Origin of the sequence: Asaia bogorensis NBRC 16594 (assembly GCF_001547995.1) — a bacterium.
GTDB lineage: Bacteria > Pseudomonadota > Alphaproteobacteria > Acetobacterales > Acetobacteraceae > Asaia > Asaia bogorensis.
This window is the reverse complement of record NZ_AP014690.1, coordinates 1966251-2023432: the sequence shown is the minus strand read 5'-3', so window position 1 is coordinate 2023432 and position 57182 is coordinate 1966251. Positions and strand designations below refer to the sequence as shown.

Sequence of the window (57182 nt, the reverse complement as noted above, 5' to 3'; positions counted from 1 at the left end):
GATGATGCGAGGTGACGGGCTTGTCACCCGTGTTGAGCAGCATGAAACAGCCTGTTCCATAGGTTGCCTTGGCCATACCGGGTTTGAAGCAGGCCTGACCCACTAGCGCCGCGTGCTGATCGCCCGCCATGCCTCCAATGGGAATGGACTGGCCGAACAGGGCCGGATCGGTCATGCCCAGCTCACCGCTATTGTCGCAAAGAGCGGGCAGCAGGGCCTGAGGGACGTTGAACAGGGCCAGAAGCTCGTGGTCCCATTGCTGTGTGTGGATGTTGAACAGGGCCGTGCGGCTGGCATTGGTGACATCGGTGGCATGCACCTTGCCACCGGTGAGGCGCCACAGGAGGAAGCAGTCGATCGTGCCCATGGCAAGTTCGCCTGCCTCGGCCCGTGCCCGCAAGCCGGGAATATTGTCGAGCAGCCAGGTGATCTTGCTGGCAGAGAAATAGGGATCGAGGAGCAGGCCGGTCTTGGCGCGCACCATTTCCTCCGCACCATCGCGTTTGAGCTCGGCGCAGAAGGCGGCTGTGCGTCGGTCCTGCCAGACGATGGCGCGATGCACCGGCTTGCCTGTACTGCGCTCCCAGAGCACGACGGTCTCGCGCTGGCTGGTAATGCCCAGACCGGCAATCCTGTCGACACCCCCGGATTGCTCGATGGCTTCGCGTGCCGTGTCGAGCGCATCGCGCCAGATATCCTCGACATCATGCTCGACCCAGCCGGGGTTGGGATAATGCTGGGTGAATTCACGCCGTGACAACGCGAGAGAGCGCGCCTTGCTGTCAAACACGATGCTGCGTGTGGAGGTCGTGCCCTGATCGATGGCGAGGATATGGGTCTTGCGGGTCATGGTGATGGTCCTTGAAATACGCGTGGCATGTCGGCGCCGGTGCAGGCTGTCTCATGAAATCGGGGAGGGGTGGCCGATCGGATTGTTCCGGTCGGCCGGTGCCTCGTAAGGCTGGATCTAATGGAGCGTCGTGGCCTCGTTGACCCGCGAGGCAAACACGGGTGCCGGGGCAATGACGGGGGTGGCGGTGACAGGATCGGGCAATGTCTGGGCTGCCCCTGTCGTGGCGCCGGGGTTGTAGTTCGGCATGAACGGGCGAAGCGTGAACTGATAGATACCAGCACCCACCACGCCGCCAACCAGCGGGCCTGCAATGGGAACCCACCAGTAATGCTGGGGTGCCGGGAACGCTGAAGCCCCCCAGCCGGCAAAGAACGCAAAGGTACGCGGGCCGAAATCACGCGCGGGGTTGATGGCCCAGGCATCGAGGAAGCCGGAAGAGGCACCGATGGCTGCAACGAGCAGACCGATGATCAGGGCACCCGAATTCGCCTGGGGGGCCTGGGTGTTATACTGGCAAGTGATAGCGAAAATGCCAAATACCAGCACGGCAGTCAGGACGATCTGCACCACAAAGGAATGCATGGCCGTCACGGCAAGGCCGGGATGGGTAAAGAACACCCCTGCGGCCCCGCCATCACCCGCACGGGTGAAGTGATGGGTCATGTTGTAGTGGTCGATGACCGGATGGAAATTGAGATAGACGACCGCAGCCCCGGCAATGCCGCCCAGCACCTGCGCGGTGCAGTAAGGCAGGACCTTTTTCCATGAAAAGCCACGATACAGGGCGAGAGCGAGGGTTACGGCGGGGTTGGCATGGGTGCCGCTTACAGCCCCGGTGGCATAGATGGCGATAGTGACGCCAAGCCCCCACACGATGGCCACGCCCCAATAGGCGTTCTGATACGGGTTGGGATCATAAAGCACGATCATCGCCGCGACGCTGTCGCCGAAGATGATGATGATCAGCACGGCGATGAATTCGGAAATCAGTTCGCCGAGATAGCGTTTTCTTTCTGACATGAGAAAATTTCCGTCAGCCAGAGTGGGAGGGAGAGGCGGGAGGGAGATCAGGCCATTTCGTGGGCGGGGCCGGTCTCGACAGGCGGGAAATTCCGGCGCGATCGCCGGGCGATGTAATCCTCGAGAGCGCGTGTCTCGCGAGGGGAAAAACGAAGGCCGAGCTTCGAGCGACGCCAGAGAATATCCTCTGCGTTGCACGCCCATTCATGGTCGATCAGATAATTGGCCTCGGCCTCATACAGATCGGCTCCAAGGCAGGCCCCCAGCGAGGGAAGGGCGTTGGCATCGGGTGTATGCCCGGCAGGAAGGGCATTTGCTTGTGTGCCCGTGCCGGGCTGGGTTGTATGCGCTTCTGCGCCTTCTGCCATCAGCGTTTCGACCAGGGTGCCGTAATTGCGCACAAGCCGCGTTGCGGTATCCTGCGTCATTCCCGGCACATGCTTCATGAGCAGACGGACGCGGTTGTTGAAATCTGCCCGCTTGAAATTGCCGCCGGGCAGGGCGGTATCGGCCGTCCATGACGTAACCGGCAGTCCGGGCAGATGGGGCGCAAGCTTTTCAAGCGCGTGCTCGGCGAGCTTGCGATAGGTGGTGATCTTGCCGCCGAAAACGGACAGCACGGGGGCTGCGCTGTGATCGACATCGAGCACATAGTCGCGCGTCACGGCTGAGGCGCTGCCCGAATGGTCGTCATAGAGCGGACGTACGCCAGCATAGCTCCACACAACGTCATCCGGCGTGATGGCGCGTTTGAAGTAGCGGTTCACGCTCTCGCAGAGATAGGTGATTTCCTCCTGTGATATAGCCACGGCACCGGCGTCCTGTTCCCAGGGAATGTCGGTCGTGCCGATAAGGGTGAAATCCTTCTCATACGGGATGGCAAAGACGATGCGCCGGTCCGGATTTTGCAGGATATAGGCCTGCTCGGTCTCGAACATGCGGGGCACGACAATGTGGCTGCCCTTGATGAGCCGCACATCATTCCTGCTCGGTACTGACAATCTCTCCTTGAGCAGTTCAGCTACCCAGGGGCCTGCGGCATTGACAAGGGCACGGGCGCTGACCTGCCTTGTCTGACCGCTCGCCTCGTCACGCAGAGTGGCGATCCAGCGATCCGGGTGACGCTCGGCCCCGATCAGCTTCGTGCGGGTGCAGATTGTTGCGCCGCGTCGGGCGGCATCCATGGCATTGAGCACGACGAGCCGGCTGTCCTGCACCCAGCCATCGGAATATTCGAACCCCTTGCGGAATTCGTTGCGCAACACACGCCCTGCCGGGTCCTGCTGCAGCTTGAGCACGCGGGTTTTGGGCAGGGTCATGACGCGGCAGAGATTGTCGTAAAGGAACAGCCCCGTGCGCAGCAGCCATGCCGGACGCAGCATGGCTGAATGAGGCAGAATAAACCGCATGGGCCAGATAATGTGCGGTGCAATGCGAAGCAGGTTTTCACGTTCGTTGAGCGCCTCGCGCACCAGCCGAAATTCGTAATATTCGAGATAGCGCAGCCCACCGTGAATCAGCTTCGTGCTGGCTGAGGACGTATGGCTTGCCAGATCATCCTTCTCGACCAGCAGCACGTTCAGGCCGCGCCCTGCGGCATCGCGCGCAATCCCTGCGCCATTGATGCCACCGCCCACGATCAGCAGGTCGTGCTCAATCGTGTCGGAACCCTCGTTCGGGTGGATGGGGGTGGAACCGCTCATGGGGTGAGACCTTTCGAGGGGAACAAACTCGAAAGTCTTGCTAGATCAAAAACGAAAGAAAGCGAACATGAAACGTTAACTATAACGCGTTCGTGTTATTTGTGAGCAAGATGTGGGTCAGGCTATGTGAAGTCTAACATTCGCCGCTTCGAGCGCGGCAACGAATGGGGAGGAGGGCATACGATCCGTCACGAAGTCATTAATGCTGGAGAGATCGCCCACCCGCCCCACCGGGCTGCGTGTGAACTTGGTGTGGTCGGCCAGCAGAATCACACGTCTTGCATGGCGCATGATGGCGCGGGCGCATTGTATCTCATCGAGATCGAAATCAAGCAGCGTGCCATCTTCCTCAATGCCGCTGATACCGATAACACCGAAATCCGCCCGGAAGCCCGACAGGGATTCCGTCGCGCCCGCGCCGACGATGCCGCCATCCTGGGGGCGCACCAGTCCACCTGCCAGCACGGTGCGGAAATCGCGCCGGGGAGACAGGGCAACTGCAACATGCAAATTATTGGTGATGACGTGCAGGTCCTTATGGCTGGTCAGGGCCCGGGCAAACGCCTCTGTCGTGGTGCCGATATTGATGAAGAGCGAACTGCCATCGGGGATGAGCCGTGACGCACATTGCCCGATCGCCTCTTTGGCGCGGGAGTGAAGGCTCTGGCGCTCGCCATAGGCGATGTTCTCGGTGGAGGAGGCAGGGCTTGCCCCGCCATGATAGCGCGCCACATGCCCGGCCTCGGACAGGGCATTGAGATCGCGCCGGATGGTCTGGACCGTGACCCCAAGACGCTGCGCCAGATCCTCATTGGACATGAAGCCATGGGCCTGGACCAGCGTCACGATCCGCCTGTGACGGGGAGAATTGAGGATATCCTGCATCATGAACCCCTGTCTGCCATGACGCGTTCTGTCATGCGATACCGATGCCGACAATCTCGCTTTTGAACCCGCGATCTGGCGCGCTCTTGTGACAGCCCTTTTGAAAGCCCATTTTCCTGCCATGGCGACAGCAACACGATCCACGATGGAAGCGATCCCCGAGCACCGGCTTATGGGGTTCAGGCCTGAACGACAGCCGGCAAAGGAGAAGCTGCGGCGTCTTGTCGTCAAATCCGAATACGAGCCCGCGGGCGACCAGCCCACCGCCATTGCGGAACTGACGCAGGGCGTGAATGACGGGGAGGTGGATCAGGTTCTTCTGGGTGTCACGGGCTCGGGCAAGACCTTCACCATGGCCAAGGTCATCGAGGCGACACAGAAGCCGACCCTGATCCTGGCACCGAACAAGACACTGGCGGCGCAGCTCTACGGCGAAATGAAGCAGTTCTTTCCCGATAACGCGGTTGAATATTTCGTATCCTATTACGATTATTATCAGCCGGAAGCCTATGTGCCGCGCTCTGACACCTATATTGAAAAAGACAGTCAGATCAACGAGCAGATCGACCGTATGCGCCATGCTGCCACGCAGGCCTTGCTGGAACGCAACGACGTTATCATCGTGGCCTCGGTATCGTGCATCTATGGTATCGGCTCGGTCGAGACCTATTCGCGCATGGTGGTCAAGCTCGAGGCGGGCGGCAGCATTGATCGTGATCGACTGATCAAGGCGCTGGTTGAGTTGCAATATCGCCGCAACGACGCGGCTTTCGAGCGCGGTACCTTCCGCGTGCGCGGCGAGCAGATCGATATCTTTCCGGTGCAGAACGAGGATCGTGCCTGGCGTGTCTCGCTTTTCGGCGATGAAATCGAGGCCATCACGGAGTTCGACCCGCTGACAGGCAACAAGACCGCCGATCTCACAGAGATAAGCGTCTATGCCAATTCGCATTATGTGACACCACGCCCGACGCTCAATCAGGCCATGATCGGTATCAAGGCGGAGCTGCGCCAGCGTCTCGATGAGCTCAATGCTGCGGGCAAGCTGCTGGAGGCTGAGCGCCTGCAACAGCGCACGATTTTTGATCTCGAGATGATCGAGACCACAGGGGCCTGCAAAGGCATTGAGAACTATTCCCGTTACCTCTCTGGCCGAGGCCCCGGCGATCCGCCACCCACCCTGTTCGAGTATCTGCCAGAGGATGCGCTGCTGATTGTCGATGAGAGCCATGTGACCGTGCCACAGATCGGGGGCATGGCGCGGGGTGACCATGCGCGTAAATCCGTGCTTTCCGAATATGGTTTTCGTCTGCCTTCCTGTCTCGACAACCGGCCCCTCAAATTCGAGGAGTGGCAGGCCTTGCGTCCGCAAAGCGTGTTCGTTTCCGCAACACCCGGCCCCTGGGAAATGGAACGGACTGCCGGCGTGTTTGCTGAGCAGATCATCCGTCCGACCGGGCTGATCGACCCTGTCACGATCGTCCGCCCAGTCGAAGGGCAGGTGGATGATCTGCTGGCTGAAGCCCGCGACACCATCACGGCGGGAGGGCGTGTTCTGGTGACCACGCTCACCAAACGTATGGCCGAGGATTTGACAGAATATCTCGGCGAGGCCGGGATCAAGGTGCGCTATCTCCATTCCGATGTGGACACGCTTGAGCGTATCGAGATCATCCGTGATCTGCGTCTTGGCGCTTTTGACGTGCTGGTTGGCATCAACCTGTTGCGTGAGGGGCTCGATATTCCTGAATGTGCCCTCGTTGCGATCCTTGATGCAGACAAGGAGGGCTTTCTGCGTAGCCGCACATCGCTGATCCAGACGATTGGCCGTGCGGCGCGTAACGTGGATGGCCGCGTGCTGCTCTATGCCGACAAGATGACGGGCTCGCTCGAATTCGCGATTGAGGAAACGGCGCGTCGTCGTGCCCGTCAGGTGGCATGGAACGAGGAACACGGGATCACACCGCAAACCGTGCGTTCGCGTATTGGCGATGCGCTATCGTCCGTGTTCGAGCAGGATTACGTGACGGTTGGTCCTGATGAGGCCGGGGACACGCAGGAATTCGTGGGCAAGTCGCTTGCGGCTTCTATCCAGGATCTGGAAAAGCGTATGCGTGCTGCGGCGGCGGACCTCGATTTTGAGCAGGCCGCGCGCTTGCGAGATGAAATCAAGCGGCTTGAAGCGATCGATCTCGGGCTTGAGCCCCCCCCCTTGCCGAGTTCAACCGCAGGGCGTAGCGGGTTCAGAAGCAAGGACAAGACGCCACGACCGCTCGGCCCGGGCGGCGGCGGTTATGACCCCAACAAGAAACGGGGCGGTGGCAGGAGAAAAGCAGGATGATCGAGCTGAAACTGGGCGAGGCCCATCTCGGATTACTCCCCGCTCTTGGTGGTAGTCTTGCCTTCTGGCGGCTACGCGGGCGCGATCTGCTGGTGCCTACCGCCGATCCGAACCTTGTCGCACAGAAAAACACGCCGGTTGCTGGCTATCCCTTGCTGCCCTTCTCCAATCGCATCGCGAATGGTGCATTCAGTTTCGAGGGCATCCCGTACCAGCTGGCGCATAATTTTGTCAGCGAGCCCCATGCCATCCACGGCAATGGCTGGGAACGCAGCTGGGAAGTCGCACAGCACGATGCCGAGCGGGCCATTCTCTATCTCGACCATGATCCCGCCAAGGGTAACGATGCGGCGCAATGGCCCTTTGCCTACCGCGCCGTTCTCTCTTTCGTACTGCATCGTGAAGGGCTGGATGTCGAAATCCTCCTCGCCAATCGCGATACGCGTGCACAGCCTCTTGGCATGGGGTTCCACCCGTTCTTCGCCAGAAGCGACGACATGACGCTGCAATTCGGGGCGCGGGGTATGTGGCAGAATGGGCCGGACATGCTTCCCACCACTTTGCAGCCCTATGAGGGGAAGGAGTTTTTCGACAAGGCGAAGCTCGTCGGGGCGACACGTCTCGATAACTGCTTTGCCGGGTGGGATGGCAAGGCAACGATCGGCTATCCCTCGGCTGGCTATGATCTGACGATTGAGGCTGATACGGCGTTCTCGCATCTGGTGGTCTTCACCGCGCCGGAAAAACCTTTCGTGGCGGTCGAGGCCGTGACGAACATGAACAATGCGATCAATCATCCCGAGATACTGGAAAACGGGCTGCATGTTCTCGCGCCCGGTGAGAGGATATCGGGTGTCATACGCTATCGCATTACCGAGCAGCGCGGCTGAATTTCCGTGTCCGACGCTTCCCGTATTGCCCTCAACCAGTATCTTACCCCTCAGGGGGCCGCGCGTATGCGTGAGGAATTACGGGAACTCATGCAGGTTGAGCGTCCACGCATTGTGGAGATTGTCTCCTGGGCAGCGGGTAACGGTGATCGCTCTGAAAATGGCGATTATCTGTACGGTAAACGTCGGCTGCGTGAGATCGACCGCCGCGCCCGGTTTCTGAGCAAGCGACTCGAGCATGCCCTGATTGTCGATCCTGCCAGTCAGACAACGCGCGACCGCGTGTTTTTCGGGGCGCGCGTTGCCTATGCCGATGAGGACGATGTCAGGCATGATGTGACCATTGTCGGCTGCGATGAGGCAGATCTGACCCGGCGGGAAATCTCGCTGGTGTCGCCCGTCGCGCGTGCCCTGATGCGCGGCCGTGTGGGTGATGAAGTGAGCCTGCTGACCCCTAACGGGACGGTCACGCTGGAGATTCTGGAAATTGCCTATCCGCATTGAGGGGGAGCCGTAAGGCCCCTCCAGACTTTCTTTTTGCGCATGCTTGGCAGGGCGCTCGCTCATGATATGGGTGTGGCGTGATGCAAACCGCCCCGCAGGGCAAGAGCCAGGGATCGCGCCTGGTGTGTGACGATGACATTCTGGTTTGCAGATACCGAAAGGACGAAGACGATGGCCCTACGCATAGCCGTACAGATGGACCCGCTTGAGCACGTCAATATCAACGGGGACTCGACCTTCGCCCTGATGCTCGAAGCCCAGAGACGTGGGCACGAACTCTTTGTATATCCTGTGGACTCGCTATGTCTTGGCGAAGGCGGGGCAGAGAAAACGCTGCATCATGGTCGGGTTTCTGCGCGGGCGCGTCCGGTTTCGGTGCAACGCGTGCAGGGGGGGCATGCGACCTTCGGCGCAGAGCAGCGTCTGGATCTGGGTGAGACCGATGTGGTGCTGATGCGTCAGGATCCACCCTTCGATATGGGATATATTACCGCCACCCACATGCTCGAGCATGTCCACGGTGTTGGACCTGGCAAGACACTGGTCGTGAATGACCCGCAAGCCGTACGAAACGCTCCCGAGAAGCTGCTTGTCACGCATTATCCTGATCTCATGCCCCCAACACTGGTCACGTGGGACACTGAGGCGCTGGCCGAATTCCGGGCCCGCTATGGCGATGTGATTCTCAAACCGCTCTACGGTAATGGCGGGGCGGGGATCTTCCGTATTCGTGAAGGCGATGAGAATTTTGCGTCATTGCTGGAGCTGCATTTCAGCCGTTCGCGTGAACCGCTCATGATCCAGCGTTATGAGCCGATGGTGCGCAAGGGCGACAAACGCATCATACTGGTCGATGGCGAGCCGATCGGTGCGATCAACCGCGTTCCTGCTACAGGCGAGGCCCGCTCGAACATGCATGTGGGTGGTCGGGCGGAAGCCGTCGCCCTGACGGCGCGCGATCAGGAAATCTGTGCGCGTATCGGATCATATCTGCGTGAAAACGGGCTCATCTTCGTCGGGATCGACGTGATCGGCGATTGGCTGACCGAGATCAACGTGACCTCCCCGACGGGCCTGCAGGAACTGGACCGTTTCAACGACATGAACAGTGCCGGCCTAATCTGGGATGCCATCGAAAAGCGCCTCGGCTGAGGCGCCTGATGACGGGGACCGCCCGACGTCAGGCTTTGTGTCGGGCTGCCTCGTCCGTAGCACTTTCTGGCGCTGCGGCCCCGATAGGGCTGCCTGCCTCCGCCTCTTGTGCTTCTTCCTGTTCCTTTGCCCGGAGGTATTCGTCTTCGTCCTTATCCGTCATTGGCAGGTCATAGCGAAAAGGAAGCTGGACTTCAGGCATCTTGCCGTCGCGCGGAGCTGGCGGCGGCGATTTGTCAAATCTGATGTGATACCATCTTTGGATGTCTTCCTTGAATTTGATGACATAGATCGATGACCATAGGCCTATTGCGAGCAGGATCAGACATATATCGAGGCGTGACATTGTGACGTTCTCATCTCCGGGCTTGAGTGCGTGGCCCGGGCTCGGGCGCTCTCCCGTTATTATTGCCTATCTTCTAGGCGTTGCCTGTGACGAAATGCAAACCGCCCCTCGCCAGTTCTGACGAGATACGCTAAGAGCATCTGATCTGTTCGATGCCTGCCACGCTGGCTGCGGTCGGGCGACAATTTTGAATGGCCGAGGTCTCGCAAGGGGATTTCGGGACAGGTATCAGGACAAAACCAATGATTTTGTGCGACCAGACGAACGAAGCCTGATGACACGACCGGACCCCCTGATCGACCCGACCGTCTCCCTTGACGATACGCATCCTCGCCCCCGCTCTGCACTGGACGCTGATGCTGTCCGCGCAGCTTATCGCCGCTGGGCCAAGGTGTATGACTCCGTGTTTGGCGGCATCTCCGCATTCGGTCGTCGCCGTGCTGTCGCCGCTGTCAATGCGTTGCCGGGCCAACGCGTGCTGGAGGTTGGGGTCGGTACAGGGCTTGCGCTGCCGCATTACAATCGCGACAAGCATATCACCGGTATCGACCTCTCCGAGGCCATGCTCGAGCGCGCCCGTCAGCGTGTAATCAACCAGCAGCTCGGCAATGTCGATGATCTGCAGGAAATGGATGCTGAAGCGACCACTTTCGAGGCGGGAAGCTTTGATATTGCTGTGGCGATGTTCGTCGCATCCGTCGTGCCAAGCCCACGTCGTCTTCTGGGCGAGCTCAAGCGCGTGGTGAAGCCGGGCGGCCATATCCTGTTCGTCAATCATTTCCTTGCGACGGGCGGCGTCCGGCTGGCTGTAGAACGCGGTATGGCCCGGGCTTCCCGATCGCTCGGCTGGCACCCGGATTTTGCTATGGAATCCCTGCTGCCGCCTGAAGATCTGAGCCGCGCAACCATCACGCCGGTCCCGCCTGCGGGACTGTTTACGCTCGTGACATTGCCGATCGAGAAGGATAGTAAGGAAGAGACGGCCCTGGTTGCCTGACACGTTTGTGCCCGACAAATCATACCAGACTGGCCTTGATCTCAGGGTCCCTTTCCGATGCTGATGGCATGAGGACCCCCAGGACGGAATAAGGAACGGGTCTTGTTACAGTTGCCGATTTCGAGACGCCGCGAGGGTCTGACATTGCGGGCCGATGGTGCTGCTTTTCTCGCCCTGGCGCTCTTTTGCGGTCTCGCAGGTGGTTTCCTCGGGTTTGTTTCCCAGAATACCGGCCCAACCCATGCGCTGGGCCATGGATTGCTGCTCGATCTTTTTGTCCTGATCCCGGCTTTTCTAGGCGGCATGGGACGATTGATCCTGCCGGGTGAGCTGACATCCCTCCCGTCCTTGATGGTCCGTTTTGACCGTGTGGCTCTTGTCGCAATGTTCCTCGGGGCGCTCTGCGCGCTTGGCGGTGTTTCACGACCTGACCTGTTTGCCGTCTCGATGGGGCTTTGGTCGGTTGGTGTTGTGTTGCTGGCGCTGTCGACCATCGTCAAATGTCTCGAGTGTCGCGTTGTGCGCTTTCGTGACCTGTCGCCCTTTACCTGGTCACAACTTCTCGCGTCACTTGGCTTGATCGTCATCGTCCCTGTTGTGCTGGCTGGCCTGTGCCATGACCTCGTGGCGGGCGGGGATGCGCAAATTGTGGCTGGCGTATGGCTTGGTCGTATCCAGGTTCCCGTACTGGCCCTTGTCATGCAACTCGCCCTCGGGGCGATTGCAAACCTCGTTTCCTTCCATTCAACCCGTGCCAAGATCGTTCTGCCACTGCTTATGGCGGTACCGACGCTTGGTGTATCGGTGGTCTGGGCGCATGGAGTTATCGTGCCGGGGCTTTCCGAGGCGTGGCTTCTGGGGGCAGGCGTTGCACTCCCTTGTTTCGGGATCATGGGGCTGATCTGCGCTTCCCTATGGCGTCGCAGCTTCACCATGACCTATGCGCTCTCCTGGAGCTTTCCGGCGTTGCTCCTGCTCTCTGCGGGGTGGGTGCTCTATCTCTTTCCCGCCCGTCCGGAGGCCTTTCATTCCGCCATGCTGTTTGGCGCGGTGTTTGCGTTGTTTGGCTGCTATTATCGCTGGCAGGCCCGGCTGGGCGATATGGCCGCACCTCTCTGGCTCGGTCGTCTTCATCTTGTTTCGATGGGTATAGCGGTGCTGGCCATGATCCCGTTTCTGCCCATGCTACGGCATATCGGCGAGGCCGGCATGATGGTCTCACTCTGCTGTGTTGCCTGTCTGGGCGTCAGACTGATCATGCCATTGCGTGAGCCTGCGAAGGTCGACCTTTCATGAGTGCCTCACAATCATTGCCGCATGTCGAGCCGGGATTCGATCGCCTTCAAGGGGCGACGCTCAGGGACTGGCTTGCGCTGCTGAAGCCGCGTGTCATCTCGCTGGTTGTGTTCACAGGTGTGGCGGGCATGGCCGTGGCACCGACATGGCCTTCGGTTCCGCTCGGTCTGATCGATATGCTCTGCATATGCGTCGGAGCAGGGGCGGCCGGTGCCATCAATATGTGGTATGACCGCGATATTGACGCGATCATGAAGCGGACTTCGGTGAGGCCCATTCCGGACTCCCGTATGGATGCCGATGGCGCCCTTATCTATGGCGTTGTGCTGTCGCTGGCTTCTGTGGCTCTGCTCTGGCTGGCGAGCAATGCTCTCGCTGCGGGTATTCTGGCGTTTTCGATTTTCTTCTATGCCGTCATCTACACCATGTGGCTAAAGCGGAGCACACCGCAGAATATCGTGATTGGCGGAGCAGCCGGAGCCTTTCCGCCCATGATCGGCTGGGCTGCGGCTACAGGCTCCATGAGCGTATTGCCGGTGGTAATGTTTGCCATCGTGTTCCTGTGGACGCCGCCCCATTTCTGGTCGCTCTCGCTCTACGCCTGCAAGGATTACACGAAGGCTGGCATCCCGATGCTGCCCGTGGTGAAGGGGGCTCGTCATACGCGCTGGAATGTCTTCATCTACACGCTGATCCTGCTGGCTGTGTCTCTGGTGCCGTCCTTTCTGCATCTTTGCGGATTGATCTACACGGTGAGCGCCACGGTTCTCGGGCTGGGTTTTGTGGGATTTGCCTTGCGTGTTCTGCTCGACAAGCAAGACGAGACCGGGGTGAGCCTGACGGCTGACAAGCCTGCCCGCTATGCCTTCCGGTATTCGCTGGCGTATCTGTTCTTTCTGTTTTCAGCCCTGCTGATCGATCGGGTGTTGTTTCCATGATGAAAAACGAACTCGCCGTGCGCCGTCAGGGGCGGATCATGGGCCTGCTGGGTGGTCTGTCACTGGTCATGATCTCTCTTTTCGCCCTGACCTATTTGCGTCTCTGAGACCCGCGGGCGCTCTTGCAACTGCGGCCCGATCCCGCGCCAGAGGGGTACGAGAGATCCGCTACTTAGGCTTCACGCCTGTGGTGCTGCCTTAAGGTAACGATGAGGATAGGGCCGCAGCAACGCCACTGATTCCCGTGGGTCTTCCGGCTGCCGGATATGTTTGTAGGGCCGGGGCCAGCATCGTTCTGGTTGGCCGCTACTATCCCTCTGATCGGGACGATGCTCGACTCTTCAAAAGGGTCTGAGACAACGCTGGCGGTGCTGCGAGGCAGAAGCCGCCGCGAGTCATTGCATAGGCAGACAAAGAGGTTGAGGGGCGGTATAGCCGTGATGGTGAGGGCAGCGTTACGTCGTGATAACGATCAGCCAATACGACCAACGACGATTTGGCATCTGAAAAGAACGGCTGCGCGTTGGGAGGATGTGTCCGAGTGCCGTCGGGTCCGAATACCAGACACAGACAAGTGGGGCTGGCATATCCGGTACGGATTATCGTCGATGCCCCGACAATCCGCTCAATGCGCCCCCTTCGCGTCAAAGGGGGCAAACCCGCACCTCGTCAATGTCGGGACAACGCAGTCGATCGTCCAAAGCGTGCCCCGTCCGAAGGGGAGCTTCGGTGACTTCCCCATACACAAAAGCCGAAGCCCTCAGGGGCTCCGGCTTCAGTTCTAGGAGCGGTGAGACGCGGTAGGAGTTACCCATCCTCCCGCGTCAGCGATTACCCGACCTGGCCCGGCACAAACGCGGCCTTGGCCGTCGTTTCAGCCAACCTGCTGGATGGCGGAAAGTACCCAGTTCCCGCGTCCATCGGCACGTACGAAGGTCCAGAGCTCTGTCACCACCTGACGCTCGGTTTTGCTGCCATCAATGACGTTGCCGAGCTGATCGGTCGTGACGTCATACAGCGAATACTGCATGGCAACGGTGGCATAGGTCAGGTTGCCCTCACGCCATGCTTCCGAGAGATCGCCGCGCATGAATTGCACGTCCGATACGATATTGCGTGCACCACGGCTGGCATAATCGGCCAGCTGCTCGTTGAAATACGACACCATCTCCGGCGTGGCCATGCTGGAAAGCGCCCGCATGTTCTGGGCACTCCAGGCAGCCTGGATGTCGAGCAGAAGGCGCTGGAAGTTCTGGTAATCGCTGTTGTTCAGTGTCACGGCCGGCGCCCCGGCACCACCGGAAAAGCCGGGGCTCTGAGGGGCACTGGCACCACCCTGGCGACGATTGCCAAGCCAGCGCAGCACCATCACGATAATGAAACCGAACAGCGCAATCTGGAATAGCAGGCCGAGGAAGGAGAGCCCCCCGCCGATACCACCAAGAAAACCGTGCCCTGACAGCATGCCGAACAGGCCGGCACCCAGCAGGCCACCCACAAAGCCGGTCATGAAGGGGCGGCGCTGTGCAAAGCCGTAAGGCTGGCCCATCGGGCGCTGCATCGGGTTGCTATACCCTGGTGACGGGGATGAGGGGGTATAGCTTCGCTCCATGGGCCGGGCCTGATAAGGCGCGGTCTGAGTCATGGGCGGGGGAGAATAGGTGCGGCTTCCCCGGCTTCCCATGGAGCGACCGCCACCGGGGCGCGCATCGGCCGGGGCGGCCAGAAGCGGGGCAAGGGCAACAAGCAGAAGAGAGGCGCGGAACAGGCGGCGTGACATGAGAACTCCTTACTGGCTTCCGGCAACGCTCATGGCGTCGATCCTTAGTGTCGGGGCATCGACACCGTGGCGGAAGACGAGATCGTCGGCGGCACGCAGGGCCGCGAACATCTCGATGAGATTACCTGCAATGGTCAACTCGGCGACAGGTTCCGCAAGCTGACCTTGACGAATCATGAAACCCGACGCGCCACGGCTGTAATCGCCTGTCAGGCCGTTGATGGAAGACCCCATCATCTCGGTCACATAGATGCCCTCGACAATGTCCTCCATCAGCGCAGCGCGTGATCCCGTTCCGCCCGTCAGGTAGAAGTTGCCGACTGCCGGAGAGGGGGGACCACCCACCCCGCGCGAGGCGCGACCGTTATTGATCAGACCAAGCTGGCGGGACGAGCGACCATCCAGAATCCAGTCCGTAAGCACACCATTTTCAACAAAGGCGAGAGGGCTGGGCAGCAGGCCCTCGGCATCGAAAGGCTTTGAGCGCAGGCCGCGGGCGCGCGTCGGGTCATCGATGACGCTTAGGGCTTCCGGCAGGATGCGCTTGCCCTTGTGGCCGGACAGAAACGACGTGCCGCGTGCGATGGCAGAGCCATTGATGGCACCCGCCAGATGGCCGAGCAGGCTGGATGAGACACGTGGGTCGAACACCACCGGGAATGATCCGGTGCGCGGCTTGACCGGGTTCATGCGTGCGAGAGCTCGTTCGGCCGCCTCGCGTCCGAGCAGCGCAGGGCTATCCAGATCGGTCAGATGGCGCGTGCTATGTCCGGCATAGTCACGCTGCATGCTCGGCCCGTCACCGGCGAGCACGCTGATGCCGTTGCTATGGCTGGTCTGGGCATAAGCGCCGCTGAAACCGCTGCTTTCAGCCAGGGTGATCTCGACGCGGCTATAGCCCGCTGAGGCGCCATTGCTATTGGTGATCCCCTTGATGCCGAGGGCGATTTCCTCGGCCTCGCGCGCCCGGGCCAGCAAGGCATCGAGGCTCGGGGCTTCGGTCGGATCGACCATATCGAGCGCCGCGATGTCGTACACGCCCTGCCGGTCGGGATCGACTGCACCGGCCCAAGCATCCTCAGGCACGACATGCGCCATGGCAACGGCCTGCTGGGCAAGCGCCTCGAAGCGGCTCGGGTCGAGTGCCGTGGCCGAAACACTGGCCGCGCGTTTACCAACGAACACGCGCAGGCCGAGCGCGAGGGTTTCGGAGTGCTCCAGCCCTTCCGGTACGCCCTGACGGCACATGGCCGAAACCGAACGCGAGGCCACCATGAGCGCATCGGCCCGATCGGCTCCGGCGCGCTTTGCGGCTTCGATCAGGTCTGAAAGACGCTCCTGGTCCTTGCTCATGCAACAAGCCTTTGGCTGATGGCCTCAAATGACGGAATGGCCCCCACCGGGCCAATGGTTGCGAGCGTGGGGCGGGCACGAAACAGTGTCTCGGCGGCGCGGATCATGGCCCCTTCATCCACAGAATCGATTTTTGCCACGGTCTCGCTCGTGTCGATAATCCGCCCGAAAAGCTGCATCTGGCGGGCGATCTGCTCACAGCGGCTGCCCGTGCTTTCCAGCGACATCAGAAGCGAGGATTTGACCTGTGCACGGGCACGGGCAATTTCCTCCGGACTGATGCCATCGCCGATACGGCGCAACTCGTCCAGCAGGACCGGCACAAGCTCTGCCGCCTCCTGCTCGCCCGTTCCGGCATAGATGCCGAAAAGCCCGCTATCGAGGAAGGGCAGGGCGAAGGAATAAACCGAGTAGACAAGGCCGCGCTTTTCGCGGATTTCCTGGAACAGACGCGAGGACATGCCCCCGCCAAGGACGGTCGAGAGCAGCATGGTCGCATGATAGGCCGGGTCATTATAGCTGACCGAGGGAAAGCCCAGCACGATATGCGCCTGATCGAGCTCGCGCTTCTCGCGATGCTCGCCACCGAGATAGGTGCATCCCTCACGTGAGGGTGGCTGATGGTCGGGAAGATCGCGAAAATGCTCCTGCACCATTTCCAGCACGGCATCATGCTGCAAATTGCCGACTGCGGCGATGACCATGTTACGCGTGGTATAATGCGTTTGCATGTAGCGCATCATGGTCTCGCGCTTCATCGAGGCAATGAGCCCCTCGGTGCCCAGGGTCGGACGCCCCATAGGCTGATCGCGGAAAGCCGTTTCCTGAAAATGGTCGAAAATGATGTCGTCAGGTGTATCGTTCGCCTGACCGATTTCCTGCAGGATCACACCGCGCTCGCGCTCGACTTCCTGATCGAGAAACGTGCTGTGGGTAAGGATATCACCAATGATGTCGATACCGAGCGGAAGGTCTTCCTTCAGAAGCTTGACGTAATAGGCCGTCTGCTCGCGGGCCGTGTAGGCGTTGATATGCCCCCCCACATTCTCGATCTCTTCGGCAATACGTGCGGCGCTACGGCGCTGCGTGCCCTTGAAGGCCATATGCTCCAGAAAATGCGAAACACCGTTTTCCTCTGCGCTTTCGTTGCGCGTGCCGGTGGCAACATAGGCCCCGAAGGACACGGTTTCGACGCGCTCCATCCTCTCGGTTACGACAGTGAGGCCATTGGGAAGGGTGGTGACGGTAATCGGATCGGTCATCGAGTGGTGATGGTCCTGAAATCGAAGGAAAACGGGGGCTGTAAAATGAGATGGCGTCGCGGAGGGCAAAATCCTAGCCCCCCGCGCTGGATGATCGTGCCAGGGCGTGTCTGATGCCTGCCCGGATGTCAGGCCGCGTGAACGTGACCGGCCAGATGACGCCTTACGGCATCCTCAACGAGGTTGAGCTCATTGGGCTGCGTTTCGTAACGCTCTTCACGGGCGAACAGATCCGCCAGATGCGGCGGTAGCGCCGGGTCGATACCCGTGGCCTTGCGCACAGCATCGGGGAACTTGGCTGGATGGGCCGTGGCGGCCACGATCATCGGAATTCCCGGCTCCTGCTCCTGACGGCCAGCAGCCAGTCCGATCGCGCTGTGCGGGTCGGCCAGATAGAGCGAATTGTCCCACAGCGCCTTCATCTCGCCCAGCGTTGCCTCATCATCGAGCATGAGAGCGCCAAAACGCTCACGCGCACGGTTCCATACGGCAGGATCGACGCTCATGCGGCCTGTCTGGCGGAAACTCTGCATGGTTTCCCGGCAGGCAACCGGATCGCGATCGAGCAGTTCAAACAGCAGGCGCTCGAAATTGGATGAAATCTGGATATCCATCGAGGGCGACAGGCTTGGCTCAACGGCGCGCATGCTCATGTCGTTGCTGGTCAGGAAGCGGGTAAGAATGTCGTTGCGGTTCGAGCCAATGCACAGACGGCGGATTGGCAGCCCCATCTGGCTGGCCGCCCAGGCCGCGAGCACATTGCCGAAATTGCCCGTCGGAACGGCAAATGAGACTTCGCGATCAGGCGCACCCATCATGAGGGCAGCGCGCACGTAATACGGGATCTGTGCGGCAATGCGTGCCCAGTTGATCGAATTGACCGCGGAAAGGCCGATCTCATCGCGAAAGCCGGTATCGGCAAACATGGCCTTCACCAGATCCTGACAATCATCGAATGTCCCCTCGACGGCGATGTTCAGGATGTTGTCATCGTGAACAGTCGTCATCTGGCGGCGCTGCACATCCGATGTGCGGCCCATCGGATGCAGGATCGCAACCGAGAGATGTGGGCTGCCACGGAAAGCCTCGATGGCCGCAGAGCCGGTATCGCCCGACGTGGCGCCCACGATCGTCACGCGCTGGTTGCGCTCCGTCAGGACATGCTCGAAAAGCTGGCCAAGCAGCTGCATGGCCATGTCCTTGAAGGCGAGGGTGGGGCCGTGAAACAGCTCCATCGAGAACAGCCCGTTCTCGACCTCTACCAGCGGCGCGATGGCGGCATGCGAAAAACCGGCATAGGCCTTCGCGCAGAGCTTCTGCAATGTCGGCAGGTCTATGCTGCCCGCGGCAAAGACCGAGAGGATTTTTGCGGCCAGATCAGGATAGGAGAGGCTGCGCATGGCGCGCCACTCATCTGCCGTGAAGCGGGGCCAGGTTTCCGGCATGTACAGCCCACCATCCTCTGCCAGACCGGCGAGCAGGATGTCTGAAAAGGAGCGCGGGCGCGCATCGCCGCGGGTGGAACGGTACTGCATGATGGCCTTCATGATTGCTTGGCTGGAAAACCGGGGGCGAGAAAAAGACGAAAAAGAAGAAATGGCCCGTATTTCAGGGCAGGGCAATGCGCAACAGCCTGGATCCGACCGGAATGTAAAGCTCCCCCGCGCCCGTGGTGCTGTGCCCGGCTTCGCCCGGCACCCATTGCGGCATACCGGCCCCGACCAGTTCATGCGATGACAGAAGGATATGCGGATGCCGTGCGGTGTCGAAACTCAGGACGCGTCCCGCGCTGATATCGGTCAGATAGAGCGTGGCCTTGTCATCGATCGTGATCCCGCTGACGGTGGGCGTGCCACGCCATTGCGTCACCCCTTCCATGAGTTCGGACGGGGTCACGGAAGGATCGTTCAGCAGATCGGCGGAGAGGCGGTAGATCGGCCCGGTAGGGGCCAGCTCGTAAAGCCATTGACCGTTGGTTTCGAGTGCCAGATAGGCAAGGTCGCGCGTGAGGGGATGCCCGTCCTTGCCCGGTACCGAGTGGCCATCGATGGTCAGGGGCACATGCCCGCGAGATGTGGGGTAGCCAGCGAAAAACCGCGTGGCAGCATGACGTCTGAGGTCAAGCACGGTCAGGGCAATGCCACCCTCATCAGCCAGATAGGCCATGTCGCCATGAACGGCGAATGCCGTGAAGCGGGATTGGGGCGTGTATCCTTCGGCGGGGATCTCCTGCGTCTGGAGGACCCGCCCTGATGTCGGGTCAAAACGGATCAGGCGCGGCGCGGCCTTGTCTGCGCCCCCGTCGAGCAACCACAGCGTACCGTCAGTGCCGTAAGCGAGGGCAACGGGCAAGAGAGACGTGTTAACGTGAGGCTCTGTGCCGCCTTCCGGCCATACGATCGTCAGGGGCGAGGCGACGGGCTTCGAAGTCTGATCTGCGCTCAGCCTCATCAGGCAGTTATTTCCGGACCCGACGCCTTGTTCCGTAGCGTCGCATAGCAGGACGATCCGGTTGTTCTTGAGGGGGAGGGCCTGTTTCCAGCGGCGTGCCTCGGGCAGATCGATTGTCGCAACCACACGCGCGCCTTCGGTATCGGCAACCCAAGGGCGCTCATGAGACGCTCTCGCCGGTGCTGCATGGGCAAGCAGGGCAAGGCTGGCAACTGCCGAAATCGCTCGGAAACGGAATCTGAGCGGGTGGCGTGGGGGCAGGAAGCGGCTGGGCAGAGAGCGTGAGAAGGCGACCATGTCTCCTTTTAGGGCCAATCGGCCCCCTTGCAAAACCATCTGTTTCAAGAGCAGCATTTTGCCGCCATCGGATTGGCGGATATGCCAAAGGGCCAGAAGATATGTTGCCGATCGGGGAAGTAACCCGTCACGCAGGGGAGAAACGGTTCGTGCTTGCTCTGTTTGTCAGATCAGCCCTGTCGGGTGTGTTGATTGCCTGCGCTTCGATTGTGGCGCGTCGCTTTCCCGGTTTCGGCGCGCTGATCGCCTCATTACCGCTGGTATCCGTGCTGGGCATGATCTGGCTGTGGCGTGACAGGCCCGACGCGGCCAACATGGCCGATCATGCGGAGGCGACGTTCTGGTACGTCCTGCCCTCCTTGCCCATGTTCCTCCTTATCCCGGCGCTGCTTCGGCACGGGGTGGGGTTCTGGCCCGCCCTCGGTGCTGGCTGCCTGCTGACGATCGTACTCTACCTTGCGGTGACATGGATCGGGCCGCGCTTCGGGCTTGTCCTGTAATCGCGCGTTGACCCGGGTGCTTCGCGCGGTTGTAACAGGCGCCGAGACGTTTCATGATCAGCATCATGTCGGATACGCGCTCAAGGGCTCACGCCTCACGGATTGATACGGGTCTTGCCCTTCTCGCAGGTGGGGAAACCGTGCAGGCGGAGGCCATCTTTCGGGAAATACTCGCAGTCGATGTCGAGTGTGCGGGGGCGTGGCATGGGTTGGCCTGCGTGGCGCGTGCCTTGGGGCAGCCCCGCGTGGCCATTGCTTCAGCCGCGCAGGCCCTTCAGCTGGAAAAGAATGACCGCGAGAAATCGCGCTTTCACATCACGCTTGCTGCGGCGCTGGATGAGGCCGGACACCTGCGAGAAGCGGTCTCGGTCTGTCGCGTGGCCCTTTTGCTTGAGCCGCGCGATTTCAGGGGCAAGGCGTTTCTCGCAGAACTGCTGCATCGCAGCGGACAGGGTGACGAGGCTGAACGTGAATTCCGTGAGGCACTCGCTCTCTCTGCCGACCCGGCCTCGTTGCTCGCTCGCCGCGGCGCCTTCCTGATGGCGCAGCGCGACTTCGTGACGGCATCCGAGACGTTCAAGGCACTGATCGCCCGGTTGTCCGTCGGTGCTGGCTACGACAGCAATGCAGGCCATGCCAGAGACGCTGACAAGACTCTGCGGCAGGCACAGGCGGCAGCCTATGCCAATCTTGGCGCAGCGTGTTTTGAGGCAGGTGCCATGAGCGAGGCGCTGACCGCCCTGCAAACAGCGTTATCGCTCGATGTGCCAAGCGCGCAGACGCTCAATAATCTGGGCCTCGTCTATCATGCGCTCGGTGCTTTCGCTCAGGCAGAGAGCCTTTTTACTCAGGCGCTCTCTCATGCCCCTGACGATGCAGGCATCAAGGGGAACCATGCGACGCTTCTTGCCGAGATCGGCAGGGAGCATGAAGCCGAGCAGGCTTTCTGCGCCGTGCCGCAGCCGCCCCCCACTGGCGCAGCTGTCAGCGACGCAGCCGGGACTCTGGCCTTTCATCGTGCACGGTTCAATCTCGGCGTACTCCAGCTGGCCCGTGGCGATTACGCCCAGGGCTGGGCCAATTTCGAGCACAGGCTCGCTCTCACACCGCTACCGTCAGATCTGCCGCGCTGGTCGGGTGAGGCAACCGCTCAACGCGTTTGCATCCAGGCCGAGCAGGGATTGGGTGACGCGTTGCAGTTCCTGCGCTTTGTGCCCTGCGCGGCTGAGCGGGCACCGCTCCTCCTGTCGATGCCGGCACCGCTCCAGGGGCTACTTCGCGCTATGCCATCCCTGACGCCGCTTCTTCGTTCAGGTCGTGTCGTTCTTGATGGCGAGGCAACGCTGTTTTGCCCGATGCTGAGCCTTCCACACGTACTGGGTGTAGAGCATATCGACGCAAAGCCGATCCTTGATCTTGGGGTTGCGCTCGAGCCGGGCCGCGTGGGTATTTTTCATGCGGGGAGTCCGACCTATCGCTTCAATGCGCGTCGTTCATTGCCTGTTTCGATGCTCGCGCCGCTGGTCGCTGTGCCTGGTTATGAGTTCGTCAGCTTTCAGGCCGAAGGGGAGCGTGCGGCGGCCCCGGCATTTGGCATGGCGCAGGGCGTTGGTTCCACATTGCTCGACACGGCAAGGGAAATGGCCCGATGCGAGCTGATTATCGGCGTGGATAGTCTGCTGGCCCACGTGGCGGGATCGGCGGGCATGGAGCTCTGGCTTCTCGACCGCGTCGGGGGAGACTGGCGCTGGCAGGGGCCTGACTGGTACGCGAGGACACGGGTGTTCCGCCCTGTCGATCACGCACCGCCTGCTGAGGCGTGGCCTGTCGTGGTGACACGTGTCGCTCAGGCCCTGCGTGACAGGGAAAGCAAATAACCGGCGCTCTGAACATCGGCGCGCCTGATCGTTATCCCCAAGGCGCGCGCTATCGCTCAGGCCGCGACGGGCTTGAGCGGCCGGGTGGTATCGTCCTGATTCATGGTTGCCAGCAGGGCAGTACGGATTTCAGCCATACGGGTTTCGGAGGTGACCTTGGTCCCTACCAGATCGCGCACATAGAAAACGTCGACCGCCCGCATGCCGTAGGTCGTGATATGTGCTGAGGAAATCTGCAGTGACTGCTCACTGATGGTGCGGGTGATATCGTATAGCAGTCCGGGGCGGTCGCGCCCGTTGATTTCGATGATCGTGTGACGCTCCGAGGCGCGGTTGTCGATCACGACACGGGCCGGAACATGGATGGCTCTCATGCGGCGTGTCGCGCGTTGATCGGCAAGGCGGTCAAGTTCAGCACCGATGGCGAGGCGGCTCGAAAGAGCCTGCTCGATCAGACTGTTCAGGCGCGCCAGTTGCAGCGGCGTGTCAAAGGCGCGTCCGTTGCTGTCCTGCACCCAGAACGTATCAAGCGCCATGCCATCACTGAGCGTATGGATACGGGCATCGACGATCGAGGCACCGGCAACAGCGAGTCCACCGGCGATTTGTGAAAACAGCCCTGAGTGGTCGGCGCTGAAAATGGTGATTTCGGTCACGTCACGCTGCGGGATCGGGGTCGCCTCGATTGTCAGCGGAGCCGAATGGATTTCGGAATCAAGAACCAGTCGTGCGTGGCGGATATGGGTATCGGCGTCAAAGCCCAGCCAGTAACCCGCATAGCCCAGTGTCAGGAAGTGCTCGGCCTGATCGGCGGCGACACCCTGCTGAAGCAGGCCGTCACGCACCAGTTCCTTCGCGTGGCTTACACGCTCGTCGCGCTCTGTCGCTGCCAGGCCTCCTTCAAGCACCTCGGCAACGCGGCTGTAGAGCTCGCGCAGCAGGGTCGCTTTCCAGGCATTCCAGACATTCGGGCTTACGGCACGCATATCGGCGATGGTGAGCAGCAGCAGCAGGCGGAGGCGCTCTGGAGACTGGATGATGTCCGCGAGGTCGAGAATGGTGCGCGGGTCGTCAATATCGCGACGGAAAGCGGTCTGGCTCAGAAGCAGATGATGCAGGATGAGCCATGAGACCGTCTCGGTCTCTTCGGCATCCAGCCCAAGCTGCGGACAGACATGCTGTGCCACCTCTGCGCCGAGAACCGAGTGATCGCCACCGCGCCCTTTGGCAACGTCATGCAAAAGCGTGGCCACATACATGGCGCGACGCGACTGCATGTCGCGAGCCAGATCGTAAACGAGCGGAATTTCATCCGCCATGGCCCCGGCCTCGATCCAGCCAAGCATACGCACGGCCTCGATATTATGCTCATCGACCGTATAGATATGATAGGTATCGAACTGCATCTGTCCGACGATACGCGACCAGTCAGGCAGCAACGCGCCAAGAAATCCCGTATCGTTGAGAATGGTGAGCCAGTCTGCCCCGCTGGGGCGGGCATGTTCCCGGTTCATCTCTGTCGGGCGCATGAGAAGCGACAGAAACACCCGCATGGTCATCGGGTCGTCACGCAGCGAGGCAATCCGGCGCTCATTGCGTATGAGTTGCTGGATGGCGGTCGGATGCAGTTCCAGATTGTCTTGGAATGCCGCATCGAGCATCCGGACCATCAGGCGCGGATCGTTCTCGAAGCACTGCGCATCCGCGGGCGCGATCTGGTCATTGATCAGTCGGAAATGGCTGGCATCTGCGGGCGTCAGGATCGTTCCCTGATAGGGGGCCTCGCGAACAGGGCCTTGCAGGCGTTCCATGATGCTGGGTTCGAGGATACGGGTCAGGCGCATGACCTCACGTGTGGTGAGGAAGTAGTGGCGCATGAAGCGCTCGACGCCCTGTTGTCGTCCATGACCGGCATAGCCCATACGGCCGCCAATGACAGGCTGGACGTCAAAGGCCAGACGCTCGTCAGCCCTTCCGGCGATGTAATGAAGATGCAGCCTGATGGTCCAGAGGAAATTCCAGGCGCGTCGTGCGCGGTTGGCTTCCTGCTCGGTCAGGAGCCCTAATGTCGTGAAAACGGGTTCGTGCGGGCGGTGAGGATGGGCGGGATTGATGTCGCTGCTGTCCTGAAAGACCCGCGTCATCCAGTTCAGGGTCTGGAGGTCACGCAGGCCGCCGCGTCCCTCCTTGATGTTCGGCTCAACCATATAGGGGTTGTCGCCGAAACGTTTATGACGTTTCTCGCGCTCGTCGATCTTGTCATGGATAAAAGACAAGGCGTTTGCTTCGCTACGGCTGAAACGCGCACCGAGTTCGACGAACAGGCGCTCTGCCCCGGTGATCCGTCGCGCATCCAGAAGGGTGGTGCGTATGGTCAGATCTTCAGCAGCCGCTTGCAGGCAGCCTTCAATGGACCGCGTGGCATGACCCACTCGAACGCCCAGATCCCACAGGAAATACAGCATGTATTCGATCTGCGCGGTCGTTTCGGGCGCGGGGATCTCGTCGGTGAGAAAAAGCAGATCGATGTCACTATAGGGGGCAAGAAGGCCACTGCCATAGCCACCCGTAGCACAGAGGCTGAGGCCGTCTGCCGGGGCCTTGGCCGCCGCGCGGGACAGGTCGAAAAGGCTCGCGATGGCTCCATCCATCAGCTGCGCCAGAGTTGACGCGGCAGCAATGCCCTTGAGCTGGCGCCCCTCGAAAAGCCTGCGGATCTCGCCGTGATGACGACCGATATGACGGCGGAAGAGGCTGACGGCATCCTCGCGTGAAACAGAGCCATCCGGCTGACGCACACGGTCAAGGGCCGTGGTCAGGGCTGACTGCATGTCGGTTTCAAGGAGGGAGATGGGTTCGCGCATTAAGATCCGTCGGTCAGGGGCGTTAAGGAATACCTGAATTTGCTATCTTCAGGTCAAATCGTTCTTTGTTTCAAGCGCAAGTTTGCGTAGCGCGTAGAGGGCCTCCAGAGCGTCGCGCGGCGAAAGGGTGTCGGGGTCGATCGTTTCCAGCGCTTCACGCAGGTGATCTTTCGCCACAGGGGGAGGCGGGGCGGCCTCAAATAGTGGGAGTTGCGGCCCACTGCGCCCCTGATCGCGCTCAAGGGCTGCCAGCAGGCGCGTGGCACGCTGTACGACCGGTAGCGGAACGCCTGCCAGCTGGGCCACGTGTACCCCCCAGCTCTTGCGCGCCGAGCCCTTGCGCACCTCATGCTGGAAAATCACCTCGCCCTGCCATTCGCGCACCGCCATGGTGAACGGTGTCAGTCGGGGCATCGAATCGGACAGGCCGCATAGCTCATGAAAATGCGTGGCGAAGATAGTGCGTGAGCCAAGCTGCGAGTGAAGCGCTTCAAGCGTGGCCCAGGCGATGGCAAGCCCGTCCAGCGTGGAGGTGCCACGGCCGATCTCGTCCACCACCACAAGTGAGCGCGGCCCGGCCTGACGCAGGATGGCGGCTGTCTCGGTCATTTCAACCATGAAGGTCGAGCGTCCGCGCGCGAGATCATCAGCAGCGCCCACGCGGGAGAACAGGCGATCGACGATGCCGATACGGGCTTTCTCCGCCGGAACGGGCAGACCGGCCTGGGCGAGGATAACGGCGAGGGCCGTCTGGCGCAGGAAGGTCGATTTGCCGGCCATGTTGGGGCCGGTCAGCAGCATCACGCGCTGGTCGGGGGGCAGGTGGCAGTCATTGGGGATGAAGCGCGTGGCGCGGTCCAGGGCCGCCTCAACCACAGGGTGACGGCAGGCCTTGAGCGCAAAGCTCTGATCCTGCGTCATTTCGGGACTGCACCAGGTGCCACCCTGCGCCAGGCGCGCACTGCCAGTCAGCACATCGGCCAGCGCAAAAAGCTCCGCCAGTTCGGGCAGGGCAGGATGGGAGACAGTTTCGGCAACCAGCGCGGCGAACAGACGACGCTCCAGCGCCCCGGCGCGGTCGGCAGCCTCCAGAATAGCCCGGTCGAGGTCGAGCAGTTCCTCTGTGGTGAACCGCACCAGATTGGCCGTGCCCTGCCTGAAGGAAAGCTCGGGGCAATCCCGAAGCCTTGCCCCATGCAGCGCCGAGGTCTCGATGATGTAACCCAGTTGCGCGTGATGTTTTATCTTGAGCGTGGCAACGCCGAATTTCTCGGCATAGCTTTGCTGAAGCGCTGCAAGGGTACGTTTGCTGTCGTCACGCAGGCCACGGTAACGATCGAGATCGGCATCATAGCCGGTGGCGATAACCCCGCCATCCTCAATACGGGCGGGCAGGGAGTCTGACAGGGATTTTTCCAGCGTCTCCAGCAGGGCATCGGCGCGGCCGTACAGCCCGGCGAAAAGCGCTCGGATGAGCGAAGGCGTTGCATCGTCGCAAACCGGCTCGAGCAACGCCACGAGTGCGTCAGCCGCTTGCAGCAAATCACGTGTGGCAGCCAGATCGCGCGGCAGGCCGCGCCCCGCCGAGAGGCGGCCCAGGGCGCGGGCAAGGTCGGGACTGCGCCGCAGGATGGGCGTTATCGCCTCCATCAGCCCCGGCTGGGCACCAATCCAGCGCCAGCCTTCCTGGCGACTCTGGATGAGTGTCAGATCGGTAGAGGGGGCTGCGATCCACTGGGCGAGCAGGCGTTGCCCGGCTGCGCTGACACAGCGATCCACCGCTGAAAAAAGCGTATGCGTGGTCGTGCCGTCCCTGGCCTGTACGAGATCGAGGCTGGCGCGTGTTGCAGGATCGAGACCCAGCGTCTCGGAATCATCCCGTCTTAGGGGGCGGGCGATACGGGGCATCGCACCGGCCTGGCTGCGACGCACATAATCAAGCACCAGGGCGCCTGCGCGGATCTCCTCGTCGGTGAAGTCGCCCAGAACGTTAATTTGAGGGACTTCAAAAATCTGCGCCATGCGCGTCCGTGCTGAATCGATGCCGGGCGGAACCAAGTTGGGGGCGACGCGCAGCGCGAAGGGTTCCGGGACAAGCGCCGGGTCGGCAAGGATTTCCGATGGGTCGAGGCGGGCGAGCAACTCCTCGATCTGGGTACGCGGCAGCGTCGTAGTTTCGAACGATCCGGTGGAGATATCGATCCACGCCGCGCCGCACGCATCGCTGGCGCGTGGTTTGCGCGCGGGGGCGGAAAGGGCGAAGAGAAGGTTGGGGCGACCGGCTTCGAGCAGTTCGTCTTCGGTCAGCGTCCCTGCCGTGACAAGACGCACGATAGCCCGCGACAGGGGGCCTTTCTGGGGAGGATCACCCGCCTTGCGCGCGGCTTCGGTCTGCTCCGCCACAGCCACACGAAAGCCGCGACGAATCAGGCGGGCGAGATAGGCCGGGGCGGCCGCAACCGGGACGCCACACATGGGGATCGGCTCTTCGTTATGCTTGCCCCGTGTGGTCAGGCTGATATCGAGCGCCATCGACGCGGTTTCGGCATCGGCGAAAAAAAGCTCGTAGAAATCGCCCATACGAAAGAACAGCAGCGCATCGGGTTCCTGCGCCTTGAGTGAAAACCACTGCGCCATGGCAGGCGTCGCCCCCTCGGCAGAGGGGGTTGCACCCGTAATCGCGGGGGTCGTCATGCTGGATATCGGGTCTGTATGTCGCGCCACATGACACAAATCCTAACGTTACAGCGCGGTCCTGTGAACTCTCTGTTAAGGCACCGGGCGCGATCGCCTGAGAGCCATGATTATTTTGCAACGCTTGACTGTGCGGTCAGGAAGCCCCCGACATGCCGCTGCGACAACCAAGCAGACGCGGAGAGAGACGATGCGTGGGGTACCATCATGTTCCAGCCCGGGTTCGGGACATCGCTGTTCTCTAGCGGGCCCGGCCGCGTCGCAGAACACGACGAAGCAGACGGTCAGGCTGTGCAACGCCGAAGGCCCAGAGGGCGGCGAGGTAAACCACACCAGCCAGCCCCATGAGGATGCCAAGCATCATCCCGCGCATGAGGCCATGCCACATGACCAGACCCGGCGCGATGAGGCGTGCGAGCGTGACCGTGACAAGCGCCATGAGAAAAGAGGCGGCGATGACACGCAGCAGGCGGCCGACCAGAGCCGCATCCGGACGGAATACGGATCGCCTGTGCAGGATGACGGCAAGGAAGCCAAGATTGACCAGAGCCGCAATCGTACTCGCGAGCGGCGGCCCGACATGGGTGAGCGGGCGATAGAGGGCAAGATTGAGCGCAAGATTGAGCGCAAGGGTGAGAAACCCGATACGCACTGGCGTACGGGTATCACCATGAGCGAAAAACCCGGGCGAGAGCACCTTGATCAGAATGAAAGCGGGCAGGCCAAGCGCGTAGGCTCTTAGCGATTGCGCTGAAGAAAGCGCGTCCTCGGTGGTGAATTTTCCGTAGCCGAAAAGCGTCGCCATGATTTCGGGGGCAAGGGCCAGCAGGCCGAAACAGGCTGGAAAGGTCAGGATAGACGCATAATCAATGGCCTGATTGAGCGTTTTCTGTCCGCCTGCCGTGTCATGCTCGGCTGCATGACGGGTCAGGACAGGCAGAAGTGTCGTTCCTGCGGCGGCCCCCAGTACACCTAGCGGCAGCTGGTTGACGCGATCGGCGAAGTAAAGCCACGAGATCGATCCTGCAGGGAGCAGGGTGGAAATCAGCGTATCGACGGTCAGATTGAGCTGTGTGGCGCCAGAGCCCACCAGCCCCGGCCAGAGCCGACGCAGCATGTCGCGCATCTCGCCCGTCAGGCGGGGGCGCGGCAGGGTTAATCGCACACCGGCCCGTCTGACCGACCAGAGCAGAAGGCCAAGCTGGACGAATCCTGAAACCGTGATTCCGATGGCGGTCCAGGTGGCGGTGTCATGAAACACCAGCGCGCCAAGCAGGATGGTGGCGATGCCCACGATATTGAAGGAAACATAGGCCCCGGCTGCCATGGAGAAACGATGCAGCCCGTTGAGCACACCCGCCACCAGGGCGGCTGTGCAGATCAGGATCAGATAGGGGAAGGTGATGCGTGTGAGAGTGACCGCCATCTCGAAGCGGCCCCCGGCATGATTGAAACCTGGTGCGATGATTTCGATGATCCAGGGCATGAACACTTCGCCCAGGATCGTGAGGCCAAGCAGCCATGCGCTGAGGCAGCTCAGGGCCTGCGAGGCAAAGCGCGAGGCATCTTCCTGCCCATGCGCTGTCAGACGTTCGGTGAAGAGTGGTACGAAGGCTGCGTTGAAAGCCCCCTCGCCAAAAAGCCGCCTGAACATGTTCGGCAGCCTGAAGGCAATCTGATAGGCGTCCTGCACCGGGCCAGCACCCAGAAACGCTGCAAGAAGCTGGTCACGCACCAGACCAAGGATACGGGACAGCATGGTCCAACCACCGACGGTGATCAGGTTTCGGAGCATTCCGGGCTTCCAGTCAGAGAACAAGCTAAAATCGAACGCGCCTCTTTAGACGCAACCGCGCTGGAGCGCCATCGGGTCGGGGAGGATTGGCTACGGGGTCATCAGCATGACGGCGCCCAGCCATCGGGGCAGAGGGTGGCTTTCCTGTGGCGGTGGATGAGCGCGGCGAAAAAAGGGTGTCGTTACGTCATGACCACACGCAGGTATGGCCAGCCTAGCCTGCAATGCCAGACATATCCTGAGTTTGTCCCCCATGCCGACAGGCCGCGCTCTTCTGCGCGACATTATCTGACGGTTCGATCGTGCAGAAAAGGCATGGCTGCTCCTACGAGCTTTTTCTTGTGGGCAGCTATCTCCCGGGGCTAGAGAACGCCCTTCGGGCAGCGCGTTGGCGGGATTTTTTCCTGCGAGCCTCAAAAAGTGGCCCGGCATCAAGAGAAGATGGACCCGGCCAGCCGGATGTCGAAAAAGGCGAGCGAAAGATGAGCCCTATAGTGCTTTCACTGACCAGTTTTGTCCTCGCGGCTGGGGTATTCACCCTCGTCCCGGGGCTCGATACGGCATTCGTTCTGCGCAGCACGACCATTTCTGGAACACGCACAGGATTCTGCGCGGCGCTCGGCATTACGCTCGGGCTTTTTGTCTGGGGGGCGAGCGCGGCTTTCGGGCTGACGGCGCTGCTTGCCGCCTCAAAACTCGGTTTCACTATCGTGAAATGGGCGGGCGCCATCTATCTGTTCAGTGTCGGGATACGCCTGCTGCTTCAGCCCCGAGGCAAGGCCACACCCGGTGACGCGTTGCGCGGTGTCACCCTGTCTGGTTGGCAGAGCTTCCGTCAGGGGCTGACGACCAATCTGCTCAATCCAAAAGTTGGCATCTTCTTCATTACCTTCCTGCCGCAATTCATCCCGCATGGGGTCAATTTCGTCGCATTTTCGTTGCTTCTGGCGGGAATTCAGGTGCTACTGACGCTGAGCTGGTTCACATTGCTCATTCTCATGACCGTCAGGTTGGGGGCGTTTTTGTCCCGCCCCGCCACTGTAAGGATTCTCGACCGTGCCACGGGGGGTATCTTCATGGCCTTCGGCCTGCGTCTTGCCCTCGAACGCCAGGGCTGAGCCATTTTCCCAATGCGCTTGGGGGAAAGCCTCTTGCGCCGTTGCGTGAGAGAGTATCCGACCCCCCAAAGGGTCAGGCAGGATCATTACCGATCCATCACCGCACGCATGACGCTGGCCTTGAAGCGATCTGAATCGGGGGCGGTGAGCGGCGTGTACCAGTTGAGCAGCTCACCCTCACGCGAGACGATGTATTTGTAGAAATTCCAGCGCGGGCGTGACAGGATCCCGCCCTGACTGGCCAGCCAACGAAAGAGCGGCGTGGCCTCCTTGCCCTTGACGGTCGATTTGGTCGCCATAGGGAAGCTGACGCCATAATTGCGCGAGCAGGTGGTCTGGATTTCGGAAGCTGTTCCCGGTTCCTGCTGGCCAAAATCGTTGCTTGGCACACCCAGCACCACAAGGCCGGATTTGCCGTAATGGCTCCAGAGATATTGCAGCCCTTCATATTGCGGGGTGAAGCCACATTTTGAGGCCGTATTGGCAATCACGACCGCCTTGCCTTTGAAATCGGCCATCGAGATCGGCTCTCCGCACAGGGCGGGTATCTGCAAATCATAAAAACTGGTCGTCATGTCAGTCCGTCATGCCTCGTTATGAGCCTGACCACCACTGTGGCTTTCCGCTGGACAGCGTGCAAGCATCCCGACACAGTAAAACCTTTCGCGAGTAGAACGGTTCCCGCAGGTCATGTCTCGACGCTGGCCCTCTATCGTGTTGTAACTCCTCGCATCTCTCCCCCGCTTGGGCGCAGTTTCATGCCCTAAGGGGGCAGGGAATGAATGATCTGAAGGGCCGTTGATGTTCCTGCGCGGTTTGGTTGGTATGGCAGTGCTCATCGCGCTGGGCGTGCTGCTTTCGAGTAACCGGAGAGCCATAAATTTCCGTCAGGTGGGTATTGCTCTGGCGCTGCAATGCGGCATCGGTGCTCTGGCGCTTTTCGTACCTTGGGGGCGCAGGCTTTTCGGGGCGCTGGCCGATGGCGTCGGGGCAGTGCTCGCCTATGGGCAGGTTGGCACGCATTTTCTGTTCGGCGGTCTTGCTGGGCCCAAAATGGATACTCTGTTCGGGCAGGACAGTTTCGTGTTCGCCTTTCAGGTGCTGCCGGCCATTGTTTATGTCTCGGCGCTGATTGCCCTTTTCTATCATTGGGGCGTCATGCAGGCGCTGGCCCGTATCATCGGGCAGGGCCTTTGCCGTGTGCTCGGCACAACGGCCATCGAATCCTTTTCTGCCGTCATGACCGTGTTTCTGGGGCAGAGCGAAATGCCGGTGGTGCTGCGGCCCTATGTGAACAAGCTTCGTCGCGCCGAACTGTTCACGATCATGAGTTCTGGCACCGCCTCGGTTTCCGGTTCCGTTCTGGCAGGTTATGCGGGGCTTGGTGTGCCCATGCATTACCTGCTGGCGGCGTCTTTCATGGCAATACCGGGTGGACTGCTTTTCGCCAAAATTCTCTGGCCCACCCCGGAGGATGCCGCGCTGGCAAAAGAACCCATGCCACGCGCCGTGCTCGAGACATCCGGTGTTTTCGATGCGCTGGCCGAGGGCGCGATGAGCGGTGCCCGCGTGGCCTTTGCCGTGGGTGCCGTTCTCGTTGCGTTTGTCGGCATCACCGCACTGGTCGATGGCGTTCTTCACGGGTTGGGCGGGTGGCTCCATCTGCCCGGGATGAGCCTCTCTACGCTTCTGGGCGGGCTGATGGCGCCACTCGCCTGGCTGATCGGTATCCCCTGGGCTGATTCCCTGACCGTCGGCGGGCTCCTTGGGCAGAAAATCGCCTTCAACGAGTTCGTCGCCTATGTCGGGCTATCGCCGCTTATCCACGCGCATGCGCTTTCTGCTCATAGCCTCGCGATCGTCTCGGTCGCGCTGTGCGGCTTTTCTAATTTCTCGAGCGTAGGGATTCTTATCGGTGGCTTTGGCAGCGTGGCTCCTGAACGACGCGCTGAAATCGCGACGATCGCTTCACGTTGTGTGATTGCCGGGACGCTCTCCAACCTCATGAGTGCCACGATCACGGGGCTTTTTATTGCCGCCTGAGCCAGTGTCCCCCAAAAGCCTCGCATAGACCCGGTTATCGCAGGGGCGTCATGGGGATCTTGCCTGTCAGCAGCGGGATTTTCCGATCCCGCAAATCTGCCACGCCTCGGATGGCAGGGCGCAGGAAGGCAGAGGAAGAGGGACAGCTCAGGCATGGTGGATGACACATCCGGCAAGCAGGACCTTCACTCCCTTTATCCCGATCCCCATGACCGCCCTCTCATGGGGAAGCCCGAGCCGGGCAAGAACCTCCATACGCGGCTCTATATCTGCGAGTTCTGGGCGACCTGCCTGCTCATGATTGGTGGTGTCTGCTCCAACGTTGCCATAGGCTCACCGCATAGCCCGGTCGCCAGGGCGCTGGCTGACTGGCCCAATCTCCTCAGTGCCCTTGAAGGGCTCGTTTTTGGTCTGAGCTCCACGCTGGCGGCTCTTTCGCCTTTTGGGCGTGTCAGCGGTGCTCATCTGAGCCCGTCGATCAGCCTGGCATTCTGTCTGGGCCAGCGTCTGGCCCTGACCGATATGGTGTTTTACATGCTCGCCCAGATTTCGGGTGCGGTCATGGGAACGGGGCTGGTTGCGGCGAGTGGCCTGATCTGGCCAGTCTGGGGGCTCTGGTGCCAGTCGTCACGCTTTGCAGCGACCGTGCCGTCGCCCTTTGTGCCGCCGTGGTGGGCCTTTGTAGGCGAGATCAATACAACGGCGATTCTCGTTGCTGTCGTCCTGCTCTGCGGTGCGCGGCCTATGCTGAGACCGTTTGCTGCCTGGGCGGCAGGTCCGGTGTTTTTCGTGCTTAATCCCTTCGAGGCCTGGCTTTCGGGCGATAGTACGAATCTCGCCCGGAGCGTCGGACCGGCGCTGATATCGGGATCATGGGAGCATTTCTGGGTTTATCTGCTCGGTCCCTTCGCTGGGGCCAGTATCATGATCGTCCTGATACGGGCCGAAGCGTTTGGCAGGGTTCATCTGCACGAGGCGCGTCTGGCCTATTTCGGTCATGGAGGGCGGGCGCCGTTTTTCCTGTCGAGATGGTTCAGGCATAAGGGCCGTGCGTCCGACGAGGCGAGATAGTTACTTCAAAGCAATGAATGGTTTCATTGCGTCACCTGTCCATGCCGCTTAACGTTATCTTATCGAAACAGATGGAGACGTTATCATGTTGGATAAGAGCGCGCTGCTGCACCGGCTGCATGATCATGATCCGCTGACTCTGGTTCTTGTTGGGCTTGTCTGCTTCGTCTGGGTGTTTCTGCCGACGCTTGTTGCAGGGCTGCGCCGTCATCCGTCTTTCCGGATGATCGCACTGATCAACCTTGTGTTTTTCTGGGAGTTCTGGATCTGGATGCCGCTCATGGCATGGGCCTCCATGGATCGGCCCGGCGATGCGATGGTGGCCCGTTTCGAGCGCCTGCGCGGTACGTTAAAGAATATTCTGCCCGGACGAGGCAGGTAGCCATCGACCCATACGGGCCGTGAGATGGCGCCGGCTGCGCCACCCCTGCTGTAATACCGGCGGATCAGTCCTGACGGGGGTGTCGGATGATCATGGCCTGCGTGGTGGGCAGTTCAATGACATGCTCCGGCTTGTCGGCCAGAAATTCGGCGAAAGCCTGCGCCACGCCGTCAATGATGGAATAGTCGTGCGTGAGAATAATGCCGCCGGGGATCATGCGCGGGTAGAAATAGGTCAGCCCGGCCAGTGTCGCTTCGTACAGATCAACATCGAGATGGACAAAGCTGTAGCGTTCATCGCCAAGCGAAGCAGCAGAGTCTGGAAAGAAGCCGGGGTGAAAGGCGACGTTCTCATACCCTGCGAGCTTGCGTTTGACGGAATCGAGCGTTCCGCAGAACTCACCCTTGGCAAATACCTTGCCCTCTTTAGCGCATGGTGCGGGCAGACCCTCGAACGTGTCGAACAGGTGAAGCCTGCGGCGGTTTTTGACCATGCAGAGCAGTTCCGCCGAGGCACCACGATAGACACCGAATTCGGCCATATCGCCTTCATACACGGCCTGCGCTTGCGCCAGTTCATGGAGCACGAAGGACTCGTCACTGCTGAGAAGTGAATCCGTGCCTGCGCGCGCCTTGTCGAGACGACGCAGTGTGACCGGATGTTTGTGCCCGCCGAGCAGTTTCATCTGCATCATGCTGTGAACGCCGAATGTCAGAAACCGGACGACCCGGTTCCGGCTGACGAGGCGACGCATGGCTTCATTGCGCATCCACATGATACTGTCCCTTATCGTTGTTCTTATTCGACGGTGATGGGCCGCTCGAGAAGGTGGCGACGCGCCTGGGCGAGGTCGATTTCCCCTGCCAGAAAGGCCGAGACGGTTTCGGTAATGGGCATGGCAATGCCAAGCGCCTTTGCCCTTGCAGCCAGGGCAGGCGCCGTGGCGACGCCTTCAGCAACCGTGCTGCGTGTGCCAAGGATTTCGGCCAAGCTTGTGCCGCGCCCCAACTCGAGACCAAGGCTGTAATTGCGTGAACCTGCCCCCGTACAGGTGAGAATCAGGTCACCCAGACCGCTGAGGCCCGCTATCGTCGCAGGACGCCCTCCCATTGCAGCGGCGAGGCGACCGATCTCGACAATGGCGCGCGTGATCAGCGCCGCACGTGCATTCTCACCAAGCCCCGCGCCAATGGCGATCCCGGCGCCGATGGCGACCACGTTCTTTGCAGCACCAGCAATCTGCACCCCAATCGGATCATCGCTGGCGTAGAGACGGAAATGCGGCGAGGAGAGCAGGCCGACATAGTGATGGGCTTCATCAAGCGACGCTGCGGCGATGGTGGCTGCTGCCGGTGCGCCCATTGCAACCTCGATCGCGAAATTCGGGCCTGACAGAACGGCGTGAGGCCGATCAGGCTGGGTTTCGCGCAGAATGTCGAGCGGGAGATCTCCCGTGCCCAGTTCGAGCCCCTTGCAGCAGGCAATGAGCGGCGAGGTACCCTTCAGGCGCGGCGCGATTGATCTGAGTGTCTGCATGGGCACCACCAGCAATGTCAGATCGGCGTGCTCGGGCAGGTCGGATGTCACGCCAACCGCATCGGGCAGGACGGCAGCAGGCAGGCGGGGCAATGTTCGCGTGCCGGGTGTCACCGGGGAGCGCGACCAGAGCGTTACGCGCGCGCCAGCACGGGCGCTGGCGCAAGCCAGGGCGATACCCCAGGCACCGGCACCGATAACGGCGATATGAGGGGAGGTGGCTGTCATTCTTCCACGATCCGGGTCACTTCCGCGTAGCCTTCACCGTCCGGTGAAAGGATGGGCGCGATGGAGTTGAGAAACACTCTGGCCTGATCCTCGAAACGATAGGGTGGGGCGATGACGGTCAGGCCGCAGCCATTGAGCCGGGCAGGATCGGTGGGCTGTCGCAGATAGAGGCTGCAATCGACGATATCACGCAAACCCATATCGCGCAGCGTATCGTGAAAACGGCGCACCGGGGCGCGATGCTTGATGGGATACCAGGCGGCGACAATGCCCATAGGGAAAGCACGCCGTGCATTGCGCATGGCGGTAGCGAGGGTATCGAATTCGTCCGTTTTCTCAAAAGGCGGGTCCATCAGCACGAGGCCGCGCTTGAGGTCACGCGGCGGCAGAAAGGCCTTGAGCGCGCCATAACCATCGCGCTCATGCACCGCAACCTGCGGTTGATCGCGGAAGTTGCGCCTAAGTATGCGGGCGTCGTCAGGGTGGAGTTCGCAACAGATGAGCCGGTCCTGAGGGCGCAGCACCGAGGCGATCAACGCGGGTGAGCCGGGATAGCGGTTTGCCGGACTATCGGGCGCATTGAAGCTGCCCACGATCGAGAGATAATCAGTCAGTTCCTCGGGCGCTGTTTCCGACGGGGTCGGGGCGTCATAGAAAGCACCGATGCCCTCGCGCCATTCTCCGGTTTTCTGCGCTTCGGTTGCGTCAAGATCATAGAGCCCGCAACCCGAATGGGTGTCGAGCACGCAAAATCCGGCTGGCTTGCGCAGCAGATGGCGAAGGATAACGAGCAGGAGCCCGTGTTTCATCATGTCAGCGAAGTTGCCTGCGTGATAGGCGTGACGGTAGTTCAACGGGCGTCTTTCCTGAATTGCGTGTCGTGTGCTGGAGCGCTTGATGGGCCGAGCAGATCGAGCAGCGCCTCCTGCTCCGGTCGTGCAGCGATGGCGATATCGGCGAATGACGACGGCCTCAGCGCGTCGCCAATCTGGTCCGACAGGGCAAGCGCCCGCACCCTTGAGAGCAGCGCGCTGTCTGGCCCCAGCGCCGAGAGAAAGGCACGGGCCGTTGCAGCTGAGTAAAAGAGGACAGCGGCGATACGCTGCTGGGCGAGCAACGTCCGGGTGGCGTCATCCAGCGTGCCGGTGGGAGCGGTATGGTAGACTACCCGTCTCGTGACGCGCCAGCCCTGGCTACGCAGGTCACGCGCCAGCATGCCCCCAAGCCCGCGTCCGGTCGCGAGAAGAAGAGAGGGGTCTGACTGGGGGCGACCGAGATGCTGCAACAGGGAGCGGGCGTCGCCATCGGCATGATCGACATGACTGAAGCCGCAGGCACGCGCGCGCTCGGCAGTGCGTGCGCCGACGGCCGTCAGCGGCGTTTGCAGTGGAAGAATATCACGCAGGGAGTCGAGGCTTTGCCCGCTGGTAACGACGATACGACCGACAGGGGATAAGGGACGCAACGGCATAGGCATGATGCGCAGCATGGGGGCCAGATGAGGCTCCCAGCCCAGCGCCTCCAATGCACGGCGCGTATCGCTGAGTCCCGGTTCCGGGCGTGTGACAAGGACCGTCCGGCGCGGCGTCTCAGCCATGATCCTCAAAGATATCGGCAGGGGAATCGGCACGGAGCGACAGGCCGAGTTCGCGCCCCAGACGCAGGGCCTCGGTCGGCTCGCCGCAGATCTCGCGTTGCAGGAAGAAGGAGCCATCCTCGCGGGCCACCAGACCTGTCAGGACAAGCTCGCGATCGCCGAAATGACCGCGCCCGCCCGGCTGGGCCTTGGGGCGCAGCCTGGCATAGCCACCTATCGGCGTGCGGCACGAGCCATCGAGCACATCCAGAAGCGCGCGCTCTGCCGTCGCAACAGCGCGTGCTTCGGGGTCTTCTATGGCCGCCAGCAGGTCGAGCAGTTCACGGTCTTCCGCACGGACTGTCACGCCAACGATCCCCTGACCGGCCGCCGGAATCATGAAATCGGTGTCGAGCACGATATCGGCCCGGTCTTCCATGCCCAGACGGCGTAGCCCGGCCAGAGCAAGAAGTGTCGCGTCGCAGGCGCCGCCTGCAAGCTTGTCGAGGCGTGTCTGCACATTGCCGCGTATCAGCCCGAACCGCAGATCCGGACGCCGATGCAGCAGCTGGGCCTGACGACGCACAGAGGCGCAGCCGATCCTGGCGCCAAAAGGCAGGGCATCGAGCGGGGAGTGACCAGCTGCGACCAGCGCCTTTGCCTTGTCGCGCAGCGCCGGGCTCAGGATCAGCACATCGCGTGCATCCTCACGCTTGAGCGTGCAGGCCAGTGTCAGCCCGGCAGGCAGAACCGTTTCGAGATCCTTGAGACTGTGGACGGCGAAGTCGATCTGCCGTGCGAGCAGGGATTCATGGATTTCCTTGGCGAACAGCCCTTTGCCGCCAATTTCCGACAGCAGGCGGGACTGGACCTGATCGCCTGTCGTGTTGATCGGGTGTTCCTGAAACGCGCCCATGTCACGCAGCAGCGGACAGAAACGGGTCAGCCGTGTCAGGAAAGCTCTTGTCTGCACAAGCGCCAGCGGCGAGCCACGCGTGCCTACGCGGAGCGGCAGAGAGTGCCTTGAGGTCGGCGGATGAGGCGAGGCCTGTCGGCGCATGGCTTCGGCAGCAACCTGCTGCAATTGCAGGCTCTGGGTCATGAGCGCTTCGGGCATCGTCATCTGTTTCATGGCTGATCTTGCTACTCCACCGCGTGATCCATGAAAAGAGACGGCTCGCTTATGGCGTTCCATCGCGTTATCAGGGGGGATGGCATGTTTTTCACTCAAGGCCCCGGTTCTGGCCATCGAATCAAGCTGTGACGAGACAGCCTGCGCAATTCTCTCCCCCGAAGGGCGGGTGCTGGCCGAAACCGTGCATACGCAGGCGGGCCATGCGGCGCTGGGTGGGGTCGTGCCAGAAATTGCTGCACGCGCGCACCTGTCCCTGTTGCCTGATATCGTCCGGCAAACACTTGAGAAATCGGGCCTTGCGTTGCACGAGATGGGGGCTTTTGCGGCCTGCACCGGTCCGGGTCTGATCGGTGGGCTGATTGTGGGCAGCAACTATGCGAAAGGGCTGGCACTGGCGATGGACCGGCCTTTCATCGCAGTGAATCATATCGAGGCACATGCTCTGACAGCGCGGCTGCCCGGGCTGGTCGCGACCGATATTAAATTTCCGTATCTTTTGCTTCTGGTGTCAGGTGGGCACTGCCAATGCGTCGCCGTGCACGGTGTGGGGCACTACGAAAAGCTCGGCGGGACGATCGACGACGCAGCGGGCGAAGCCTTCGACAAGGTGGCCAAGCTTCTGGGGCTGGGCTGGCCGGGTGGTCCGGCCCTCGAAAAGCTTGCGGCTGAGGGCAATGCAGGAAGAATCAGCCTGCCGCGTCCATTGATGGGCAGGCCGGGATGCGATTTCTCCTTTTCAGGACTGAAGACAGCAGTCGCCCGACAGATCGAGCCTTATGGCATGGCGGCCCTGCCACGGCAGGTTGCGGCGGATATCGCCGCCAGTTTTCAGCAATGCGTTTGCGATGTGATGGCAGATAGGGCGCGCCATGCCCTTCAGGCGTTGCCAGAGGCCACGTCCCTTGTCGTGGCCGGCGGGGTTGCTGCCAATACGACGATCCGGGCCGCGCTGGAGCAGGTTGCGCAGGAGGCGCATATTCCGTTCGTGGCACCGCCGCTGCGTCTGTGCACGGATAATGCCGTCATGGTGGGCTGGGCAGCTATCGAGACAATCCGCGCCCACGAACAGGCGAGTGCGATGCTTGAGGACGGCATTACAGCCGCACCACGCCCCCGCTGGCCACTGGGCGATATTCTGCCTGCCGGGAAACAATCCGGGGCATAGGCCCTACTTCGATAGTATTGAGGCACTACGCCAAGGCTGCGACGTATGATGACCAAGAACTGATTGGCCTGAGTCTGCCATCCGTGCTTGGCTGGCAGTAGTAACAGCGGGAAAGGTGCATGTGATGAGCAAAGAAGACGATGCCTGGTTCAACATTGATGAACAGGCGAGCGCGCTTGAGCGTCAGGCTGGTATTGCCGAGCCAGCCCAGACGGTTCGAAGCTTCTTGTGGTCGATCGTATTACCCACCATTGCCATGGGGGTTTTTCTGCTCGGGGCGCTCTGGGCCATCATTTCCTGGTTTCACCTGCTCGGTTGAGTCATCGCTGGGTTTGATACTCGCGGCGCAGGTGTTGGCGCGAGTGCGGGTCGAGCAGAGTTCTGAGTGAGCGAGCCAGTGGAGCCGGACTTAACCTTCTAAGTTCGTTGCGAGAAGAACAGAGGTGCCCGCATGAGGCCTGCACAGCGCGCGCCGGGTGGCGGCCCTTTTTTCGTGGTATTCCCCCTCTTGCATCCTGTTATGAAACCGGGCAAAGAAGCGGCTCTTGCCGCAGGGGTCAAACCCTGATGAGCGCAGGAGAGGTGGCCGAGTGGTTGAAGGCAGCGGTCTTGAAAACCGCCGTGCGTGTAAGCGTACCGTGGGTTCGAATCCCACCCTCTCCGCCATTTCTTCCGAAAATTCCCGGTTATGATTCCAGTCTGTCCCGCAGCAGATCACCGCGCACCGTAGCGCATCTGCAGGGGCCATCCCGTTATCGGCTAAGCCAGAAGTAACAATCGCTGATCGGCTCGACGCTGGCCGGTTCAGGCACCCACGGCAATACCCATGATATCAGTTATTCTTTTCGGCGCGTCAGCCGTTGCAGGCGCGTGATGCGCGTGCGTACCGGGAGGGGTGGGCCCTCCCGGTGCTCATGATCAGGCGTTACCTGCGGTCTCGGGGAACTGCTGGGCACGCTTGGCCTGCCACAGTGCCACGAAATCGATTGGCTGCAGAACGATCGGCGGGAAGCCGCCATCGCGCGTTACGTCGCTGATGATGCTGCGAACATAAGGGAAAATCAGACGCGGCACTTCAACCAGCAGGATCGGCTCGATCAGCTCGGCGGGTGCGTCGGTCAGCGTGACGATGGCAGCATAGGTCAGCTCGGCGATGAACACCGTGCGGCCCGCTGCACCGCCTTCGGTTTCCGGCGATTCGGTCGCTTCGGCGCGGATGGCGAGTGCAACCTCGAAAACTGGCTGGGCTTCTTCAAGGCGATTGGCCTGCACGTCGATATTGACCGAGATCTGGGGTGCAGAGCGCAGCGTTGCGAAAATCGCTGCACCGGCCGGGACCTCGAAGGAAAGGTCCTTCGTGTATTGCAGATTGACCGACAGGGGCAGGGCGGGCGGATTGCCCTGGTCGTTGGCCGGGTTCTGGACGGTATCGGACATAAAGCCTCGCATTGCTCGCATGGGCGGTTGTGAACATGCAGCCCATGAGAGCTGCATTGCGTACCTCTAGGCGGTAGCATGATCGATGACTCACGCCAACAGCCTATGATTCCGGCGCAAATGTGACCATATTTCGGGTTGTGAGGCATTGGCAGGGAGTTGTGCCACCGCACGACCCGCTCTACCTAGGCAACATGCCCTTCGAGAAAAAAATAGCGGGAAGCTGAAGTCTTGATGTCCGTCCTTTCGCATATCCCCTACGACATCGTCATTTTTGCCTTGCTGACGGCCCTTCTGGTCTGGCGGCTGCGTGCTGTGCTCGGTCGTCGCGTCGATGTTGGCGGATCATCCGTGACAGCCGCGCCTGTGCCTGCTCGCCCGCAGCCTGCGGCGGCCGCACCGGCGCCTGTGGAAGAACCCAGTGCAAAGTTCGATATTCCCCAGCCCGCCACGCGGGTCGGACAGGTTCTGGCCGAGATTGCGGCAGCACAGCCCGGGTTCAAACCGGAAATCTTCCTGCAAAATGCGCAGAAGGCTTTCCGCGATGTCGTAACGGCCTTTGCGACGGGTGATCGCGAAAAACTGCGTCTTTATCTGACGCCTGAAGCTTTTGCCGGGTTTGATGCAGCCATCACGGCCCGCGAGGAGGCGCAGCAGCAACAGCGCACCGAGATTGTCGGGATCAACTCGCTTGCCATTGTCGATGCCGTGCTGACGCGCTTTGAAGGCGGCGATAAGGCGCGTATCGACGTGCAGATCGTTTCACGCCAGATCAGTATTCTCAACGATGTTGGTGGGCAGCCGCTGATCGGGACGGAATCTGTTACCGAGTTTTCCGATCTGTGGGAATTCGAGAGTGAAACAGGCCCAAACCAGCCAGTCGCATCCTGGCATCTGGCGGCCGCCCGCGCAGCCTGATATCTGCTGAGCCTCTCCGTTGTCGGAACGCGTATTATGCTTCCGGCTGGCCCATGAATGTGCACTTTGCAGACCCGCATCGCCCGGTTGATGTTCTCATCGGGCCAAGGGTCCCGCAGGGCGTATAACGAAATCGGTTTGCCATGAAGACAATTACCCGCCTCTCATTCGGGCTCAGCCTTGCCCTCCTGGCCTCCTGCGCCACGCCGGAGCGGGAAGAAACCCGCCTCGAACTGACCCCGGTCACCTATGCCATGCTCGATGGCTGGTCAGCGGAAACACCTGAGTCGCTTCTGCCGGAGTTGCGCACCGAGTGCCAGCGCATCACCAGGTTGCCACCGGAAACTCACCTCGGCGGTGCGCAGGGCACGATCCCCAATGGCAGCCTCGCCGGAGACTGGAGCGGCGCCTGCACCGCGCTTCAATCGGTCGGAAGTGAGCCAGGCGAAGCACGGCGCTATTTCGAGACGTGGTTCGCGCCCTATCTGGTCGCGAGCGATGGTCTGATCACCGGCTATTACGAACCGCAGATCTACGCTTCCGCCCAGAAGGGCGGTGAATTCCAGACACCGCTTTACGGGCAGCCTGCCGACCTCGTGCGCACCAAAGACACGGCGGGTGACTGGGTGACAGGGCGCTGGGAGAACGACAAGTTCGTTCCCTATTACAGTCGTGCCGAAATCGACCGCGGCGCGCTTGAGGGGCGCGGTCTGGAAATTGCCTGGCTGCGCTCACCCGAGGACTTGTTTTTCCTGCAGATCCAGGGGGCAGGGCGTCTGGTGATGACCGATGGCTCCGTGCGTCGCGTCGGCTTTGCAGCCAAGAATGGCGAGCCTTATGTGCCAATTGGCCGTGTGCTGGTGAGCCAGGGTGAGATGGCGGCGCAGGATGTGTCGCTGACGACGCTGCGGGCCTGGCTTGCTGCGCATCCCGATCGCGCCCAGAGCGTCATGGAGCAAAACCCCAACTACGTGTTCTTCCGGCGTATCGATACGGTACCGCTCGATCGTGGTGCCCCCGGCTCGATGGGGATACCTCTCACGCCGGGTCGTTCCGTTGCAGTCGATCGCAATGTGTTGCCGCTGGGGGTGCCGCTCTGGATCGACACGCATCTGCCGCAGGCAAACGGGGCAGAGGGGCACTGGATGCATCTTGTTTTTGCGCAGGATGTCGGCAGCGACATCAAGGGCGTTGGACGAGCGGATTTGTTCACTGGCTGGGGTGCCGAGGCGGAGGCACTGGCTGGAAAACTGCGCAGTCATGGCCGGATGGTCGTGCTGCTCCCGCATCCTCCCGCCTGATGAAGCATGACAAGGTCAGGGCGCGTCGGGAGGCGATTGGCCCCCACGCCCTGATACGTGGCGATGCGCTCAATGTCATGCGCCGTATGCCAGAGGCATCGGTCGATATTGTCGTGACCTCGCCACCCTATAATATCGGTCTTGCCTACCGCACCTATAACGATCGTCTGGAGGAGCAGGATTATATCGGCTGGATGCAGATCATCTGCGCCCAGATTGCCCGCGTGCTTAAACCGGGCGGCTCGTTCTTTCTGAATATTGCCGGCTCATCGGCGCAGCCCTGGCTCCCATTCGAGCTGATCACGCAGCTGCGCGATATTTTCGTGCTGCAGAACCATATCGTCTGGATCAAGTCTGTTTCGATTGAGGAAAAGACCTATGGTCATTTCAAGCCGGTCAATTCCACACGCTTTATCAACCATAATCACGAGCATGTCTTTCACCTGACGCATCAGGGGGATGTGCCGCTTCAGCGTCTTGCTGCCGGTGTTCCCTTCACTGACAAGTCGAACATCAATCGCAGGCGCCATGCGGTCGACCGGCGGTGTCGGGGCAATACCTGGTTCATCCCGTATGAGACCGTGCGCCACCGCAAGGAGAAATTCCTCCATCCCGCAACTTTCCCTGTGGCGCTGCCAACAGCGTGCATGACCCTGCATGGCTATGACGAGCGCACGGTTCTGCTCGATCCTTTTATGGGGACAGGAACGAGTCTGGTGGCCGCGCATGAGCTTGGAGCCAGCGGGATCGGGATTGATATCGACACCCGCTACGTTTCCGTCGCACGGCGTCGATTGCGCGAGGCTCTCGGTGAAACGGATGACGAAGCTTCCTGAGGGGTAATCCTGTAACGCCTCACATCCCGATCGCACGGCAGAACGACCTTGACAGTGTGCCGTAGTCCCTCAAGGCGGAGCCGATGTATCAGGCACGTACTGCCCATGCAGAGATGACATATCGTTAAAATAGATTAACACTATCGGCGATGCCTATTAAGGTCATCGGTAACAATACTTTGACAGGCGCAACCTGTTTGGACATGGTGCCCCGATCTGCACAAATTGGGAGAATGTCGGTTGTCGGACGCCGCCGGGAAGAAAAGACTCTTAAAAAGAACCATTGCCGGACTGGCGGTCGCGGGGGTTGCGGCCTACGGCGCCACAATTGCTTATCTGACTCATTTCGATCATCAGGGTGCGCCGCGCCTGCCGACGAGCAGCGCGACATGGCATGACCCCAAGGCATTGGCCGCGTTTCAGGCATTTCAGGAAACGCGCTGCGATTACTGCCATACGCGCAATGCGGATCTTCCGTTCTATTTCAAGCTGCCTTTCGCCAACCAGATCATGGAGCGCGATCTGGTAGCGGGACAGAGGCATTTCCGTTTCGAGCCTATCCTTGCCGCGTTCATGGCAGGCAAGCCGCCCTCGGTTGAGCAATTGTCGCGTATCGAGGAGGTGATCAGCCAGAACCGCATGCCGCCGGCGGCCTATCTGCTCATGCATCCGCATGCCTACATGACCGAAAAGGCCCGTGGCGATGTGCTGGCCTGGGTGGCGGATCAGCGTCGCCGCTATTACGCAACGCCCGGGGTTGCGCCGCAATTTGCGGGAGAGGTCATTCAGCCTATTCCCGAGAGCTTGCCGGTGGACTGGACAAAGGCTGAACTGGGTCGGCAGCTTTTCTTTGATCGTCGTCTTTCGGGTGATGGCAAGCTGAACTGTGCAAGCTGCCACGGGCTCGACAAGGGAGGCGTGGATAATCTCGTCACGGCAACGGGAATCAACGGCCAGAAAGGCCCGATCAATGTGCCCAGCGTCTATAACGCCGTGTTCAACATGGCCCAGTTCTGGAATGGGCGCGCTGTCGACCTCGCAGCCCAGGCGGCGGGACCCGTCACCAACCCGGTGGAGATGGGGTCGCATGACTGGCCCGCCGTGGCTGCCATCATCGCCGCTGTGCCTGAATATCATACGGCATTTGAGGCTCTCTATGGCCCCAACGCTGTCAATCAGCGCACGGTCACCAATGCCATTGCCGAGTACGAAAAAACCCTGATCACCCCTGACAGCCCGTTCGACCTTTATCTCAAGGGGGATAACAATGCGATTACGGCGCAGGAAAAGCGCGGCTATGAGCGCTTCAAGGCGATTGGCTGCTCGGGCTGCCACAGCGGCGTGGCCGTGGGCGGCGATGCCTATGAGGTCATGGGGCTGGAAGGTCCGTATTTCACGGATCGCAAGGTAGGGCTGACCGATGTAGACTCAGGGCGTGAAGGTTTCACCCATGCCCTTGATGACCACCAGAAATTCAAGGTGCCCAATTTGCGCAATGTTGCGCTGACGGCTCCCTATTTTCATGATGGCAGTGCCGCAACTCTGGCGGATGCCGTGCGTCAGATGGCCCGGTACCAAACGCCCTACGCGACGTTGTCGAAGCAGGATGTTGACGATATCGTTGCTTTCCTCAAAACCCTGACAGGCAAGTATCAGGGCGTGCCATTGCAGCAGGTTATTGCGGAGCCGCCTCTGAAGGCGCCGGAAACACAACAGGATGCGCCATAAGGGCGCAATGCCCTGAGAACTGAACGCGTGTTCGTGCGCGTCACCAAGGAACAGCCGTGTCGCGACGTGATCTGAGTTCTGAAGATGAAACGTTGTGGCAGGCCTTCACGCGCACGATCATGCCCCTTCGTGCTGCCGGGCGCGCCGGACGACGCTCCGGTGCTGCGTCGAGGGTCAAAAACATGCGTCCCGTTGCGTCGGGGCGCAGCACCCAGCGTGATGCCGCTGGCGCTGTAGACGTTGAGACCAGCAAGACTTCGCCAGCGTCGCGCTATGTAGTGCGTGAGGTCATGCGTGTGGCAACGCCTGTCCCGAAACCCGCCATTACCCATGGCCGCCTCGAAATCAACGGGCGGCAGCCGGGTCTTGATACAACGTCATGGAACGCGCTGGCGACCGGCAAGATGAAGCCGCAGAAGCGGCTCGACCTGCACGGGCATTTTGCCCAAGATGCCTTTTACAAGCTCCATCATTTTCTGCACGCCGCGAGCAAGCAGGGTATTCGCTGTGTGGAGGTGATTACCGGGCTCGGCAGCGGTCAGGAGGGGGGCGTGATCCGTCAGGAATTACCCCACTGGCTGGAGCGGGGTGATCTGCGCCCCCTTATCCTTGCAGTGGTTCACACGCACAAACGCAACAAGGGCGCGGTGAGGATCCTGCTCAGGGCGCGTCATCGTCTCTGAGGCGACATAGTTCGGGCCGGTTATCCGCGGCTGTATCTTTCCCCGCGAGATAATCTGACGCGCCGTCAGGTGGGACGTGTTTCCTGCCCCTGACGCCAGCGCGGCTGATTGTTGTTGATCCAGCGCCGCAGTGCCAGAAGCGAGGTGAGCTCCGGCATGCACTGGTTCAACAGGGGAGCGGCGTCGGCACCGGCTACCACCGTGAGATGCTGTGTGTCGTTCCAGCTTCGTAAGGCGCTGTCCAGGATCGCTTCCTGCGACGCGTGACGCCAGCGCGCGATGGCCAGGGGCGGTGTGAGCATGGGTAATGCCAGGACAAGGGCTGAGGCGGCGGCACTAGAGACGGCGCGCCACGCTTCGAACAGGGCACCTGCCGGGGCGTGACCCCGGGCCATGAGATATGTCGCTTCGAAGCCCGGTATATTGGCTACGGTAGGGCCAGAGCAGAAAATCGGCTTGATCCCCTCCGGCGCTGTCGCGATGTCGGCGGCCAGATCATCCCCGGGTCCGGGTGTGAGCTGTACGGCATCGACCTGGCCGGATTTGAGGGCCTCCATCGCTTCAGCCTTGCTGGCATAGCCAGCGACAGGCAGGGGATGAAGCCCGAGAAGGGAGAGCCCCAGAAGGCTGGAAAGTTCCACACCGGTGGGATGGGATACGGCGAGCCTGACTGGCCGATCATGAAACAGCCCGCTCAGGCGCGAGCGTATGGTGCGATGCAGTTCGGCGCGGGCCAATGTCACTGCCGGGCGGCGTGCCACAATCAGGGCAGCCCAGCGCGAGAAATCGAAATGCACGCGCGCATCGCCGGAGAGCGAGGCGATCAGCGCAGCACCGGGTGCCAGTATGGCGGTCCCGCCATCCGCTTCGGGGCTGACATTATCGAAGAGATTGGCGGCCGTGACGCCGTCGCGTCCCATGTCATAGTGAACAGCAATGGGGGGAGGCGTATTGAGGCCGGTTGCAAGTGCAGTTGCCACCATCGGGGCAACCTGTCCGGGGAGGGAGTCCGGACCGCCACCCACAATCAGGCGGGGTGAGTCGATGAGTGACGAGGTCGAGACACTCCGTTCGTCATCCTCCCAGGCATAGGCCGGAAGGATGCTGGCCAGATTCGTCGCGACAACAGCGGAGAGAACGCTGCGTCGGGTCGTCTTTTTACCCGTCACGTGAGACGTCAACCTGTAGCGCACTTCTTCCCTTTCACCGCCGGTCTGGCCAGCACGCGCTGGTAAGCCAGATGATTGCGGCTAAATCGTGTCGCCACGCCCCGGGGCGTTTGCCCCAGAGTGCCCTCCATCAGGGCCATTTGACCTCGGGTGGCATGCTCATGAGGATCGCTTCCGTGTTGCCGCCAGTCTTGAGGCCAAACACGGTGCCGCGATCATGTATCAGATTGAACTCGACATAGCGACCACGTCTTATGAGCTGTGCCTCACGATCAGCCTCGGTCCAGGGCTGCATCATGCGCGCACGAACGGCACGTGGATACGCCTCATAAAAAGCCAGACCGACATCCTTCGTGAAAGCGAAATCCTTCTCAGCGTCGCCGCTGTTGAAATGATCGTAGAAGATGCCGCCAAGCCCGCGTGGTTCACCGCGGTGATGCAGGAAGAAATACTCGTCGCACCAGGCCTTGAACTTCTCGTAATAGGTCGGGTCGTGGGGCTCACAGGCCTTACGAAACGTCTCATGGAAGGCAGCAGCATCTTCCTGCGCTTCAGCGCTGTCAGGAAACATGGGGGTAATATCGCCGCCGCCGCCAAACCAGCCATTGCTGGTAATGATCATGCGGGTGTTGAAATGGGCTGCACTCACATGCGGGTTGCATGGATGGGCCACAAGCGAGATGCCCGTTGCGAAGAAACGGGGGTCGACATCGGCACCTGGCATGTTCTTGCGGAACTCGGGTGAGAATTCGCCCCAGACCGTCGAGACATTGACACCGACCTTCTCGAAGACACGGCCACGCATGACAGACATGACGCCGCTGCCCTGAAGGGCGCTATCGGGGGCCTCGCTGCGGTTCCACGCCGTGCGCACGAAACGTCCTGCCTCGGTTTTGTCGCGCAGGACAGGCGAGTTGTTGGCGACGGCCTCGTCCTCGATGGCTTCATACGAAGCGCAGATCTTGTCGCGCAGGGTCTCGAACCAGTGCCGCGCCTTTTCCTTGAAAGAGTCATGAGGCACGTCGTCCCGGATGAGGGTGCCAAATGTCTTGGGGTCCAAGGTCTCGCTCATGGCAAGCTCCACATTCTGTTCCAGCCGGTCTTGCGCCAGCCTGAGAGCCTAGAGCCATATCAGAATCGTCAGAACAGGGCCATGCAGGGCAGAATGAAAACACTGACAGGTTGCGAAGCCAGCCATTCTGGTGTTCCTGAACGCGACATTTACCGACACAGAGCAAAGGCAGTTCGGCATGACTGAAAACGTGACCATCGAACCCGTGATCGGCCTTATTGGCGGGTCCGGGCTGTATGACATCGACGGTCTGGAAGATAAGGAATGGCGTCGGGTCGAAACCCCCTGGGGTGAGCCCTCCGACGAATTGCTGTTCGGCCGACTGGATGGCGTGCGCTGCGTGTTCCTGCCGCGCCATGGCCGTGGGCATCCTATTCCGCCGTCAGAACTCAATTTCCGCGCCAATATCGATGCGCTCAAGCGCGTCGGCGTGACCGATATTGTCTCTCTTTCCGCTGTCGGCTCGCTGCGTGAGGATCTGCCTCCGGGACAGTTCGTTCTGGTTGACCAGTTCATCGACCGCTCATTTGCGCGTGAAAAGACCTTTTTCGGTCGTGGCTGCGTGGCCCATGTCGGCATGGCCGATCCGGTTTCGGCCCGTATGGGCGATGTGATTGCCGAACAGGCCGAAAAGATCGGCGTGCCGATGGTGCGTGGTGGAACCTATCTCGTGATGGAAGGGCCGCAATTTTCGACCCGCGCAGAAAGCGAGCTGTACCGTCAGTGGGGTTGCTCGGTCATTGGTATGACCAACATGCCAGAGGCCAAACTCGCCCGTGAAGCCGAGATGTGCTATGCCAGCATTGCCATGGTGACAGATTACGATTGCTGGCACGACGACCATGACTCCGTGACGGTCGATGCGGTTGTGGCCGTCATGACGCAGAACGCTGCCAAGGCGAAGGCGCTGGTCAAGGCTATCATTCCCGAACTCGGCAAGAAGCGCGGCCTGTGTCCTTCAGGTGCGGAGCGGGCGCTGGATCATGCGATCATCACAGCTCCGGCATCACGTGACCCTGCCATGCTGGCAAAGCTCGATGCCGTTGCAGGCCGCGTCCTGCGCTGAAAACGGACCTGTCTCGATGGGCTGGAACGAAAAAGGCTGACCCGTGAGGGCCAGCCTTTTCCTCTGGTGCAAAGCACTTTCCGTGTCTTACCGCCGGAAGCATCTGCCCAATTCCCATAGAGGCCAGAGTGATCAGGCCTGATCCTGCTTCTCCGGGAAATGCTCACGGTCCCCTTGGTCGGTCTGACGCTCGGGAAACTCTCCCAGATTTTGCTGGATCTCAGCGTTCTCGACCTGAACATCAGCAAATTGCGGGTCAGGCAGATCCTTTACGGGAATCTCTCCCGCATGCGGGTGCTCCTCCATGCCGATAATTTCGGAGGCATTCTCATGGTAGGCTTCAGGCCCACATCCGGGCTTGCCATCGGCTTCCCAGAGTTCCTTTGCCTTGGCGGCAATGCGGGCATCGCGCTCGGGACTGTCAACGAGCGGATTGGTGCTGTCTGCGGGCATGATGGATTTCCTGACTGAGAGTGTAAGGTATCAGAGATGGGCTTCGAAGAACGCCATGCTGCGCTCATGAGCGAGGTCCCGGGCCGGCTTGTTGAAGCTCGGACGATCATTGCAGCCAAAGCCGTGGCCAGCGTCGTCATAGACGAAGATCTCGACCTCGGGCCTGTTTTCGCGAATGGTGTTGATATCGGTGTGGGGAATGTGGTCGTCCTCACCGCCGAAATGCAGTTGCACCGGGCAATGGGGCTTCTCATGGCTGAGCGCTGCAATTCCGCCGCCATACCAGGCGCAGGCAGCGGCAAAGTTGCGCGTACGGGTCGCGGCCTCCCATGCTACGAGACCGCCCCAGCAGAAGCCCAGTATGCCGACCTTCGAGTGACCGTGATGATTCAGGGCATGGCAAGCTGCGGTGATATCGGCCTGCAATGCATCAGGGCTGATTTTCTCGCGCAAGGCGAGGCCCTCGGTCATGCCTTCGGAATCGTAGGGGAGAACCACATCGCGCTCGGCACGATCAAACAGGGCAGGGGCGATCACGTGATAGCCATGACGTTCTGCGAGTTCATCGCACACGGCACGGATGTGATCGGTAAGGCCGAAGATTTCCTGAACCACCACGAGAGCGCGACGCGCCTTGGCGTCGCCTGCTTCATAGGCAGAAAAATGATGCGTGTCCGAGGCGGTCAGGGATATCAGGCGTCCCATGGAACGGCCCTCCTTCTTGCTTGTTCATCTTAATCAGGAGCAACGATAACATGGCAGAGATCGTCAACCTGCGTCGGGTACGCAAACGTCTGGCGCGTGAGAAGGATGCTCGGCAGGCTGATGAAAACCGGCATCTCTTCGGGCAGAGCAAGGGCGAGCGCGCCAGAACAACGCAGGAAAAGAACCGTCTGAAGCGCGAGGTCGATGGTGCCCGGATTGAGGAGACGCCGCATTTACCTGATGAGGGCAACTGATCGAACGTCTCCCGGCCGGGAAATGAGCGGGCGCCGGCTTATTGATTTTTTGATGAAATTCGGATGGCAGATATGGCGGGGGTCTTGACGCTGGGCGGGGGCTCTCTTACCTGTTTGGCACTCTCGCTACGGGAGTGCTAACGCGCTGCGGCTTAGCGGGCGCGCAAACCGGCGGCGTTGCTTTTGAGCAAGGGCGCCGCCTTAGAGATAGAGTGGAGCGATCCATTATGACAAATTTTCGGCCTTTGCATGACCGTGTCGTCGTTCGCCGCCTTGAGGGCGAGCAGAAGACGGCCGGTGGCATCATCATTCCGGACACCGCCAAGGAAAAGCCCATGGAAGGCGAAATCGTCTCCGTTGGTCCGGGTGCCCGCAATGAGCAGGGTCAGCTGGTAGCACTGGACGTCAAGGCTGGCGATCGCGTGCTGTTCGGCAAGTGGTCCGGCACCGAGGTGAAGATCAACGGCGAAGAGCTGCTGATCATGAAGGAAAGCGACATCATGGGTGTGATCGGCTGATTTCCAGCCTCCCCATTTTCGCACACTGAACCTCTACTGGAGAAAAGATTATGGCTGCCAAAGACGTAAGATTCGGCGCTGATGCCCGCCAGCGTATGCTGCGTGGCGTGGACATCCTGGCTGACGCTGTGAAGGTCACGCTGGGCCCGAAGGGTCGCAACGTTGTTCTGGACAAGAGCTTCGGCGCACCGCGCATCACCAAGGACGGCGTTTCCGTCGCCAAGGAAATCGAACTGGCTGACAAGTTCGAGAACATGGGCGCCCAGATGGTGCGCGAAGTGGCCTCGAAGACCAACGACATCGCTGGTGACGGCACGACCACCGCGACCGTTCTGGCGCAGGCCATCATCCGTGAGGGCGCCAAGGCTGTTGCCGCTGGCATGAACCCGATGGACCTGAAGCGCGGCATCGACAAGGCTGTTGCAGCCGTTGTTGAAGAGCTGAAGGCGAACACCCGCAAGATCACGACCCCGGCCGAAACGGCTCAGGTCGGCACGATCTCGGCCAATGGCGAGCATGAAATCGGCGAGATGATCTCGCAGGCCATGCAGAAGGTTGGCTCGGAAGGCGTGATCACGGTTGAGGAAGCCAAGGGCCTCCACACCGAGCTCGACGTTGTCGAGGGCATGCAGTTCGACCGCGGCTATATCTCGCCGTATTTCGTGACGAACGCCGAAAAGATGATGGCGGATCTGGATAACCCCTACATCCTGATCCATGAAAAGAAGCTGTCCTCGCTTCAGCCCATGCTGCCGCTGCTTGAGAGCGTTGTGCAGTCCGGCCGTCCGCTCATGATCATCGCGGAAGACGTCGATGGCGAGGCTCTGGCCACGCTGGTCGTCAACAAGCTGCGCGGTGGCCTCAAGATCGCTGCCGTCAAGGCTCCTGGCTTCGGTGACCGTCGCAAGGCCATGCTGGAAGACATCGCCATCCTGACGGGCGGCCAGGTCATCAGCGAAGACATCGGCATCAAGCTCGAGACCGTTACGCTCGACATGCTCGGTCGCGCAAAGAAGGTGCATATCGAGAAAGAAAACACCACGATCGTTGAAGGCGCCGGTAACACGGACGACATCAAGGGCCGTTGTGCACAGATCCGCGCGCAGATCGAGGAAACCACCTCGGACTACGACCGTGAGAAGCTGCAGGAACGTCTGGCCAAGCTGGCTGGTGGCGTTGCCGTCATCCGCGTCGGTGGCAGCACCGAAGTCGAGGTGAAGGAGCGCAAGGATCGCGTTGATGATGCGCTGCACGCAACCCGTGCTGCCGTTGAAGAAGGCATCGTTCCGGGTGGTGGTACGGCTCTTGCCCGCGCTTCCGTTGCCCTGAAGGATCTCTCCTTCCAGAACGACGACCAGCGCGTCGGTGCGGACATCATCCGCAAGGCCCTGCAGGCTCCGCTGCGTCAGATCGCGTTCAATGCTGGTGAAGATGGCGCTGTCATCGCTGGCAAGGTGCTCGAGATCAACGAGTACACGCATGGCTTCGACGCACAGAACGCCGAGTACAAGGATCTGGTGGCCGCTGGCATCATCGATCCGACCAAGGTTGTTCGTACGGCTCTGCAGGATGCAGCTTCGGTTGCTGGCCTGCTGATCACCACGGAAGCCATGGTTGCCGAAAAGCCCGAGAAGAAGGCCGCTCCGGCCGGTGGCCCGGGTGGCATGGGTGGCATGGGCGATATGGATTTCTGATCCAGCGCCTTTCCATCGAGGTTACGAAAGAACCGCCCTGTCGTAAGACAGGGCGGTTTTTTCATGGGCGGCGTATTGGTGAGATCACTGCCTGTAGGCTTCGTCACCTTAGGGGGACAGGTAAACGGGTCGGGATCGCAGCTTTGGACATGACCAGTCAGATTTGTAGTGTTGGTCCCCTCGATGGTCGCAGAGGCAGAGATCGCATCAAGTCAGGCAGAAAGGAAGTGATCCTCGATCGATGGCCTATCCGATCTGTATTCCAGCTGGGAGGGCAGGCTAAATGTGCGCCGGCGTGATGAAGGGCCTTTTCCGAAAGAAAGACCCGTCGTCAACGAGGTGTCGTCTCCTTACTTCTGAACCGCATCCATGGTGCCGATAAACGGCAGGGGAGCGCCTGCGCTCAGATAGGTCGGCATGGTGCCCGACCAGCGATCAAGCGCCTTCTGCTGCAACAGCGCCGGCGTCAGGGATTGCGAGACCAAGCTATTGGCTTTTGCCTGCGCCTGCGAGGTCACCAATAGTGCCTGCGCCTGTCCCTGCGCTGTGGCGATGGCGGCGTCGGCTTGCGCCTTGGCCTGTACGACCTGCGCCTGCGCCGAAATCTGTGTTTGTTGCAACGTGTACTGGGCCTGAAGCGCCTGTTGCTGGGCCACCTGCTTGGCCTCGATGGCCTGTGCATAGGCTGTTGAGAACGCAAAATTCGCTGTGTTCACCGAATGAATGGTCAGGTGGTAGGGCTGAAGCGACCGGATGATCAGATCCTTGATCTGCCCGTCAACCAGATCACGCTTCGTGATGAGTTCCTCGGCGTTGTAATTGGCCGTAATGGCCTTCACATCGTTCGAAACCGTGGGTTCGATGATACGGCGCGCGAGCATGTCCAGCGTGCGGAAATCACGATAAAAACCCGGGGCATCAGCCTGTGCGATGTGGAACGTTACCGAGACAGATGTGCGCACGTCCTGAAGGTCGTGCGTGGCAGCCTGCTCATGCGAGGTAATGGTCTGCGGCTGGGTCGAGACTGAGATGATCTTCTGATAGACCGGTATGGCGATATGCAGCCCGGGCTCGAGAGCGTTGGGCTGGACTGAACCGAAATTGGTCAGGATGCCGCAATAGCCTGAGGCGATCTGGTAGAATGGGTTGAGGACAGCAATAATCGCGACCGCCCCCAGTGCGACGACGCCAAGCTTGATCATTCCTGAAGGCAGCTGAACGGGCAGTCTGGATGGCGGCTGAGGAAAAGACATATTGCTGCGGATCCCTGTGCAGTATTCGTCCCGTCATTGCGAGAGCGACGTTACTGTTACAGCCACGCTGTGTCGCATCAAGTAACACTATCGTAACGAAAGGTCGGAGCGGCGGGGCACGTCCAGTGCACATCGCCCGTCACTGTATCGCGGTTGCCAGTCGGCTACGCTTATGTGACCCCGGTGTGCTTTGTGTGCAGGTCTTTTCTTGAAAGCCGCGCCAGCCTCATCTTGTCAGCCTCGCTGCTGATCGGGTCAGTCGAGCGCGGAGATAACACGCCTGTCATGGATTTCTTGTGTTCGCCGCACTGCCATGATGCCGGTATTTCGGCTGGGGCAGCAGACTTCACCGGCAGGAAAATGAGATGTCGGAACCTATGCCGTGATCTGGCCGCCGAATGAGCGCTCGATCTCGATCAGGCGCTGCTTGCGCCATAATCCGCCGCCATAGCCTGTCAGGGTGCCATCTGCGCCGATCACCCGATGGCACGGGATCATGAGCGCGATGCAATTGGCGCCATTCGCGCGTGCCACGGCTCGGACTGCGCCTGGGTGGCCGATGGTACGGGCAAGGGCACTATAGCTTCGTGTTTCGCTAGGTGGGATGTCCTGAAGGGCGCGATGAACGAGCCGCGTGAACTCCGATCCCTGGGGGGCGAGGGGTGTCTTGAAACGGGCTGATACGCCCGCGAAATAGGCGTCGAGTTCCGCGTGTGCCTGCTCTGTCACCTGGGTTCTGCCGAGGCCGAGAGGTGATTTGAGCGCCGCTTGCAGGGCTTTGAGCTCGCGCGGGAGGGCCTTGCGATCAATGAATTCGAGAAGGTGCAGGTGACGCGTCGAGCATACCGCCAGCATGTCGCCCAGCGGCGTTGCGATCCAGCTCGCCTGTAGCAGGCCGCCCTGTTGCAGCGTGCCGGGCGCACAACCGATCAGTCTGGAAAAGGCGTCGCGAAAAGCACTAGCCGACTCAAATCCTGAATCGAGCTGAGCCGCTATGACTGGCTCTCCCTGTGAGAGGGTCAGGAAGCCGTCGCGCAGGCGACGTTGCCGGGCCATATCCAGAAAGGTCATGTCAAAGTGCCGCTTGAAGCTGCGCCTGACAGTTGAGGGGTCCAGCCCGAGGGCCATGAGATCCTGCTCGTTCCAGCGCCGTCCCGGATTGGCATCGAGCCTGTCGAGCAGCCCGGCAATGAGGGGGTCATGAGCGGCGCCGCCTTGGAGCGGATGACAGCGCTTGCAGGGGCGGAACCCGGCCTCGATGCAGCTGCGCACGCTGTCGCGAAAGGTGCAGTTGGTGGCAAGGGGTTTGCGAGCCGGGCATGTCAGACGGCAGAATATTCCCGTCGTTCCAACACACACGAAAACCCGTCCGTCATATCGGGCATCGCGCGCAAGAAGCGCCTGATAGAGCGTGTCATGGGAGGGAAGATCGAACAGCATGAGATGACCCTAACCCCTCCGTTCAAAACGTGAGGCCGGAAAACGGGCGTTTCATTTTCCTGCCTGTTTGCGATTGTTTCTGTCGAACATAGAAAAGATGTCGATCAGCCAGTCCATGAAAACGCGTACGCGCGGTGGGAGCTGCCTGTTGCTGGGGTAGAGAAGCGTCAGGGGCGTCGGGGCCGGAGGAAATGCAGAAAGCACCTCGACCAGCGCGCCACGTGCCAATTCAGCCTCGAAGCGATAACGCGGCGCCTGAGCCAGACCAAGTCCAAGGCACGCTGCTGTCGCTGAGGATTCCGCGCCGGAAACGAGAAGCCGTGCCGGCAGTATACGTTCGACAAGCTGGCCGCCTAGGCTGAATTCCAGCGGCAGGATCTGCTTTGTGCGGGACGAGGCAAAGCCGATCATGCAATGCCCGTCCAGATCGTCCGGGTCACGGGGCGTGCCATGACGGGCAAGATATTCCGGGCTGGCCACCGTGATTTCCGGAAGCAGGCACAGCGGGCGGGCCATCATGTCGCTATCGGGCAGGGGGCCGCCGCGTACCACACAATCCACGCCTTCACGCAAAAGATCGACGAGCCTCTCGCCTTCGCCCAG

Annotated in this window: 51 protein-coding genes and 1 tRNA gene (2 of these 52 cut by a window edge); 25 read left to right on the top strand and 27 right to left on the bottom strand. The window is 60.8% G+C overall.

The features are described from left to right. From glpK to Asbog_RS09035, 4 genes are all read right to left on the bottom strand, one after another. A protein-coding gene (glpK, locus tag Asbog_RS09050) for a glycerol kinase GlpK (protein WP_062164875.1) crosses the window boundary here: on the bottom strand, positions 1-850 show its 5' portion. 686 nt of this gene lie to the left of the window's left edge; 850 of the gene's 1536 nt are visible here — the first part of the coding sequence; its start codon is at positions 848-850; the stop codon falls past the left edge of the window. A 117-nt stretch (positions 851-967) separates the two neighbouring features. Further along, the gene (locus Asbog_RS09045) at positions 968-1873 is read right to left on the bottom strand and encodes an MIP/aquaporin family protein (RefSeq protein ID WP_062164874.1); all 906 of its coding nucleotides are present in this window, start codon (positions 1871-1873) and stop codon (positions 968-970) included. A 47-nt stretch (positions 1874-1920) separates the two neighbouring features. Next, the gene (gene glpD, locus Asbog_RS09040) at positions 1921-3576 is read right to left on the bottom strand and encodes a glycerol-3-phosphate dehydrogenase (protein WP_062164873.1); all 1656 of its coding nucleotides are present in this window, start codon (positions 3574-3576) and stop codon (positions 1921-1923) included. 117 nt (positions 3577-3693) lie between these two features. Then, positions 3694-4461, bottom strand: coding sequence for a DeoR/GlpR family DNA-binding transcription regulator (locus Asbog_RS09035; RefSeq protein ID WP_062165833.1), 768 nt, complete (start codon positions 4459-4461; stop codon positions 3694-3696). Positions 4462-4582: 121 nt separating this feature from the next. Here Asbog_RS09035 and uvrB point away from each other — a divergent pair, with 121 nt between their 5' ends. The 4 genes from uvrB to gshB all read left to right on the top strand — a co-directional run bounded on the left by uvrB (position 4583) and on the right by gshB (position 9348). Further along, positions 4583-6802 carry an excinuclease ABC subunit UvrB gene (gene uvrB, locus Asbog_RS09030; protein WP_023978472.1) on the top strand — a complete coding sequence of 740 codons (2220 nt, stop codon included), beginning with the start codon at positions 4583-4585 and terminating at the stop codon, positions 6800-6802. Further along, positions 6799-7692, top strand: coding sequence for an aldose 1-epimerase (locus Asbog_RS09025; RefSeq protein WP_062164872.1), 894 nt, complete (start codon positions 6799-6801; stop codon positions 7690-7692). Before uvrB ends, Asbog_RS09025 begins: the two co-directional genes overlap by 4 nt. A 6-nt stretch (positions 7693-7698) precedes the next feature. Then, entirely contained in the window at positions 7699-8196 is a 498-nt protein-coding gene (gene greB / locus Asbog_RS09020; RefSeq protein ID WP_261763175.1) for a transcription elongation factor GreB, read from the top strand. A 171-nt stretch (positions 8197-8367) separates the two neighbouring features. Next, positions 8368-9348 carry a glutathione synthase gene (gene gshB, locus Asbog_RS09015; protein WP_062165831.1) on the top strand — a complete coding sequence of 327 codons (981 nt, stop codon included), beginning with the start codon at positions 8368-8370 and terminating at the stop codon, positions 9346-9348. Positions 9349-9376: 28 nt separating this feature from the next. On the opposite strand, the gene Asbog_RS09010 is transcribed toward gshB, so the two are convergent. Continuing rightward, complete coding sequence (locus tag Asbog_RS09010; RefSeq protein WP_062164870.1) at positions 9377-9694, bottom strand: hypothetical protein; 318 nt, start codon at positions 9692-9694, stop codon at positions 9377-9379. A 274-nt stretch (positions 9695-9968) separates the two neighbouring features. Here Asbog_RS09010 and Asbog_RS09005 point away from each other — a divergent pair, with 274 nt between their 5' ends. The 3 genes from Asbog_RS09005 (at position 9969) to Asbog_RS08995 (ending at position 12925) form a co-directional block, all read left to right on the top strand. Beyond that, positions 9969-10691 carry a class I SAM-dependent methyltransferase gene (locus Asbog_RS09005; protein ID WP_062164869.1) on the top strand — a complete coding sequence of 241 codons (723 nt, stop codon included), beginning with the start codon at positions 9969-9971 and terminating at the stop codon, positions 10689-10691. Between the two features lie 102 nt (positions 10692-10793). Beyond that, complete coding sequence (locus tag Asbog_RS09000) at positions 10794-11987, top strand: heme-copper oxidase family protein (RefSeq protein ID WP_146926378.1); 1194 nt, start codon at positions 10794-10796, stop codon at positions 11985-11987. Then, positions 11984-12925 (top strand): heme o synthase, encoded by a 942-nt coding sequence (locus Asbog_RS08995; protein WP_062164867.1) that lies wholly within the window; start codon positions 11984-11986, stop codon positions 12923-12925. The genes Asbog_RS09000 and Asbog_RS08995 overlap by 4 nt, the downstream gene beginning before the upstream one ends. An 874-nt stretch (positions 12926-13799) precedes the next feature. Here the strand turns inward: Asbog_RS08995 and Asbog_RS08990 are convergent. The 5 genes from Asbog_RS08990 to Asbog_RS08970 all read right to left on the bottom strand — a co-directional run bounded on the left by Asbog_RS08990 (position 13800) and on the right by Asbog_RS08970 (position 20068). Beyond that, entirely contained in the window at positions 13800-14705 is a 906-nt protein-coding gene (locus tag Asbog_RS08990) for a Tim44 domain-containing protein (RefSeq protein WP_062164866.1), read from the bottom strand. Positions 14706-14714: 9 nt separating this feature from the next. After that, positions 14715-16058 carry a TldD/PmbA family protein gene (locus Asbog_RS08985; RefSeq protein ID WP_062164865.1) on the bottom strand — a complete coding sequence of 448 codons (1344 nt, stop codon included), beginning with the start codon at positions 16056-16058 and terminating at the stop codon, positions 14715-14717. After that, positions 16055-17320 (bottom strand): M16 family metallopeptidase, encoded by a 1266-nt coding sequence (locus Asbog_RS08980; protein WP_062164864.1) that lies wholly within the window; start codon positions 17318-17320, stop codon positions 16055-16057. Before Asbog_RS08980 ends, Asbog_RS08985 begins: the two co-directional genes overlap by 4 nt. A 128-nt stretch (positions 17321-17448) precedes the next feature. Beyond that, positions 17449-18855, bottom strand: coding sequence for a threonine synthase (gene thrC, locus Asbog_RS08975; RefSeq protein WP_062164863.1), 1407 nt, complete (start codon positions 18853-18855; stop codon positions 17449-17451). A gap of 73 nt (positions 18856-18928) precedes the next feature. Further along, entirely contained in the window at positions 18929-20068 is a 1140-nt protein-coding gene (locus Asbog_RS08970) for an L-dopachrome tautomerase-related protein (RefSeq protein WP_062164862.1), read from the bottom strand. A 149-nt stretch (positions 20069-20217) separates the two neighbouring features. Here Asbog_RS08970 and Asbog_RS08965 point away from each other — a divergent pair, with 149 nt between their 5' ends. Then, positions 20218-20568, top strand: coding sequence for a DUF3147 family protein (locus Asbog_RS08965; RefSeq protein ID WP_023978462.1), 351 nt, complete (start codon positions 20218-20220; stop codon positions 20566-20568). 65 nt (positions 20569-20633) lie between these two features. Further along, a complete protein-coding gene (locus Asbog_RS08960; protein ID WP_062164861.1) occupies positions 20634-22445 on the top strand; it encodes a tetratricopeptide repeat protein in 1812 nt (603 codons plus the stop codon). A gap of 56 nt (positions 22446-22501) precedes the next feature. Here the strand turns inward: Asbog_RS08960 and Asbog_RS08955 are convergent, their stop codons facing one another. From Asbog_RS08955 to murJ, 3 genes are all read right to left on the bottom strand, one after another. Then, positions 22502-25309 (bottom strand): [protein-PII] uridylyltransferase, encoded by a 2808-nt coding sequence (locus tag Asbog_RS08955; RefSeq protein WP_146926379.1) that lies wholly within the window; start codon positions 25307-25309, stop codon positions 22502-22504. A gap of 48 nt (positions 25310-25357) precedes the next feature. After that, positions 25358-28003, bottom strand: coding sequence for a DNA mismatch repair protein MutS (gene mutS, locus Asbog_RS08950; protein ID WP_062164860.1), 2646 nt, complete (start codon positions 28001-28003; stop codon positions 25358-25360). A gap of 241 nt (positions 28004-28244) precedes the next feature. Next, entirely contained in the window at positions 28245-29798 is a 1554-nt protein-coding gene (murJ, locus tag Asbog_RS08945; protein ID WP_062164859.1) for a murein biosynthesis integral membrane protein MurJ, read from the bottom strand. 482 nt (positions 29799-30280) lie between these two features. Here murJ and Asbog_RS08940 point away from each other — a divergent pair, with 482 nt between their 5' ends. Beyond that, positions 30281-30916: a LysE family translocator gene (locus Asbog_RS08940; RefSeq protein WP_062164858.1), complete on the top strand. Its 636-nt coding sequence runs from the start codon at positions 30281-30283 to the stop codon at positions 30914-30916. Between the two features lie 86 nt (positions 30917-31002). On the opposite strand, the gene Asbog_RS08935 is transcribed toward Asbog_RS08940, so the two are convergent. Further along, the gene (locus Asbog_RS08935) at positions 31003-31491 is read right to left on the bottom strand and encodes a glutathione peroxidase (RefSeq protein WP_062164857.1); all 489 of its coding nucleotides are present in this window, start codon (positions 31489-31491) and stop codon (positions 31003-31005) included. A gap of 226 nt (positions 31492-31717) precedes the next feature. On the opposite strand from Asbog_RS08935, the gene Asbog_RS08930 reads away from it, so the two are divergent. From Asbog_RS08930 to Asbog_RS08920, 3 genes are all read left to right on the top strand, one after another. Further along, positions 31718-32959: a NupC/NupG family nucleoside CNT transporter gene (locus tag Asbog_RS08930; protein WP_062164856.1), complete on the top strand. Its 1242-nt coding sequence runs from the start codon at positions 31718-31720 to the stop codon at positions 32957-32959. 153 nt (positions 32960-33112) lie between these two features. Further along, on the top strand, positions 33113-34030 hold the full coding sequence (locus tag Asbog_RS08925) for an MIP/aquaporin family protein (protein WP_062164855.1): 918 nt from the start codon (positions 33113-33115) through the stop codon (positions 34028-34030). A gap of 85 nt (positions 34031-34115) precedes the next feature. After that, the gene (locus Asbog_RS08920; RefSeq protein ID WP_062164854.1) at positions 34116-34412 is read left to right on the top strand and encodes a superinfection immunity protein; all 297 of its coding nucleotides are present in this window, start codon (positions 34116-34118) and stop codon (positions 34410-34412) included. Between the two features lie 64 nt (positions 34413-34476). Here Asbog_RS08920 and Asbog_RS08915 read toward each other — a convergent pair whose 3' ends face one another. From Asbog_RS08915 to hemC, 5 genes are read right to left on the bottom strand one after another with little or no spacing between them, the layout of a single operon-like run. Then, on the bottom strand, positions 34477-35187 hold the full coding sequence (locus tag Asbog_RS08915) for a TylF/MycF/NovP-related O-methyltransferase (protein ID WP_062164853.1): 711 nt from the start codon (positions 35185-35187) through the stop codon (positions 34477-34479). Between the two features lie 23 nt (positions 35188-35210). Further along, entirely contained in the window at positions 35211-36176 is a 966-nt protein-coding gene (locus Asbog_RS08910) for an NAD(P)H-dependent glycerol-3-phosphate dehydrogenase (protein WP_062164852.1), read from the bottom strand. Further along, the gene (locus tag Asbog_RS08905) at positions 36173-37030 is read right to left on the bottom strand and encodes a 23S rRNA (adenine(2030)-N(6))-methyltransferase RlmJ (RefSeq protein WP_062164851.1); all 858 of its coding nucleotides are present in this window, start codon (positions 37028-37030) and stop codon (positions 36173-36175) included. The genes Asbog_RS08910 and Asbog_RS08905 overlap by 4 nt, the downstream gene beginning before the upstream one ends. Then, positions 37027-37773, bottom strand: a complete 747-nt coding sequence (locus tag Asbog_RS08900) for a uroporphyrinogen-III synthase (protein WP_062164850.1) — start codon at positions 37771-37773, stop codon at positions 37027-37029. Before Asbog_RS08900 ends, Asbog_RS08905 begins: the two co-directional genes overlap by 4 nt. Further along, a complete protein-coding gene (gene hemC / locus Asbog_RS08895; protein ID WP_023978449.1) occupies positions 37766-38875 on the bottom strand; it encodes a hydroxymethylbilane synthase in 1110 nt (369 codons plus the stop codon). Before hemC ends, Asbog_RS08900 begins: the two co-directional genes overlap by 8 nt. An 88-nt stretch (positions 38876-38963) precedes the next feature. Between hemC and tsaD the strand changes: the two genes are divergently transcribed. From tsaD to Asbog_RS08880, 3 genes are all read left to right on the top strand, one after another. Then, positions 38964-40052, top strand: coding sequence for a tRNA (adenosine(37)-N6)-threonylcarbamoyltransferase complex transferase subunit TsaD (gene tsaD / locus Asbog_RS08890; protein WP_062164849.1), 1089 nt, complete (start codon positions 38964-38966; stop codon positions 40050-40052). Positions 40053-40176: 124 nt separating this feature from the next. After that, positions 40177-40371, top strand: coding sequence for a hypothetical protein (locus tag Asbog_RS08885; protein WP_023978447.1), 195 nt, complete (start codon positions 40177-40179; stop codon positions 40369-40371). A gap of 257 nt (positions 40372-40628) precedes the next feature. After that, positions 40629-40718 (top strand) — tRNA-Ser (locus Asbog_RS08880). Between the two features lie 252 nt (positions 40719-40970). Here the strand turns inward: Asbog_RS08880 and secB are convergent. Further along, complete coding sequence (gene secB / locus Asbog_RS08875) at positions 40971-41489, bottom strand: protein-export chaperone SecB (RefSeq protein WP_023978446.1); 519 nt, start codon at positions 41487-41489, stop codon at positions 40971-40973. A gap of 234 nt (positions 41490-41723) precedes the next feature. Between secB and Asbog_RS08870 the strand changes: the two genes are divergently transcribed. From Asbog_RS08870 to Asbog_RS08850, 5 genes are all read left to right on the top strand, one after another. Continuing rightward, a complete protein-coding gene (locus Asbog_RS08870) occupies positions 41724-42407 on the top strand; it encodes a Tim44/TimA family putative adaptor protein (RefSeq protein ID WP_062164848.1) in 684 nt (227 codons plus the stop codon). A gap of 143 nt (positions 42408-42550) precedes the next feature. Then, on the top strand, positions 42551-43708 hold the full coding sequence (gene mltA, locus Asbog_RS08865) for a murein transglycosylase A (RefSeq protein ID WP_062164847.1): 1158 nt from the start codon (positions 42551-42553) through the stop codon (positions 43706-43708). Then, positions 43708-44544 carry a DNA-methyltransferase gene (locus Asbog_RS08860; RefSeq protein ID WP_023978443.1) on the top strand — a complete coding sequence of 279 codons (837 nt, stop codon included), beginning with the start codon at positions 43708-43710 and terminating at the stop codon, positions 44542-44544. The genes mltA and Asbog_RS08860 overlap by 1 nt, the downstream gene beginning before the upstream one ends. Before the next feature lie 240 nt (positions 44545-44784). Next, a complete protein-coding gene (locus tag Asbog_RS08855; RefSeq protein ID WP_062164846.1) occupies positions 44785-46272 on the top strand; it encodes a cytochrome-c peroxidase in 1488 nt (495 codons plus the stop codon). 56 nt (positions 46273-46328) lie between these two features. Further along, on the top strand, positions 46329-46955 hold the full coding sequence (locus Asbog_RS08850; protein ID WP_062164845.1) for a Smr/MutS family protein: 627 nt from the start codon (positions 46329-46331) through the stop codon (positions 46953-46955). Positions 46956-47020: 65 nt separating this feature from the next. Here the strand turns inward: Asbog_RS08850 and Asbog_RS08845 are convergent, their stop codons facing one another. Continuing rightward, positions 47021-48124 carry a hypothetical protein gene (locus Asbog_RS08845; protein ID WP_062164844.1) on the bottom strand — a complete coding sequence of 368 codons (1104 nt, stop codon included), beginning with the start codon at positions 48122-48124 and terminating at the stop codon, positions 47021-47023. A 130-nt stretch (positions 48125-48254) separates the two neighbouring features. Beyond that, positions 48255-49196, bottom strand: a complete 942-nt coding sequence (gene hemF, locus Asbog_RS08840; protein ID WP_062164843.1) for an oxygen-dependent coproporphyrinogen oxidase — start codon at positions 49194-49196, stop codon at positions 48255-48257. A 178-nt stretch (positions 49197-49374) separates the two neighbouring features. Between hemF and Asbog_RS08835 the strand changes: the two genes are divergently transcribed. Further along, positions 49375-50262, top strand: coding sequence for an S-methyl-5'-thioadenosine phosphorylase (locus Asbog_RS08835; RefSeq protein ID WP_062165827.1), 888 nt, complete (start codon positions 49375-49377; stop codon positions 50260-50262). A 132-nt stretch (positions 50263-50394) separates the two neighbouring features. Here Asbog_RS08835 and Asbog_RS08830 read toward each other — a convergent pair whose 3' ends face one another. Further along, on the bottom strand, positions 50395-50715 hold the full coding sequence (locus tag Asbog_RS08830) for a DUF2934 domain-containing protein (RefSeq protein ID WP_023978437.1): 321 nt from the start codon (positions 50713-50715) through the stop codon (positions 50395-50397). Positions 50716-50745: 30 nt separating this feature from the next. Further along, positions 50746-51420: a dienelactone hydrolase family protein gene (locus tag Asbog_RS08825; RefSeq protein WP_062164842.1), complete on the bottom strand. Its 675-nt coding sequence runs from the start codon at positions 51418-51420 to the stop codon at positions 50746-50748. Positions 51421-51470: 50 nt separating this feature from the next. On the opposite strand from Asbog_RS08825, the gene Asbog_RS08820 reads away from it, so the two are divergent. The 3 genes from Asbog_RS08820 (at position 51471) to groL (ending at position 53886) form a co-directional block, all read left to right on the top strand. Beyond that, positions 51471-51674: a DUF4169 family protein gene (locus Asbog_RS08820; protein ID WP_062164841.1), complete on the top strand. Its 204-nt coding sequence runs from the start codon at positions 51471-51473 to the stop codon at positions 51672-51674. Between the two features lie 227 nt (positions 51675-51901). Continuing rightward, positions 51902-52192: a co-chaperone GroES gene (gene groES / locus Asbog_RS08815; protein ID WP_023978434.1), complete on the top strand. Its 291-nt coding sequence runs from the start codon at positions 51902-51904 to the stop codon at positions 52190-52192. 50 nt (positions 52193-52242) lie between these two features. Beyond that, complete coding sequence (groL, locus tag Asbog_RS08810) at positions 52243-53886, top strand: chaperonin GroEL (RefSeq protein ID WP_023978433.1); 1644 nt, start codon at positions 52243-52245, stop codon at positions 53884-53886. A 350-nt stretch (positions 53887-54236) separates the two neighbouring features. Here the strand turns inward: groL and Asbog_RS08805 are convergent, their stop codons facing one another. The 3 genes from Asbog_RS08805 to Asbog_RS08795 all read right to left on the bottom strand — a co-directional run. After that, positions 54237-55139 (bottom strand): prohibitin family protein, encoded by a 903-nt coding sequence (locus Asbog_RS08805; RefSeq protein ID WP_083510804.1) that lies wholly within the window; start codon positions 55137-55139, stop codon positions 54237-54239. A gap of 375 nt (positions 55140-55514) precedes the next feature. Continuing rightward, a complete protein-coding gene (locus Asbog_RS08800) occupies positions 55515-56579 on the bottom strand; it encodes a bifunctional transcriptional activator/DNA repair enzyme AdaA (RefSeq protein WP_062164839.1) in 1065 nt (354 codons plus the stop codon). A gap of 51 nt (positions 56580-56630) precedes the next feature. Continuing rightward, positions 56631-57182, bottom strand: partial view of a LysR family transcriptional regulator gene (locus Asbog_RS08795; RefSeq protein WP_062164838.1) — the 3' portion only. The gene runs 363 nt beyond the window's last position; the window shows 552 of its 915 coding nt (coding positions 364-915); its start codon lies off the right edge, out of view; its stop codon occupies positions 56631-56633.

Excerpts from the sequence above, each read along its gene's own strand:
- glpD (WP_062164873.1), bottom strand. The coding sequence starts at position 3,576 with ATGAGCGGTTCCACCCCCATCCACCCGAACGAGGGTTCCGACACGATT.
- uvrB (WP_023978472.1), top strand. The coding sequence starts at position 4,583 with ATGGCGACAGCAACACGATCCACGATGGAAGCGATCCCCGAGCACCGG.
- Asbog_RS08830 (WP_023978437.1), bottom strand. The coding sequence starts at position 50,715 with ATGCCCGCAGACAGCACCAATCCGCTCGTTGACAGTCCCGAGCGCGAT.
- Asbog_RS09035 (WP_062165833.1), bottom strand. The coding sequence starts at position 4,461 with ATGCAGGATATCCTCAATTCTCCCCGTCACAGGCGGATCGTGACGCTG.
- Asbog_RS08925 (WP_062164855.1), top strand. The coding sequence starts at position 33,113 with ATGGTGGATGACACATCCGGCAAGCAGGACCTTCACTCCCTTTATCCC.
- Asbog_RS08930 (WP_062164856.1), top strand. The coding sequence starts at position 31,718 with ATGTTCCTGCGCGGTTTGGTTGGTATGGCAGTGCTCATCGCGCTGGGC.
- Asbog_RS08915 (WP_062164853.1), bottom strand. The coding sequence starts at position 35,187 with ATGTGGATGCGCAATGAAGCCATGCGTCGCCTCGTCAGCCGGAACCGG.
- Asbog_RS08990 (WP_062164866.1), bottom strand. The coding sequence starts at position 14,705 with ATGTCACGCCGCCTGTTCCGCGCCTCTCTTCTGCTTGTTGCCCTTGCC.
- secB (WP_023978446.1), bottom strand. The coding sequence starts at position 41,489 with ATGTCCGATACCGTCCAGAACCCGGCCAACGACCAGGGCAATCCGCCC.
- groES (WP_023978434.1), top strand. The coding sequence starts at position 51,902 with ATGACAAATTTTCGGCCTTTGCATGACCGTGTCGTCGTTCGCCGCCTT.
- Asbog_RS08800 (WP_062164839.1), bottom strand. The coding sequence starts at position 56,579 with ATGCTGTTCGATCTTCCCTCCCATGACACGCTCTATCAGGCGCTTCTT.
- Asbog_RS08885 (WP_023978447.1), top strand. The coding sequence starts at position 40,177 with ATGAGCAAAGAAGACGATGCCTGGTTCAACATTGATGAACAGGCGAGC.
- Asbog_RS08825 (WP_062164842.1), bottom strand. The coding sequence starts at position 51,420 with ATGGGACGCCTGATATCCCTGACCGCCTCGGACACGCATCATTTTTCT.
- Asbog_RS08860 (WP_023978443.1), top strand. The coding sequence starts at position 43,708 with ATGAAGCATGACAAGGTCAGGGCGCGTCGGGAGGCGATTGGCCCCCAC.
- Asbog_RS08835 (WP_062165827.1), top strand. The coding sequence starts at position 49,375 with ATGACTGAAAACGTGACCATCGAACCCGTGATCGGCCTTATTGGCGGG.
- hemF (WP_062164843.1), bottom strand. The coding sequence starts at position 49,196 with ATGAGCGAGACCTTGGACCCCAAGACATTTGGCACCCTCATCCGGGAC.
- tsaD (WP_062164849.1), top strand. The coding sequence starts at position 38,964 with ATGGCATGTTTTTCACTCAAGGCCCCGGTTCTGGCCATCGAATCAAGC.
- hemC (WP_023978449.1), bottom strand. The coding sequence starts at position 38,875 with ATGACGATGCCCGAAGCGCTCATGACCCAGAGCCTGCAATTGCAGCAG.
- Asbog_RS08910 (WP_062164852.1), bottom strand. The coding sequence starts at position 36,176 with ATGACAGCCACCTCCCCTCATATCGCCGTTATCGGTGCCGGTGCCTGG.
- mltA (WP_062164847.1), top strand. The coding sequence starts at position 42,551 with ATGAAGACAATTACCCGCCTCTCATTCGGGCTCAGCCTTGCCCTCCTG.
- Asbog_RS09045 (WP_062164874.1), bottom strand. The coding sequence starts at position 1,873 with ATGTCAGAAAGAAAACGCTATCTCGGCGAACTGATTTCCGAATTCATC.
- thrC (WP_062164863.1), bottom strand. The coding sequence starts at position 18,855 with ATGCAGTACCGTTCCACCCGCGGCGATGCGCGCCCGCGCTCCTTTTCA.
- mutS (WP_062164860.1), bottom strand. The coding sequence starts at position 28,003 with ATGACGACCCCCGCGATTACGGGTGCAACCCCCTCTGCCGAGGGGGCG.
- Asbog_RS08935 (WP_062164857.1), bottom strand. The coding sequence starts at position 31,491 with ATGACGACCAGTTTTTATGATTTGCAGATACCCGCCCTGTGCGGAGAG.
- groL (WP_023978433.1), top strand. The coding sequence starts at position 52,243 with ATGGCTGCCAAAGACGTAAGATTCGGCGCTGATGCCCGCCAGCGTATG.
- Asbog_RS08805 (WP_083510804.1), bottom strand. The coding sequence starts at position 55,139 with ATGTCTTTTCCTCAGCCGCCATCCAGACTGCCCGTTCAGCTGCCTTCA.
- Asbog_RS08985 (WP_062164865.1), bottom strand. The coding sequence starts at position 16,058 with ATGAGCAAGGACCAGGAGCGTCTTTCAGACCTGATCGAAGCCGCAAAG.
- Asbog_RS08870 (WP_062164848.1), top strand. The coding sequence starts at position 41,724 with ATGTCCGTCCTTTCGCATATCCCCTACGACATCGTCATTTTTGCCTTG.
- Asbog_RS08980 (WP_062164864.1), bottom strand. The coding sequence starts at position 17,320 with ATGACCGATCCGATTACCGTCACCACCCTTCCCAATGGCCTCACTGTC.
- Asbog_RS08920 (WP_062164854.1), top strand. The coding sequence starts at position 34,116 with ATGTTGGATAAGAGCGCGCTGCTGCACCGGCTGCATGATCATGATCCG.
- Asbog_RS09025 (WP_062164872.1), top strand. The coding sequence starts at position 6,799 with ATGATCGAGCTGAAACTGGGCGAGGCCCATCTCGGATTACTCCCCGCT.
- murJ (WP_062164859.1), bottom strand. The coding sequence starts at position 29,798 with ATGCTCCGAAACCTGATCACCGTCGGTGGTTGGACCATGCTGTCCCGT.
- Asbog_RS08940 (WP_062164858.1), top strand. The coding sequence starts at position 30,281 with ATGAGCCCTATAGTGCTTTCACTGACCAGTTTTGTCCTCGCGGCTGGG.
- Asbog_RS09005 (WP_062164869.1), top strand. The coding sequence starts at position 9,969 with ATGACACGACCGGACCCCCTGATCGACCCGACCGTCTCCCTTGACGAT.
- Asbog_RS09010 (WP_062164870.1), bottom strand. The coding sequence starts at position 9,694 with ATGTCACGCCTCGATATATGTCTGATCCTGCTCGCAATAGGCCTATGG.
- Asbog_RS08900 (WP_062164850.1), bottom strand. The coding sequence starts at position 37,773 with ATGGCTGAGACGCCGCGCCGGACGGTCCTTGTCACACGCCCGGAACCG.
- Asbog_RS08955 (WP_146926379.1), bottom strand. The coding sequence starts at position 25,309 with ATGCGCGAACCCATCTCCCTCCTTGAAACCGACATGCAGTCAGCCCTG.
- Asbog_RS08960 (WP_062164861.1), top strand. The coding sequence starts at position 20,634 with ATGTCGGATACGCGCTCAAGGGCTCACGCCTCACGGATTGATACGGGT.
- Asbog_RS08820 (WP_062164841.1), top strand. The coding sequence starts at position 51,471 with ATGGCAGAGATCGTCAACCTGCGTCGGGTACGCAAACGTCTGGCGCGT.
- Asbog_RS08970 (WP_062164862.1), bottom strand. The coding sequence starts at position 20,068 with ATGGTCGCCTTCTCACGCTCTCTGCCCAGCCGCTTCCTGCCCCCACGC.
- gshB (WP_062165831.1), top strand. The coding sequence starts at position 8,368 with ATGGCCCTACGCATAGCCGTACAGATGGACCCGCTTGAGCACGTCAAT.
- Asbog_RS08995 (WP_062164867.1), top strand. The coding sequence starts at position 11,984 with ATGAGTGCCTCACAATCATTGCCGCATGTCGAGCCGGGATTCGATCGC.